Genomic DNA, 56,338 nt, shown 5'->3' on the forward strand with positions numbered 1-56,338 from the left:
ACGTTGGCCTCGACCTTGAATTCGCGGCGCATGCGGTCCACCAGGATGTCCAGGTGCAGCTCGCCCATGCCGCCGATTTCGGTCTGGCCGGTCTCTTCGTTCAGCGAAACGGTGAACGTCGGGTCCTCGGCGGAGAGCTTCTGGATCGCCGTGGAGAGCTTTTCCTGGTCGCCCTTGGTCTTCGGCTCGATGGCCACGAAGATCACCGGCTCCGGGAAGGACATGGACTCGAGCACGATGGGTGCATCGACGGCCGACAGGGTGTCGCCGGTGGTGGTGTCCTTCAGGCCGATCACCGCGTAGATGTGGCCTGCGTGCACCTCTTCCACCGGGTTTTCCTTGTTGGCGTGCATCTGGAACAGCTTTCCGATGCGCTCCTTCTTGCCCTTGGTGGTGTTCAGCAACTGCGTACCGGAAGTGGCCTTGCCCGAGTAGACCCGGATGAAGGTCAGCTGGCCGAAGAACGGGTGCGCCGCAACCTTGAAGGCCAAGGCCGAGAACGGCTCCTCCTCGTTCGGCTTGCGGGTCAGTTCGATTTCCTCGTTCTTGGGGTCGTGACCGACCATCGAGGGAACGTCGACCGGGGACGGCAGGTAGTCGATGACTGCGTCGAGCATCGGCTGCACACCGCGGTTCTTGAAGGCAGAACCACAGAAGACCGGGTAGATCTCCGAGTTGACGACCATCTTGCGGATGCCGGCCTTCAGCTCGTCGATCGAAATCTCTTCGCCTTCGAGGTACTTCTCCATGAGCTCGTCCGAGGACTCGGACACGGTCTCAACGAGCTGCGCGCGGTATTCCTCGGCCTTGGCCTGCAGGTCCGCGGGGATCTCCCGGGTCTCGTAGGCAGCACCCATGGTGACGTCGCCCTTGGCGTCGCCTTCCCATACCAGTGCCTTCATGGTCATCAGGTCGACGACGCCGATGAAGTCGTTCTCGGAGCCGATTGGCAGCTGCATGACCAGCGGCTTTGCGCCCAGGCGCTTGATGATGGTGTCTACCGTGAAGTAGAAGTCGGCGCCGAGCTTGTCCATCTTGTTGACGAAGCAGATACGCGGAACTTCGTACTTGTCGGCCTGGCGCCACACAGTCTCCGACTGCGGCTCCACGCCTTCCTTACCATCGAAGACAGCAACGGCACCGTCGAGGACGCGCAGCGAACGCTCCACCTCCACAGTGAAGTCCACGTGGCCCGGGGTGTCGATGATGTTGATCTGGTTCTGGTTCCAGAAGCAAGTCACCGCGGCGGAGGTGATGGTGATGCCGCGTTCCTTTTCCTGTTCCATCCAGTCAGTGGTCGACGCACCGTCGTGAGTTTCGCCGAGCTTGTGGTTCACACCCGTGTAGAACAGGATGCGTTCGGTAGTGGTGGTCTTGCCGGCATCGATGTGGGCCATGATGCCGATATTGCGGACCTTCGTGAGGTCGGTTAGCACGTCCAGTGCCACAATGTCTCCCTTTGTAGGTGAGGGATACGACGACGGCGGTTGGCGCCGTCGTCGTATCGACTCTTTACCAGCGGTAGTGGGCGAAGGCCTTGTTGGACTCGGCCATCTTGTGGGTGTCTTCGCGACGCTTCACAGCGGCACCGAGACCGTTTGACGCATCCAGAATCTCGTTCATGAGACGCTCGGTCATCGTCTTCTCGCGGCGGGCCTTCGAGTAGCCGACCAGCCAGCGCAGGGCCAGGGCCGTAGCACGGCCCGGCTTGACCTCGACCGGAACCTGGTAGGTGGCGCCGCCGACGCGGCGGGACCGGACCTCCAGGGTCGGGCGGACGTTGTCCATGGCCTTCTTGAGGGCGGCAACGGGATCGCCGCCGGACTTGGCCTTCACACCGTCGAGGGCACCGTACACGATGCGCTCCGCGGTGGACTTCTTGCCATCAACGAGAACCTTGTTGATCAGCTGGGTAACCAGCGGCGAGCCGTGTACCGGATCAACTACGAGCGGCCGCTTGGGGGCCGGACCCTTACGGGGCATTACTTCTTCTCCTTCTTCGCGCCGTAGCGGCTGCGGGCCTGCTGGCGGTTCTTGACACCCTGGGTGTCGAGGGCGCCGCGGACGATCTTGTAGCGGACACCGGGCAGGTCCTTCACACGGCCGCCGCGCACCAGCACGATGGAGTGTTCCTGCAGGTTGTGGCCCACACCGGGGATGTAGGCAGTCACTTCGATGCCGCCGGCGAGCTTGACGCGGGCTACCTTACGGAGCGCGGAGTTCGGCTTCTTCGGGGTGGTGGTGTAAACGCGGGTGCAAACGCCGCGCTTCATCGGGCTGCCCTTCAGGGCAGGCGCCTTGGTCTTATTGACCTTGGGTGAGCGGCCCTTGCGGACCAGCTGGTTAATCGTAGGCACTTTCGTGTTCTCCGTTTTTCTTGGGCTTTGCCCCGTCTGTCATGCAGGGCCAGGCACTGTCGGTCGTCTTCGCACCCGCTGCGGAATCGAAGCGACCGTAGGCGTGCAAAAGTGTGGCATTCTCCGCGCAAGAACCCCGCGAACCGGAAACAGGCCCCGTTCCGTTATCATCCGAAACGGCCTTCATCCACTGCCACACAAAAACAATCGAACATAAGTCTAGCAGAGTATGCGGGTCGCGCACGACGCGGTGGCCCGGCGGCTGCCCAACGGTTGCTGCACGGCGGGCCGGCCGCGGCGTCACGGCCGTTCCATCGCCAGCAGCAAGGCCGTTTCCAGCGGCCGGGCCAGCGTTTTCATGTAGGTGCCGGAGACGTGGTTGAGGTCCCGGTACACCAGGACGTTGCCGATCACCGCCGGGCAGGTCTCCCGGTCGCAGAAGTGCGCCGACAGGTCGATGACCCGCGCCCGCGGGGCCAGCATGGCCGCATCCTCGGTGAGGTCCTTCCCGTCGAGGCCGTCGCTGCGCGACTGGCCGCATTCGGCCGGGTCCTCGTAGTTCACCGCCACGCAGTCCCGGGCGACCGCGCCCTCACGCGGGCGGGGCGTGTCCTTGAGCGCGTACACGTCGATGCCGGCGTCGGCGAGTTCGTTCCAGTACTCGGCGAAGCCCGCCGCGCCGGGCCGCTGGCCGGTGCCCGAGTCCACGAAGGAGGACTCCGCGTAGTACGAGGTCAGGACCGCGTCCACGCCGCCGCGGGTCAGCCGTTCCATGGTCTGTTCGTTGGGCCCGCGGCAGACGGACTCCCCCTTGGCTTCCAGCTTGCGCTGCTCCGCGTTGAACGGGCAGGAATGATGGATGTACGTCAGCAGGCGCCACCCCCGCTCACTGGCGACAGGCTCCAAGGCCTTGAACCACTGGCCCGCGTGCGAGTCTCCCACCAGCGCCAGGGTGAAGTCCCCCTCCGGGTCCCCGTAGGTGCATTCCTTGGTTTCGGCCGCCATCGAGGTGACGGCGCAATCGCCGAGGCCGGACTGGTCGGCTCCGGCCCGGGCGGGATCCGGGACCACCAACGGGGTCTCGGTGGCGAAGGCGCGGTGACCGTCCTCCGTGATCGAGGCGACGCCGAAGCCGGGCGGCGGGGCGGCCAGCAGCGCGGACGTCGCCTCGGCCCGCTGGGCCAGGATGCGTTCCTGCTGGTTGGCCGGCACGAAGGCCAGCGTGCCGACCAGCGCGGTGGCCGCGGCGCCTGCGGCGAGCGGCCGCCAGGAGTTGGCGCTGAACCAGCCAAAGCGTCGCACCGGTGTCTCCACGAAGTAGTAGCTCAGGGCGGCCAGGCCAAAGGAACAGGCCAACAGCAGCGGGCTGGTGAGCGGCCCGGGTTCCCGATCCGCCAGGATGGTGAAAAACACGATCAGGGGCCAGTGCCAGAGGTAGAGCGAGTAGGAGACATTCCCCGTCCATTGGACAGGCCGCCAGTCCACCAGGCGGTGCAGGGACAGCGGCCCGCCGGTCCGTCCGGCAGCGATGACGGCCATGGTGCCCAGCACCGGGAGCAGGGCCGCCGCCCCGGGAAAAGGCGTGCTCGCGTTATAGAGGAACGCCGAGGCCGTGATGGCGGCCAGGCCCGCTGCCGCCAGCAGGCTGCGCAGGTACGGCCAGCGGCGCGTGTCCCGGTGCAGGGCGGCCAGCAGCCCGCCCAGCCCGAGTTCCCAGATCCTGGTGGGCGTGATGAAGTAGGCGGCCGGGCTGCCGCCGGCGGTGGCCCAGATGCCATAGGCCAGCGACGCCGCGACGACGGCGGCGAAGATCGCGGCTGCGATCCCCCGGCGACGCCGCCGCGTTCGGCGCGCCGCGAAGACGGCCAGCAGGACCAGCAGCGGCCACAGCAGGTAGAACTGTTCCTCGACGGCCAGGGACCAGAAGTGCTGGAGCGGCGTCGGCGTCTCGGTCGCGGCCAGGTAATCGACGGAGTCGGCGGCCAGGACCCAGTTTTGGACATAGAGGGTGGAGGCCAGGGCCTGGCCCCCGATGCGCTCCCACTGGCTCATGGGCAGCAGCGCCAGCGTGGCCGCCAGGACGACGGCAATGGTCAGCAGCGCCGCGGGCAGGATGCGCCGGATGCGGGCGGCCCAGAATGACCTCAGGGACAGCGTGCCGGTGGCCGCCGCCTCGCGGAGCATGTGGCCGGTGATCAGGAAGCCGGAGATGACGAAGAAGACGTCCACTCCGACGTAGCCGCCGGGCAGCCAGCGCGGCTCCAGGTGGTAGGCCACCACCAACAGCACCGCAAGGGCGCGCAGGGCTTGGATTTCGGGCAGGAATTTCCGCCGCGGCGTTGTCTCAGGATCCATCGCAGGACATTCAGCCATGCCAAGGTCAACGACAGTTGGCGGCGGGGTGAACGCCCGGGTGCAGGACCGGGCCGGCTACCTCAGGCTGTGCGGCGCCGCCACCAGAGGAGGGCCGAGCCGAGCATCAACAGGCCCGCTCCGCCCGAGGCGAGCCAGGCGGTGCCGGCGGCCCCGGTGTCTGCCAGCGCGCCGGCCGGGACGGCCGCCGGCAGCACGTTCGACGGCGCTGCCGGCTGGGGCTGCGAGGCCGGGATGATAACTGCCGCAGGTTCCTTGGCGGGTTGCTCCGGTCCGGGCTCATCGACAACCGGCCACTCGCCGAAGCCGCCCGGCCATTCACCAATTCCGTCCAACATCTCGTACATCCACAGGATGAGCTCCTCCCCCGCTGCAGGATCGGAGGCGCTCATTTCGCGGATCAGCGCGGCCAGGCCGTCCAGGTCGCCCGCCATGAGGTACTCCATGATGAGGTTCATCAGGTACGTCATGCCCTCGGACTCGAGCACGAGGTCCATGTTCTCTTCCATCCAGCGCATGACGGTTTCCTCGTCGCCGGCGGCGATGTCATCCGGGATGTTGAAGTCCCTGTGGGTCAGGGTACGTCCGCCCACCACAATCGGCTCGATCACGGGAGCGGGTTTTGCCGCCGGAGGAGCTGCGGGTGCGGGCGCAGCCTCCGTGGGGGGCTCCACGGCAGGGGCGGACGGATCGGCGGCGGGAGAAGTGGGTATGGTTTCCGGTGCCGGAGTTGAGTCCTCGGCCGGGACATCTTCAGCGGAGGCCGCCGCTGCGCCGCCGGCGGGGGATTCGCCCGCAGCCCCGTCGGTGCCGACGGCGCCGTCCGACGGCACGCCGTCGGTATCCGCGGGAGCCTCGACCAGCAGGGTGACCACGGCGTCAGCCATAACCTCTTCCGGCGCCGCCTGAACCGGCTCGGCAGCGGCAGCTTCTTCAACCGGCGCGCCCGCGGCGGCTTCCGACCCAACCGTCCCTACGGCAACCGCGTGCGGGCCGGGCTCGGGAGCGGTGTCACCGGGGATCGGGCCCGGCTGCCCGGCCGGATCCTGGCTGCCGGCGTGGGCGGGAACGCTGCCCAGGGCGAGAGCGGCGGCAACAGTGCCGGTGAGCAGCGCAGCGCGCAGTCGTGATGTCACGTGAAATGTCCTGTCCCCAACTCGGCTGTCCTGGCAGGGCGGAGATCGCGCCGATCCGATTGCTTCGGTGCCCTGCGTCGGCCGGCAATTACCGGCCCTTGCAGAAATATAAATGATGCAGGTCACATCCGCTAATCCGGCGCGCCTGCCGGGTCCGCGGCAACACGGGTCGTCCTACCCTGACCGCTCCCCGGCCCCGCCGTCTGCCCGGCCCTGGCTGAGTGTTGCCTCGCCTTCCAGCAGCCCGAGGGAACTGATCCACGGGAAAACGAACTCCAGGAGCACCAGGACGACCGCCGCCAGCAGCATCAGCGACAGCAGGATCCGCACGGCGAACGGGCCGGGCAGGTTGCGGAAGATCCAGGCGTACACCTCAGGTTCCTGCCTGCGCGGCGACCAGGCCGGCGATGTCGGCAGGCGGTCCCGCCTCGGCGGGGCGCCATGATTCCAGCGCGGCGTACGCGATGTACCGCTCCCGGTCGCCGAACCGTGGATGACAGGTGGTCAGGGTCATCATCGCCCTGACAGGTTCGGCCCCTGGTTTTTCCGGCACCGGCAGCAGTACATCCGTCCGGTCCGGCGTCACAATGGTGTGCTCCTCGAAGACGTAGGTGAAGTACCCGTTGGCAGTGCGCACATGGATGCGGTCCCCGGGCCGGAGCGCGTCGATGTTGTCGAGGACCTTGCCGTAGGTCTGGCGATGGCCGGCCACCGCGAAGTTTCCGACCTCCCCCGGCATCGCCGTGCCGTCGTACATGCCCAGCCCCAGCGAATCGAGGATCTCGGGACCCACCCCCGCCGAGACCGGCACGGTGAAGTCATCGCCGAAGCGCGGGACGTAGACGATCCCGAAGGTCTCGCCGTCCCGGGGCTGCCCGCCCGTCTGCGGTGGCCCGAAGTCCTCGGCGGCGGCCGTCACGGCGGGGCCTTCGAATTGCCGGGACAGGGCGCTGACCGCGTCCTGCTGCGCCGCCCGGGCGTCCAGGTTGGTCCACCACAGCTGCCAGATCACGTAGAGGAGGACGATGGCGCCCAGGGTCACGAGCAGTTCGCCCGCCAGGCCGGAGGCGGCCCGGAGCGAAACCATGGTTTGACGTTTTCCCATGTACGCAATCCTCCCTGGGGAACTCGATTCCTGCCGGCGGCGGGGCCGGCGCGCCCGCCTTCGGGACCTACTGCTGGGCGCGCAGCGCGTCAGTGACCTTGGCGGCGACGGCCTGCAGCTTCGGCAGGGCTTCCGCGACGACGGCGTCCACGTCCCGGGTGCCGTCTGCCAGCGATGCCTGCATGGACATGTTCAGGGCGGCGGCCACGGACCCGTCCGGATGCAGGACCGGAACGGCCACCGAGCGCAGGCCGATCTCCAGTTCCTGGTCCACCAGGGCCCATCCCTGGCTCCGCACCTTGTCCAGCTCCGCCCGAAGCTTGTCCGGGTCGGAGATGGTCCGTGACGTCAACGGCTTCAGCTCGGCCGAGGCCAGATAGTCCTCCAGCCGGCCGGCGGGCAGGCCGGCGAGCAGCACGCGGCCCATGGACGTGGCGTAGGCGGGGAAACGCGTGCCCACCATGATGCCCACGGTCATGATCCGCCGGGTGTGGATGCGGGCGATGTAGACGATCTCATCGCCGTCGAGAATCGACGCGGAGGTGGATTCATGCAGCTCCGCGGAAAGCTCTTCCAGCAGTGGCTGCACCAGCTGGGGCAGACTCTGCCCGGCGAGGTAGGAATACCCCAGCTGGAGCACCAGAGCGGTGAGTTCGAAGACGCGGCCGTCGGTGCGCACATAGCCCAGGTCGACCAGGGTGTGCAGGAACCTCCGCGCGGTGGCACGGGTCAGGCCGGTCCTCTTGGAGACCTCGCTGAGCGTCATGGTGACGTTGTCGGCGTCGAAGGCCCTGATCACGGTCAATCCGCGGGCCAGCGACTGGACGAACTGGTCGCCCGGCGTCTTGGTCTCGGTCATGGTTCCTTTTACTCGGTGGGCGGAAGCAGCTTGATGTCCATCTTGGACTGCAATTCCTCAAGCGTGGTTCCGAACGTCTCGCGCACACGCACGCCTTCCTCGGTAATCAGGAAGACCGCGTCATTAGTGTATACGCGGGTGACGCAGCCCACTCCCGTGAGCGGGTAGGTGCATTCGGGCACCAGCTTCGGCTTGCCGTCCTTGGTGAACAGGGACATCATCACGTAGACGTCCTTGGCCCCCGTGGCCAGGTCCATCGCGCCGCCGACGGCGGGAATGGCGTCGGGTGCGCCGGTGTGCCAGTTGGCCAGGTCGCCGGTGGCGGAGACCTGGAACGCGCCGAGCACGCAGACGTCCAGGTGGCCACCGCGCATCATGGCGAAGGAGTCGGCGTGGTGGAAGTAGGACGCGCCCGGCACCTCGGTGACCGGGACCTTGCCCGCGTTGATCAGGTCCTGGTCGATCTGGTCGCCCTGCGCCTCCGGGCCCATGCCCAGCATGCCGTTTTCGGTGTGCAGGGTGATGTCCTGCTCGGCGGTCAGGTAGTTGGAGACCGACGTCGGCTGGCCGATGCCGAGGTTAACGAAGGAACCGGGCTGGATGTCCCGGGCCACCAGCCTGGCCAGATCTTCGCGGCTGAGTTTCTCACTCACTGGTTTGCCTCTCCCTCTGCGGCCTGCGGCGCAATTTCGACGACGGTGTCCACGTAGATGCCCGGAGTCACGATGACCTCGGGATCCAGTTGGCCGGTCTCCACGATGCCGGAGACCTGCACGATGCTCTTCTTGGCGGCGGCGGCCATGATCGGTCCGAAGTTGCGGGCGGTCTTGCGGTAGACCAGGTTGCCCTTCCGGTCGGAGGTCAGCGCCTTGATCAGCGCGACGTCGCCGTGGATCGGCGTCTCGAGCACGTAGCCGCGGCCGTCGATCATCCGGGTCTCCTTGCCCTCGGCCAGCATGGTGCCGTAGCCGGTGGGCGTGAAGAAGGCGCCGATCCCGGCGCCGGCGGCGCGGATGCGTTCGGCCAGGTTGCCCTGCGGCACCAGTTCCAGTTCGATTTCGCCGGCGCGGTAGGCGGTGTCGAAGTGCCAGGAGTCGGACTGGCGCGGGAAGGAGCAGATGATCTTCTTGACCCTGCGCTCCTTGATCAGCAGCGCCAGGCCGGCGTCCGCCTGCCCGGCGTTGTTGTTCACCACGGTCAGGTCGGTGGCGCCGCAGTCCATCAGCGCGTCGATCAGCTCCATCGGCTGGCCGGCGTTGCCGAAGCCGCCGATCAGCACCGTGGCGCCGTCCTGGATGCCGGCCACGGCGTCCCGGGCAGTAGCAGCGAATGTAGGCACCCGCTTACCTCCTTAGTTCTTGGTTGAGTTGACGTTTTCCAGCACGACGGCGAGGCCCTGGCCCACGCCGATGCAGATGGCGGCCACGCCCCAGCGGTCGCCCGATTCCTGCAGCCGGCGGGCCAGCGTGCCGAGGATGCGGATGCCCGAGGCGCCCAGCGGGTGGCCGATGGCCACGGCCCCGCCCCAGGCGTTCACGATCGCCGGGTCGATGTCCCAGTTGTCGATGCACGCCAGCGACTGCGCCGCGAAGGCCTCGTTGAGCTCGACGGCGGCGACGTCGGACCAGCCGATACCGGCCCGCCGGACGGCCTGGTTGGCGGCCTCCACCGGCGCGAACCCGAAGTACTGCGGCTCCAGGGCGGAGGCGCCGCGGCCGGCGATCCGGGCGAGCGGCCCGGTTCCCAGCAGCCCGGCGGCGGCCTCGCTGCCCAGCCACGCCGCGGAGGCGCCGTCGTTCAGCGGCGAGGCGTTGCCGGCCGTGACCGTGCCGCCCTCGGGGCCCTCGCCCGCCGGCCGGAAGACGGTCTTCAGCCCGGCCAGGACGTCAACGGTGCTGGTGGGGCGGATGGACTCGTCGCGGATCAGGTCGGTGCCCGGAACCTTCACCACCATCGAGTCGTATTTGCCAGCGTTCCAGGCCTCGTCGGCGAGGCGGTGCGAGGCGGCGGCGAACTCGTCCTGCCGTTCGCGGCTGATGCCGTGGCGCTCGCGCAGTTGCTCGGTGGCCTCGCCCAGGGAGACGGTCCATTCCCGCGGCATCTTCTTGTTCACCAGGCGCCAGCCCAGGGTGGTGGACGCCAGGGTCATGTCGCCGGCCGGGTAGGGCTTCTCGGTCTTTGGCAGCACCCACGGCGCCCGGCTCATCGACTCGACGCCGCCGATCAGCACCAGGTCGCCTTCGCCGGCGTTGATCTGCCGGGAGGCGATGATGGCGGCGTCCAGGCTGGACCCGCACAGCCGGTTCACGGTGGTTCCCGGGATCGAGGTGGGCAGGCCGGCCAGCAGCGTGGCCATGCGCGCCACGTTCCGGTTCTCTTCCCCGGCGCCGTTGGCGTTGCCGAAGATCACCTCGTCGATGCGTTCCGGGTCCAGGCCCGGGGCGCGGGAAACTTCCGCCTTGACGACTTCGGCCGCCAGGTCGTCCGGGCGGACGCCGGCCAGCGCACCGCCGAACTTGCCGAAGGGGGTGCGGACGGCGTCATACAGATATGCCTGGTTCATTCGAGGCTCCTTCGCGGCGCACTTCCGGGGTGCGCCTTTGGGTTACAGCAAACGGCCCGGCCCGGCGCTCAGGCCGGACCGGACCGCTCCGTCGACACGGGGGTCCGCGCGGAACATACCGTTTCGGCGGGAACCGTCGCGGGCGCTTCCGTTCCTGCCGAAGTGTTCGCTACACGAACGCATGTACGTTATATGAACTATATCGAGCCCTTGTGATCCTCGTCAAGGCTGGCAAAGACGCCCTTGGCCACCTTGAACGCGACGTTGGCGTCCGGGACGCCGCAGTAGATGGCCGACTGCAGCACGACTTCCTTGATCTCGTCGCGGGTCATGCCGTTGGTCAGCGCCGCCTGGACATGCATGGCGAATTCCTCCCAGTGGCCCTTGGCGATCATGGCGGTGAGCGTGATGGCGCTGCGCGTGGTGCGCGGCAGCCCCTCCCGGGTCCAGATGGTCCCCCAGGCGTAGCGCGTGATCAGTTCCTGGAAGTCCTGGGTGAACTCATCGATCGAGCTGTTCGCGCGGTCCACGTGGGCATCGCCGAGCACCTGCCGGCGCACGGCCATGCCCTCGTCGTACACTTCCTGCTGGGTCTGGGCAGGATCGAAGGTGCGGTTATCGCTCACGGCGTGTACTCCTTGGTTGTTCAGTCATCGGTCCGGCTGCGGTTTCAGGCGGCCAGGAAGAAATCGCGCAGCAGCGCGGCGGTTTCCGCGGGTGCCTCGGCGGGCGCCTGGTGGGCCACGCCGTCGACGACGGCGGAGCTGCCCTTTTGCACGCCGGCGGCCACTGCTTCGGCGAACCCGGGCGGGCACACCTGGTCGAGCGCCCCGGCGACGGCAATCACCGGAGTGGTGATGTCGCCGAGCCGCTCGCGGACGTCGAAGCCGGCCAGGGCCTCGCATGCGTGGGCGTAGGCGAAGCGGTCCGCGTTCTGCAGGGTGTGCAGCAGCCGGGTGGCGCGCTCGGGGTGCTTCTCGATGAAGCCCGGGGCGAACCAGCGCTGCGCCGAGCCGGTGACCATCGTGGGCGTTCCCGCCTGGCGCACGGTGTCCGCGCGTTCCAGCCACGCGGCCGCTTCGCCGATCTTGGCGGCGGAGCAGACCACGCCCAGGCCGGCGAAGCGGTCCGGGTGGTCCAGGCCCAGCTGCAGGGCCAGTTCACCGGCCATCGAGACGCCGACAAAGTACACCTTGGTGCCGGGGTCGATGTCGCCGGCTTCGCGCAGCTTGTCCAGCATCGCCACGACCGCCTGGCCGAGTTCGGCCATGGTGTACGGTCCGGTCGAGGCCGGGCTGGCCCCGTGGCCGGGCAGGTCCACGCCCACCACCTGGAAGTCCTGCAGGTGCTCCACGGCGTCGGCCCAGAGCGCCTTGGCGCCGGTCCCCAGTCCGGCGCCGGCCAGCAGCACCGGCCTGCCTTTGCCCTCGGACAGGAGGGTGGGGGTGATGTCGGGAACGGTCACGAATGGCTCCATTCTGCGTAGTGGGACGTGATCCGGTCGATCAGGCCGCTGCTTTGGCCGGTATACCCGGCCGGGTCCAGCAGTTCGGCCAGCGCCGTGTCGGAGAGGACGTCGCCGGGCACGGCTTCGCGCAGCAGCTGCGACAGGCTGCCCTGGCCGGCGAGCGACTGGTTGACCAGGCTCTGGACCTTCGCCTTGCCGGCGCCGGGGGTTCCGCCGTCCAGCATCGGCGCCACCGTGGCCATGACGCGTTCGCTGACCACCAGCTCGCCGGTGATCTGCAGGTTCCGGCGCATCTTCTCCGGGCGGACCACCAGGCCCTCGGAGAGTTCGGCCAGCTTGGCGGCTGCGCCGCCGGCGAGCCGGAGCAACTGGCGCAGCGCCTGCCACTCCACGTGCCAGGAGCCGTCCGGCCGCTCGTCGACCGCCCCGGCCGCGGCGGCCTGGACCTGGGCCAGGTGCCCGGGGGCGGCGAGGGCGGCGCTGCGGATCAGCACGGACAGCACCGGATTCTGCTTCTGCGGCATCGCCGAGGAGCCGCCGCGGCCGTCGGCGGCGGGTTCGGAGACCTCGCCCACTTCGGGCCGGCTCAGCAGCAGCACGTCGTTGGCGACCTTGCCGGCGGCCGCCAGCACGTCGGCCAGCGCGGCGGCCAGCGCGGTGACCGGCAGCCGGTTGGTCTGCCACGGTGCCAGCGGATCGGCGAGCCCCAGCCGCCCGGCGAGGCGGGCCGCCAAGGCCAGCGCACCGCCGTCGTCGTCCTGCCCGGTGCCCTCCGCCGCCGGGCGGGCGGGCAGGTCGGCCAGGTCGGTGAGCGCCGCCATGGTGCCGGCCGCGCCGCCCCACTGCAGCGGCAGTCCGCCGGCCACCCGCTCCAGCCGGACGCCGGCCTGGGCGACGCCGGAGAGCCAGTTGGCCGCCTTGAGCCCGAACGTCGACGGCAGCGAATGCTGGGTCAGGGTGCGGGCCACCGTGACGGTGGAGCGGTGTTCGTCCGCCAACCGGCCCAGGGCCGCGGCGGCGGACTTGAGGTCGGTGACGATCCCGGCCAGCGCGCGGCGGGCCATCAGCATCAGGGCGCTGTCCAGGATGTCCTGGCTGGTGGCGCCCCGGTGGATCGCCGGGACGGCGGCCGGGTCGTGCTTCCTGATCTCCGCCCGCAGGTCGGCCAGCAGCGGGATGACCGGGTTGCCGCCGCCCTGGGCCCGCTCGGCCAGCCCCGCGGCGTCGTAGAGGTCGGCGCGCGAGGCCCGCTCGACGGCCGGGAGGGCCTCGGCGGCCACCCGGCCGGCGTCGGCCAGCACGCGGGTCCATTCGAGCTCCACGTCGAGCATGGCTTGGATGAATTGGTAGTCGCTGGTTAAACGGGACGCTGCTGTCCCGGCCGAGGCCGGAGACAGCAGCCCGAAATCAGCGTGGTCCGCCGGATTCATACAGGCCTAAATCCCCGGGTAGGTCAGGAAGACGGTCTCGCCGTCACCCTGCAGCCGGATGTCGAAGCGGAGGTCGCCGTTCGGTTCGCGCTCTGCGATCAGCGTGTTCCGCCGCTCTTCCGGCAGCGAGGACAGCAGCGGGTCGTTCGCCAGCGCCTCGGTGTCCTCCGGCAGGTAGATCCGGGTGAACAGCCGGTTCAGCAGGCCGCGGGCAAAGACCACCAGGGAGATGAACGGGGCCTTGCCCGGCTCGGTGGCACCCGGGTTGACCGTGGTGAAGGTGTAGTGGCCCACGTTGTCCACGGCCACGCGGCCGAAGCCGGTGAAGGTGTGGTTGTCGCGGACCAGGGAACCGGTTTCGCGGGAGATCTTGCCGTGCTCGTCGGCCTGCCAGATCTCCAGCATGGAGTCGGGGATCACGGTGCCGTTGCCGTCGTAGACCACGCCGTGCAGCCGGATGGCGCCGGGGTGCGCGCGGTGGACCAGCTGGCTGTCCTTCTCGTAGGGCAGCGCGAAGCCGTAGAACGGGCCGATGGTCTGGCCCGGGGTGGGCACCAGTTTGGTGGTGGACTCGCTCATCAGTGCTCCTCGCCTTCTTCCATCCAGGTGCGGTTGCTGCCGGAAAGGACGATGTCCCAGCGGTAGCCGGTGTTCCACTCGTGGCTGGTGACCGAGTGGTCGTAGGTGGCGACCAGGCGGTCGCGGGCCGCCGGGTCGGTGATCGACTGGTAGATCGGATCCAGCGGGAACAGCGGGTCGCCCGGGAAGTACATCTGGGTGATCATGCGCTGGGTGAAGTCGGTGCCGAACAGCGAGAAGTGGATGTGTGCCGGGCGCCAGGCGTTGTGGTGGTTCTTCCACGGGTAGGGGGCCGGCTTGATGGTGGTGAACTTGTACTCGCCGTTGGGCCCGGTGATGCAGCGGCCCACGCCGGTGAAGTTCGGGTCGATCGGGGCCGGGTGCTGGTCGCGCTTGTGCACGTAGCGGCCGGCGGCGTTGGCCTGCCAGACCTCCACCAGCTGGTTGCGCACCGGGCGTCCGTCGCCGTCCAGGACACGGCCCTGCACGATGATCCGCTCGCCGATCGGCTCGCCGTTGTGCTGGATGGTCAGGTCCGACTCCAGGACGTGCACGTCACGCTCGCCGAAGGCCGGGCTCCACAGCTCGATGGTCTCCGGGTCCGCGTGGTGCAGGTCCTTGGTGGGGTGGCGCAGCAGCGAGGAGCGGTACGGCGCAAAGTCGATGCGCGGCTGCGTCTCTCCGGCGCCGCCGGCCTCCACGCTCTTGCGGTACGCCTCGTGGCTGTCGGCAATTTCCTGGCTGATCTTCTCCTGCGAATCCGCGGTGGCGGCAGGGTCCAGCAGGTGGCTGTCGTCAAACGTCTCGTCCTCGAAAGCCTCGTCCGGAGCTTGTGCGTCGCTCATCGGGACTCCTTTCCGTTGTGGCTGTGGATGGTTTAAGGGTTTGCGCGCCCGGCGTGGTGCGGGCGCAGCGGTCACTTGTGCGGCCAGCCCGTGTAGGACTCGGCCAGGTACTGCTGCCCGAAGCGGGAACCGGTCACGGTGGCCAGTTCGCCGAGGGCACGCTTGGTCTCGAAGGGAGAGGCATCGGTGCGGGTGTGCAGCATGCTGGTCATCCAGTAGGAGAAGTTCTGCGCCTTCCAAACCCGCTGCAGCGCCAGGTCGGAGTAGCCCTCCAGCAGTGCGTCGCTGCCGGTGGAGTAGAACGAGTCGATGGCCTCGAAGAGCACCTTGACGTCCGCGAAGGCCAGGTTCAGGCCCTTGGCGCCGGTGGGCGGCACCGTGTGTCCGGCGTCGCCGGCCAGGAACATGCGCCCGTGGGACAGCGGTTCCCGCACGAAGGAGCGGAAGGCCAGCACGGTCTTGTCGAAGATCGGTCCCTGCTTCAACTGGAAGCCGTCGGGCCCGTCGACCCGCTTCTGCAGTTCCGCCCAGATCCGGTCGTCGCTCCAGTCGTCCACGTTCTCGGCCGGATCGCACTGGAAGTACATGCGCTGGACGGTCTCGCTGCGCTGGGAGATCAGCGCGAAGCCGTGCGGCGAGTTCGCGTAGATCAGTTCCGGGGCGCTCTTCGGGGCCTCGGTCAGGATGCCGAACCAGGCGAACGGATACTCGATCTTGTAGTCCTGCTCCCCCTTCACCGCGCGGCGGCAGAAGCTGCGGGAGCCGTCGGCACCCACCAGGATGTCGCAGTGCACCTCGAAGGCGGCGCCGTCCTTGTCCGTGAACCTGAACTTGGGCGTGGTGGTCTCCAGGTCCAGCACCTCGGTGACCTCGGCCTCGAAGCGCACGTCGCCGCCGTCGCGCCTGCGGGCGGCGGCCAGGTCCAGGAACACCTCGTTCTGGGCGTACAGGGTCACGGTGGCGTCCACGAGGTCCTTGAAGTCCAGCGGATGCGACTCTCCGTTGAAGCGCAGATCGATGCCGGCGTGCTCGTCGCCCTCGGTCAGCACCCGGCCGTCGACGCCGGTGTCGGTGAGCATCTCGACCGAGCCCGCCTCCAGGATGCCGGCCCGGTGGGTGTTGTGGATGGTGTCGTGGTCACGGGATTCCACCACGAGGTTGTCGATGTCGTGCCGGGCCAGCAGGTGGCTGAGCATCAGGCCGGCCGGTCCCCCGCCGACGATTCCTACCTTGGTTTTGATGATCTGCGGTTGCGCCATGGGTAAGTCTCCTGGGTCGAAGAGGAAGCCGTCTCTTCACCAGTGTGAGCCCGGCGACACGGATTCCGCCCCGGCGTTCTTATTGAATGAGAATTACGACGGCGGTGGCCGCCGCGGTCACAGCGCGACGCCCATGGCCCGGGAGATGCCGCGCGCCGCCGTCATCAGCGCCGGGACCACGGCGTGGAAGTTCTCGAAGCCCAGCGGCACCACCACGCCGAGGGCGGCCAGCGGCCGGCCGGCCGGGCCGAGCACGGGGACGGCGATGCCGGTGGTGTCCACGTCGATCCGCCCGTCGAACGCGGCGTAGCCCCGCTTGCGGATGTCGGCCAGGTGCCGGCGCAGGTCGAAGGACACCGGGTCGGCCGACGTGACGGCCTCCGGATGCCGGGTCAGGTAGGACTCCTGGACATGGTTGGGCGAATAGGCCAGCAGCACCATGCCCATCGAGGTCCGGTGCACCGGCATGGTGCCGGCGATCTGGGCCTGATTCACCACGGAGCCGCGGCTGGAGAGCCGCTCGATCACCAGGACTTCGTCCTCGCGCAGCACCGCCAGCTGGGTGTGCTGGCGCACCACGGACTGGATGTCCTCCATGAACGGCATGGCGGCCTGCCGCAGGTCCACGGCCGGCGAGCTCCGGTTGGCCAGCTCCCACAGCCGCAGCCCGAGCCGGATCTCGCCGGGGCCCTCCTTCGTCAGCAGCCCGTGGCGGGACAGCGCCTCCACCAGCCGGTAGGTCGTTGCCAGCGGCACCTCCGCCCGGCGGGAGAGCGTGGCGACGTTCATCGCCGGCTTGTCCGGCTCGAACGCAGACAGGATGCGCACCAGCCGGTCCAGCATCGAGTCACCGGACGGGGAATTGGCCATGTACCCAGAATCTCATGGCCGCCACGGCCGCCGGGGTCATTAAACGCGGAAACCGCCCCCCGCTGCCCCGGTATCGGGGAGCAGGAGGCGGTTCCATACTGGCGGCTAGCGGTAGTCGCTGCCCAGGTCGTAGTCATCCAACGGGATGGCGTGGAACTCGGGCGTCAGCGAACCGTCGGCGCCGGCGTAGTCGAAGTCGCCGAAGGCGCTCGGGCCGGTAAACAGGTTGGCCTTCGCTTCCTCCGTCGGCTCCACCGACACCTGGGTGTACCGGTCCAGGCCGGTGCCGGCCGGGATCAGCTTACCGATGATGACGTTCTCCTTCAGGCCCAGCAGCGGGTCGGACTTGCCCTCCATCGCCGCCTGCGTCAGGACGCGGGTGGTCTCCTGGAAGGACGCGGCCGACAGCCACGACTCGGTGGCGAGCGAGGCCTTGGTGATGCCCATCAGCTCGTCACGGCCGTTGGCCGGCTGCTTGCCCTCGGAGACGGCCTTGCGGTTCTCCGCCTGGAAGCGGCTCCGCTCGGCCAGCTCGCCCGGCAGCAGGTCGGTCTCGCCGGACTCGATCACGGTGATGCGGCGCAGCATCTGGCGGACGATGACTTCCACGTGCTTGTCGTGGATGCCGACGCCCTGGCTGCGGTACACGCTCTGAACCTCGTCCACCAGGAACTTCTGCGCCTGGCGCGGGCCGAGGATACGCAGCACCTGCTTCGGGTCCTTGGCACCGGTGACCAGCTGCTGGCCGACGTCCACGTGCTGGCCGTCTTCGACCAGCAGGCGTGCACGGCGCAGCACCGGGTAGGCGATCTCTTCCGAGCCGTCATCGGGGGTGACGATGACGCGCATCTGGCGCTCGCCGTCCTCGATGGACACGCGTCCGGCCACTTCGGCCATCGGCGCGACACCCTTGGGGGTACGGGCTTCGAAGAGCTCCTGGATACGGGGCAGACCCTGGGTGATGTCTTCCGCGGAGGCTACGCCACCGGTGTGGAAGGTACGCATGGTCAGCTGGGTACCGGGCTCGCCGATCGACTGGGCGGCGATGATGCCGACCGCCTCGCCGATGTCCACGGTCTTGCCGGTGGCCAGCGAGCGGCCGTAGCAGAGCGCGCAGGTACCGACGGCGGACTCACAGGTGAGCACGGAGCGCACCTTGATCTCGGTGATGCCGGCGTCGATCAGTTCCTGGATCAGCACATCGCCGACGTCGGCGCCTGCCGTGGCCACCACGGTGCCCTCGGAGTTCACCACATCGGTGGCCAGCGTGCGTGCGTAAGCGGAGTTCTCCACTTCTTCGTGCCGGCGCAGTTCACCGTTGTGGTCGGCTTCGGCGATGACCGTGTTCAGGCCGCGCTCGGTGCCGCAGTCCATTTCGCGCACGATCACGTCCTGCGAGACGTCCACCAGGCGGCGGGTCAGGTAACCCGAGTTGGCGGTACGCAGCGCGGTGTCGGCCAGGCCCTTGCGGGCACCGTGCGTGGCGATGAAGTATTCCAGCACCGACAGGCCCTCGCGGTAGGAGGACTTGATCGGGCGCGGGATGATCTCGCCCTTCGGGTTGGCCACCAGACCACGGATACCGGCGATCTGGCGGACCTGCAGCCAGTTGCCACGGGCACCGGAGGACACCATGCGGTTGATGGTGTTCTCCTTGGTCAGGTTCTTCCGCATCGCGTCGGCAACCTCGTTGGTCGCCTTGTTCCAGATGTCGATCAGTTCCTGGCGCCGCTCGTCGTCGGCGATCAGGCCCTTGTTGTACTGGGACTCGACGCGGGCGGCCTGGGTCTCGTAGCCCTCCATGATGGCGGCCTTTTCGGCCGGGGCCGCGATGTCGGAGATCGCCACGGTCACGCCGGAACGGGTCGCCCAGTAGAACCCGGCGTCCTTGAGGTTGTCCAGCGTCGCCGCGGTGACGACCTTCGGGTAGCGCTCGGCCAGATCGTTCACGATCGCCGAGAGCTGGCCCTTGTCCGCCACGTTCGCCACCCAGGGGTAGTCATCGGGCAGCGTGTCGTTGAAGATGACCTGGCCGAGCGAGGTTTCGATCAGCGCTTCCTGGCCCTCTTCCCAGCCCTCCGGTGCCGGCTGGTCCGCGCTGGGCACGAAGCCGGGCACGCGGATCTTGACGACGGAGTTCAGGTGCAGCTCGCCGGCGTCGTGGGCCATGATGGCCTCCGCCGGGCTGGCGAAGACACGGCCTTCGCCGGTTCCGCCTTCGCGCTTGGTGGTCAGGTGGTGCAGGCCGATGATCATGTCCTGGGAGGGCAGGGTCACCGGACGGCCGTCCGACGGCTTCAGGATGTTGTTCGAGGAGAGCATCAGGATGCGCGCCTCGGCCTGGGCCTCGGGGCTCAGCGGCAGGTGCACGGCCATCTGGTCGCCGTCGAAGTCGGCGTTGAACGCGGCGCACACCAGCGGGTGCAGCTGCAGCGCCTTGCCTTCGACCAGCTGCGGCTCGAACGCCTGGATGCCCAGCCGGTGCAGGGTAGGTGCACGGTTGAGCAGCACCGGGTGTTCGGTGATGATCTCTTCGAGCACGTCCCACACCTGCGGGCGGAAGCGCTCCACCATCCGCTTGGCGCTCTTGATGTTCTGCGCGTGGTTCAGGTCCACCAGCCGCTTCATGACGAACGGCTTGAACAGCTCCAGCGCCATCTGCTTGGGCAGGCCGCACTGGTGCAGCTTCAGCTGCGGGCCGACCACGATCACGGAACGGCCGGAGTAGTCGACGCGCTTGCCCAGCAGGTTCTGCCGGAAGCGGCCCTGCTTGCCCTTGAGCATGTCGGACAGCGACTTCAGCGGACGGTTGCCCGGCCCGGTGACCGGACGGCCGCGGCGGCCGTTGTCGAACAGCGAGTCCACGGCTTCCTGCAGCATCCGCTTTTCGTTGTTGACGATGATTTCCGGCGCGCCCAGGTCCAGCAGGCGCTTCAGGCGGTTGTTGCGGTTGATCACGCGGCGGTACAGGTCGTTCAGGTCGGAGGTCGCAAAGCGGCCGCCGTCCAGCTGCACCATTGGGCGAAGCTCCGGCGGGATCACCGGAACGGCGTCCAGCACCATGCCCAGCGGCGAGTTGGTGGTGGTCAGGAAAGCGTTGACCACCTTCAACCGCTTCAGGGCGCGGGTCTTGCGCTGGCCCTTGCCGTTCTTGATGATGTCGCGCAGGGACTCGGCCTCGGCAGCCATGTCGAAGTTCTCGAGGCGGTTCTTGATGGCTTCGGCACCCATGGCGCCTTCGAAGTAGAGGCCGTAGCGGTCGCGCAGCTCGCGGTAGAGCCCCTCGTCGCCCTCGAGGTCGGCGACCTTGAGGTTCTTGAAGCGGTCCCAGACCATGTCGAGGCGCTCGATCTCGGCGTCGGCACGCTTGCGCACGTTGGCCATCTGGCGGTCGGCGGAGTCGCGGGCCTTCTTCTTCTCGGCGGCCTTGGCGCCCTCGCCCTCCAGCCGGGTCAGCTCGTCCTCGAGGTCCTTGGCGATCGCCGCGATGTCGGAGTCGCGGGTATCGGCCAGCTGCTTCTTCTCCAGGTCGTGCTCGGCCTGCAGGTTGGGCAGTTCCTCGTGGCGGCGTTCCTCGTCCACGCTGGTGATCATGTAGGCGGCGAAGTAGATGACCTTCTCCAGGTCCTTCGGCGCCAGGTCGAGCAGGTAGCCCAGGCGGGAGGGGACACCCTTGAAGTACCAGATGTGGGTGACCGGGGCGGCCAGCTCGATGTGGCCCATCCGCTCGCGGCGGACCTTGGCACGGGTGACCTCGACGCCGCAGCGCTCACAGATGATGCCCTTGAAGCGCACGCGCTTGTACTTGCCGCAGTAGCACTCCCAGTCGCGGGAAGGTCCGAAGATCTTCTCGCAGAAGAGGCCGTCCTTCTCGGGCTTCAGGGTGCGGTAGTTGATGGTTTCCGGCTTCTTGACCTCGCCGTAGCTCCAGTCGCGGATGTCGTCCGCGGTGGCAAGGCCGATGCGCATGAGGCCGAAGGAGGATTCGCTGGACATATGGTCCCTGTTCTCTCTTGTTCTCTAAATCTGAAAGTCTGTCGGGTTACGGACAGAGGGCGCCGTGCGGCGGGCCGGCCGCGGTGCTCCAAGGCACCGGCGGCCGGCCGGCGCGGCTAGACCTCTTCGACGGAACTCGGCTCGGCCCGGGAAAGGTCGATGCCCAGTTCTTCCGCGGCCCGGAAGACTTCTTCATCCGAGTCACGCATTTCGATCGCGGTGCCGTCGGTGGAGAGTACTTCCACGTTCAGGCAGAGCGACTGCATTTCCTTGATCAACACCTTGAAGGATTCGGGAACACCCGGCTCCGGGATGTTCTCGCCCTTGACGATCGCCTCGTAGACCTTGACGCGGCCGTGGATGTCGTCGGACTTGATGGTGAGCAGTTCCTGCAGGGTGTACGCGGCGCCGTAGGCCTCCAGGGCCCACACTTCCATTTCGCCGAAGCGCTGGCCGCCGAACTGCGCCTTGCCGCCCAGCGGCTGCTGGGTGATCATCGAGTACGGGCCGGTGGAACGCGCGTGGATCTTGTCGTCCACCAGGTGGTGCAGCTTCAGGATGTACATGTAGCCCACGGACACCGGATCCGGGAACGGCTGGCCGGAGCGGCCGTCGAACAGACGGGCCTTGCCGGAGGCGCCGATCAGGCGCTCGCCGTCGCGGGTCGGGTTGGTGGCATCCAGCAGCCCGGTGATCTCGAACTCGCTGGCACCGTCGAACACCGGCGTGGCCACCGTCGTCGGACCCGACTGGCGGGGCAGGTTCGGCAGGTCCTTGGCCCAGTCCGGGTTGCCCTCGATGTTCCAGCCCTGCTTCGCGGCCCAGCCGAGGTGGATTTCCAGCACCTGGCCCACGTTCATGCGGCCGGGGACACCCAGCGGGTTCAGCACGACGTCGACCGGGGTGCCGTCTTCCAGGAACGGCATGTCCTCGACCGGCAGGATCTTGGAGATGACGCCCTTGTTGCCGTGGCGCCCGGCGAGCTTGTCGCCGTCCGTGATCTTGCGCTTCTGCGCCACGTACACGCGCACCAGCTGGTTCACGCCCGGGGGCAGCTCGTCGTCGTTGTCGCGGTCGAAGATCCGCACGCCGATCACCGTGCCGGACTCGCCGTGCGGGACCTTCAGGGAGGTGTCGCGCACTTCGCGGGACTTCTCGCCGAAGATCGCACGCAGCAGGCGCTCCTCCGGGGTCAGCTCGGTCTCGCCCTTGGGGGTCACGCGGCCGACGAGGATGTCGCCGGCGTCGACCTCGGCGCCGATGTGGATGATGCCGCGCTCGTCCAGCTGGGAGAGCACTTCCTCCGACACGTTCGGGATGTCGCGGGTGATTTCCTCGGCACCGAGCTTGGTGTCGCGGGCATCAACCTCATGCTCCTCGATGTGGATGGAGGTCAGCACGTCGTCGGAGACCACGCGCTGCGACAGGATGATCGCGTCCTCGAAGTTGTGGCCCTCCCAGGACATGAAGGCCACGAGCAGGTTCTTGCCCAGCGCCAGTTCGCCCTGGTCGGTGGACGGGCCGTCGGCGATGATGCTGCCGGTTTCCAGCCGCTGGCCCTCGGAGACGAGGACGCGCTGGTTGTACGCGTTGCCCTGGTTGGAGCGGGCGAACTTCATGATCGGGTACCGGGTCTCGGTGCCGTCGTCGTTCAGGGCGGTGACCAGGTCCGCGGAGACCTCGGTGACCACGCCCGGCTTGGCGGCAACCACGGAGTCGCCGGCGTCGACAGCCGCGTAGCGCTCCATGCCGGTGCCGACCAGCGGGGCTTCCGAACGCAGCAGCGGCACGGCCTGGCGCTGCATGTTCGCGCCCATCAGCGCGCGGTTGGCGTCGTCGTGCTCCAGGAACGGAATCAGGGCGGTCGCCACCGACACCATCTGGCGCGGGGAGACGTCCATGTAGTCGACCTCGGTGGCCGGCACGAGCACCGGCTCGCCGCCGCCGCCGCGCTCCCGGCTGAGGACCAGGTCCTCTTCGAAGTGCAGGTCCTCGGTGAGCGGAGCGTTCGCCTGGGCGATCACGCACTCGATCTCGTCGTCGGCCGTGAGGTAGTCGACCTGGTCGGTGACCTGGCCGTCGACGACCTTGCGGTAGGGGGTCTCGATGAAACCGAACGCGTTGATCCGCCCGTAGGAGGCCAGCGAGCCGATCAGGCCGATGTTCGGGCCTTCAGGGGTCTCGATCGGGCACATGCGGCCGTAGTGCGAGGGGTGCACGTCACGGACTTCCATGCCGGCGCGGTCGCGGGACAGGCCGCCCGGGCCCAGCGCGGACAGGCGGCGCTTGTGCGTCAGGCCGGCCAGCGGGTTGTTCTGGTCCATGAACTGGGACAGCTGCGACGTGCCGAAGAATTCCTTGATCGCTGCCACCACGGGGCGGATGTTGATCAGGGTCTGCGGCGTGATCGCTTCGACATCCTGCGTGGTCATGCGTTCGCGGACCACGCGCTCCATGCGGGAGAGGCCCGTGCGGACCTGGTTCTCGATCAGCTCGCCGACCGCGCGGATGCGGCGGTTGCCGAAGTGGTCGATGTCGTCGATCTCGACGCGGACGTCGTGGTCGGCGCCGTCGCGCTTGCCCGGGATGGTGGTCTCGCCGGCGTGCAGGGCGACCAGGAACTTGATCATGGCGACGATGTCGTCATTGTTCAGGACCGAGGCGTCCGGATCCGTCAGCGGCTTGTCGATGCCCAGCTTGCGGTTGATCTTGTAGCGGCCGACCTTGGCCAGGTCGTAGCGCTTGGGGTTGAAGTACAGGTTGTCCAGCAGGGACTGGGCAGCCTCGACTGTCGGCGGCTCGCCCGGACGCAGCTTGCGGTAGATGTCCAGGAGAGCTTCTTCCTGGGTCTGTGTGGCGTCCTTCTCCAGCGTGGCGCGGATGGAGTCGTACTCGCCGAAGGTCTCCAGGATCTGGCCCTCGGTCCAGCCCAAGGCCTTGAGCAGCACGGTCACGGACTGCTTGCGCTTGCGGTCGAGGCGGACGCCGACCTGGTCGCGCTTGTCGATTTCCAGCTCGAACCAGGCGCCGCGGGACGGAATGATCTTCGCGGTGAAGATGTCCTTGTCACTGGTCTTGTCGGCGGTCTTCTCAAAGTAGGCGCCCGGCGAGCGGACCAGCTGCGAGACGACGACGCGCTCGGTGCCGTTAATGACGAAAGTGCCCTTGTCGGTCATCAGCGGGAAGTCGCCCATGAACACGGTCTGCTGCTTGATCTCGCCCGTGTTGTTGTTCATGAACTCGGCCTTGACGTACAGCGGCGCGGAGTACGTGGCGTCGCGGTCCTTGCACTCGGCCATGGTGTACTTCGGATCGGCGAACTCCGGCTCCGAGAAGCTCAGGGACATGGTGCCCTGGAAGTCCTCGATCGGGGAGATCTCTTCGAAGATGTCGGCGAGGCCGGAGGTGCCGGCCACACCCTGGCGGCCTTCTTCCTGGGCCTTGGCTACGCGCGCCTTCCAGCGTTCGTTGCCGACCAGCCAGTCGAAGCTGTCGGTCTGAAGGGCGAGCAGATTGGGAACGTCAAGAGGTTCGTGAATCTTGGCGAATGAGAGCCGCCGGGTTGCTCCGTCGTTCGACGAGGCGTCCAGCAGGCTGTTAGCGGTATCGGTATTAGAGGTGCTCGAGGCGACCAAGAGGGATCCTTCCACAGACCTTCAGGCTTGTCCTGCGCTTCCGCACCGCCGGCTCCCCGAATGGGGTCCGGACATCACCTGGATCCGCTATATGATCCTTGCCCGCCGCACGATCTGCAGTTAAACACAGATAGGGCGTGGCGAAGCCCACCGCTATATGAAGGCCAAAGGTTTTGAGGGAAGACGCAAATACTTAGTGTACGGCACCGCGTCGCGGCTTGTCCAACATGCCGGGCAGGCACCAGTCACCGCTCCCCCGCCATCGGGATGCGAGCGGCCTGCGGTGCGAAACGCGGTGCGAAAGGGGCGTCTTCGCGGTTGTCTTCCCCGGGACAACGCCACCAGCATATACCGGCCCGCCGGCAATTTCCGGCCCGCGCTCCAGGCGAGTTGCCCAAACACGGGTAATCTGTGAAGCAGATCATACCCACGGCAGCAGCCATGTGGCCCCTGCTTGCGCAGGCCACAGGCGCGGAAAAGAGGCATCGACACCATGGCCGAGAACAACAGCAGCCGCGACGACGTCGTCATCCTGAACGGCGCACGCACGCCCACGGGACGACTGAACGGCCAGCTCGCGTCCTTCACCGCCGTCCAGCTCGGCGGCAAAGCGATCGCCGCGGCGCTGGACCGCTCCGGCGTCGCCCCCGAACAGGTGGACGCGGTCATCATGGGGCACGTCATCCAGGCCGGCGCCGGCCAGAACCCCGCCCGGCAGGCGGCCATCGCCGCCGGGCTGGGCTGGAACGTGCCGACCGTGACAATCAACAAGGTTTGCCTCTCCGGGCTGGCCGCCGTCACCGACGCCGCCCGGCTGATCCGCTGCGGCGAGGCGCAGGTGGTGGTGGCCGGCGGTCAGGAGTCGATGACCAACGGCCCGCACCTGCTGCCCGGATCCCGCCAGGGCTGGACCTACGGCAGCCTGACCGCCCTCGATGCCACCGCCCACGACGGCCTCACCGATGCCTTCGACCACGAGTCGATGGGCGTCTCCACCGAGCGCCGGAACGCCGAGCTGGGCATTCCCCGCGAAGCGCAGGACGAAGTGGCCGCCGCCTCCCACCAGCGCGCCGCCGCCGCCGCCAAGAACGGGGTCTTCGACGACGAGATCGTCCCCGTCGCGGTGCCGCAGCGCAAGGGCGAGGACCTGGTGGTCGACAGCGACGAGGGTGTCCGCCCGCAGACCAGCGTGGAAAGCCTGGCCCCGCTGCGCCCGGCGTTTGCCAAGGACGGCACTATCACCGCCGGCAACTCCTCCCCCCTGTCCGACGGCGCGGCCGCCGTCGTGGTCGCGACCCGCGGCTTTGCCGACGACAACGGCCTGGACTGGCTCGCCGTCGTCGGCCGTCCGGGGCAGGTGGCCGGACCGGACACCTCGTTGCAGTCGCAGCCGTCCAACGCAATCACCCAGGCGCTCAAGCGTGCGGGCTGGACCACGGCTGACCTGGACTTCATCGAGATCAACGAAGCCTTCGGGGCCGTGGCGGTGCAGTCGCTGCAGGACCTGGACTACCCGCTGGAGAAGTGCAACATCCACGGCGGGGCCATCGCATTGGGCCATCCGATCGGCGCCTCCGGCACCCGGCTGGCGCTGACGGCCGCCTTGGAACTGCGCCGGCGCGGCACCGGCAAGGCCGCGGTCTCCCTGTGCGGCGGCGGCGGCCAGGGCGAGGCGCTGCTGCTCTACCGGGACTAGCGGTTCCGGGCGGCCCCCGGCGGCCCGGCCGGGAATACCGGGCGGGCGCCGGGGCTTGAACCGGGCATGAGCAACGACTCCGGTGCCCCTGCCCTGCCGGCCGGCCTGCAGCGTTTCCTGGCCGGCGCCCAAGCCCACTCCCTGAAGGTCGACGTCGCCGAACGCTCCGGCGCCCGCAGCCTCGCCGAGGCCGCGCAGCTGCTGGGCATCGCCGAGGCCGACATCGTCAAGACCCTGGTCATCAAGCACAAGGACGGCTCGTTCCTGTTCGCCCTCATTCCCGGCGACCGGCAGATCTCCTGGCCCAAGCTCCGCTCGCTGCTGGGGGTCAACAAACTTTCGCTGCCGCACGCCGATGTTGCCTACACGGCGACGGGATACCGGCGCGGCACCATCACCCCGCTGGGCAGCAGCACGGCCTGGCCCGTGTACGCCGACGAGTCCATCCGCGGCCGGCGGATATCGCTGGGCGCCGGGGAACACGGTTACTCCGCCTTCGTCGACGCCGATGCGCTGACCTCCGCGCTCGGCGCCACCGTCGCCGACATCTCCGACCCGGCCTGAGCCCGCCGGGCCCGCTGAGCCGCCGGGGCACCGGCTGCTGGTTCCGGCCCGCACAGCACAAAGCCCCGCCGCCCGGTGGGGCGGCGGGGCTTTGCGGAAGCTAAAGAGAGCTTACTTGAGGGTGACGGTCGCGCCGGCAGCCTCGAGAACTTCCTTGGCCTTGTCGGCGGCTTCCTTGGTGGCGCCTTCGAGGACGGCCTTCGGAGCACTGTCGACCAGGTCCTTGGCTTCCTTGAGGCCCAGGGAGGTCAGCGCGCGGACTTCCTTGATCACTGCGATCTTCTTGTCGCCGGCAGCTTCGAGGACGACGTCGAACTCGGTCTGCTCCTCAGCAGCGGCTTCGCCGGCGCCGCCGGCTGCGGGGCCCGCAACGGCAACGGCTGCAGCGGTGACGTCGAAGGTCTCCTCGAACAGCTTGACGAACTCGGAGAGCTCGATGATGGTCAGTTCCTTGAAAGCTTCAATGAGCTCTTCGTTGGTGAGCTTCGCCATGGTTGGCGTCCTTCCTGATAGGTGATGCGGCTGGTGTGTCCGCACCAAGAGTTGGTTGGTGAAGAGTCTTACTGCTCTTCGGCGGCAGCCTCGGCCGGGGCCTCGGTTGCTTCGGCAGCGGGAGCTTCGGCTTCGGCAGCTTCGGCCGGAGCTTCGGCAGCGGCGCCGCCGTTCTCCTCCTGCTTGATGCGCAGCGCATCGAGGGTGCGGGCCAGTGCGGACATCGGCGCCTTGAGGACACCGGCGACGCGGGCCAGCTGGTGCTCGCGGGATTCGAGAGCGGCCAGCGCAGCAACGGCGGTTGCATCCAGGGCCTTGCCCTCGAAGATACCGGTCTTGATGATGAGCTGCGGGTTGGACTTTGCGAAATCCGTCAGGGACTTGGCGGCTGCAACGGCGTCACCCTTGATGAAGGCGATAGCAGTGGGTCCGGAAAGCTGGCCTTCGAACGCGTCGATGCCGGCTTCCTTGGCTGCAATGCCAGTCAGGGTGTTCTTGACGACCGAGAACTTGGTGTCCTGGCCGAGAGAAACACGCAGCTCCTTGAGCTGTGCAACGGTAAGCCCGCGGTATTCGGTTAGGACTGCAGCGCTGGATTCCTTGAAATCGCTGGTGATTTCTTCAACGGCTGCCACCTTGGTTGGCGTTGCCATAACCCTCCTTCCGGGGAATAGTGCCGGTGGTTCGGGTCGCACGCATAAAAAACGCCCCATGCAGGCGCACGGGGCTTGGTTCCCGCACCGGAGTTACGGCGGCGGGGCAATGCTTCGTTCACCTGCGCAGGCCGTCCCAGGCATGGGACTTTCGGTTGAAAACGTGGAGGATTTCAACGACCGACGGTCTTTGGTTCTTCAAGGTTACGGGATCCTGCCGCCGGACGCCAAATCGGCGGCCCGGAGCCGCGCCCACGACTGCACCCCCGGACGGATCAGCCGGCGGCCGACCGCAGCGCGGAGGCTCTCGCCGGGCCGGCGGCATTGGCGTCGAGGTCGTCCTGGACCTGGTCCACGTGATCCTCCATCGCCTCGCGGGCTCCCTGGGCGTCCCCGCTTTCGACGGCGGCGAGCACCCTGCGGTGCATGGCGAGGGTGCGGGTGCGCACGGCCTGCGCCTCAAACGCTTCCCGCCGCGCGTCGGCCAGCACCCGGCCCATCGGCACGAAGACCGCCGGAAAGAGGATATTGCCGGACGCCTTGAGGACCACCGTGTGGAACAGCCGGTCGGCTTCGACGAAGGCATCCGCGTCGCCCGCGGCGTCCGCGGCGGCCATCGACTCCAGCTCCCCGCGCAGCAACTCCAGGTCCGCAGCGGTGCGGCGGAGCGCAGCCAGCGCGGCGGCCCCGGACTCGACCAGGCGCCGCACTTCGAGCAACTGCCGCGAGGCGGCGGAGTCGCTCATGCTGTGCGCCGCGGCGCGGACGACGGCCTCGACCGAGGTCCACGACCCGGGCGGATTGATAAACGTGCCGCGGCCCCGCTGGATGCTGATCACGTTCATCGCCCGCAGCATGGTGAGGGCTTCCCGGACAGTCAGCCGGCTGACCTGCGACCGGGCGGCGATCTCGGCTTCGGTGGGCAGCGCGTCGCCGGGCGCCATCCGGCCGGCGATGATCTGCTCCAGCAGGTCTTCCGCCACCGTGTCAACCAGCGTCCTGCGTTCCATCGGCCCTCCCGCCACACCCGGCAGCATGCCGGCGCGCTGACATCGTAACCGCCGCTGCCGGTTACCGGCGCGTAGCATGACGCTCCGGCGACACGTGTACGAACACGCCCGGTACGCCGTCACGCGGCGCCGGCCGGGCGGGTCTCCCCGGCCTGCGGCCCCGGACGCAGCTTCTTCTGCCAGGCGGCCTCGTACCCGGCCGGAGCGAAGCCGAGGGCGGTGTTGATGTCCAGCATGTGGCTGTTTTCGTCGGCGTTCCAGGTGTAGAGCCGTCGCCCCTGCGGCCACGCCTCCGCCACCCGCTGCAGGTTGCGGGCCTTGATCCACAGGCCCAGGCTGTGGCCGCGGTGGGCCCGCAGCACCAGCGTGTCCTCCTGGAAGACCACCTCGGGCTGCTCCGGGAAGAATTCCAGCACCGTATGGCCCACCAGCCGACCGCTGGGCACATGCCGGGCCGCGACCACCAGGCAGCGGCCGCCCTTGCGCCGCAACTCCTCCTCATGGTGGCGGACCCGGGCGGCGTCCCACGCCTCTTCCTCGTAGTCCAGGTCACCCAGCGGGACGTCGGTGCTCATCCGCTGCCGCAGGGCCGCGTACTGGTCCACCCAGTCCGGCGGGCAACTGTCGGCCCACTCGACCAGGCGGTAGTCCGCGCCGGCCTTCCCGGCAGCCGCCGACGCGTGGGCCGCCAGACTGTCCTGGTCGGCGGGGAGCTGCATCCTGCTGCACCGCTCCACCTGTTCGAGCCGGAAGCCGCCGGCCAGCGCGAAGCGCACGGCCGGCGCGGACGCCGGCAGGGCCCCGGACCCGGTCCCCGGCCGGAGCATGTCCGGGCCTCCTGGATCGAATCCGGCAGGATGTTCGCTCCAGGCCTGAAGGGTGGTCCGGCCCCGGCCGGCGGCGCAGGCCTCGGCTTCGGCCAGCAGCCTGCTTCCCACGCCCCGCCGCCGGTAGTCGGGATGTACGGCCACAAAGACGTACCCGTTGCGCGGGTTGTCCCGCAGCGACAGCTCGAGCAGGGCGCGCCCGACGTGCCGGCCCCCGTCCCTGGCTGCCCAGAGATACGTCACCGAGTAGTCATTCGGCCGCGCCCCCTCGAGCCGCACCGCCGGGCTCACCCAAAAATCGTTGTTGCCCCAGATCAGCCCGTTGACCAGGTTGGCCAGCTCGACGGAGGCGGCAAAGTCCGCGCCGCCCGGGCCCTGAAGGGCGGGCGGGATCGGCAGCGGCGCGATCGTGATCGAGGTCGTGGGCATGCGTGCTCCTCGGCGCGAGGCAGTGATTGAGTAGTGCCAATCACATTACTGCATCCCGCCGCGCCGCACTATCTCCGGCTTCAGCCGCACTAGCTCCCGCTTAAACGGACTATGGCCGCAGCATTCTGCTGCGGCCATAGCCGAAGTGTCCGCCGTTGCCGGCGAACCTGAAGTCCCGGTTAGGCCTCCACGGCCACCTTGGTGACGTTCGGGTCCACGGAGATGCCCGGGCCGAAGGTGGTGGTGATGGTGGCCTTCGCGATGTACCGGCCCTTGGAAGCCGACGGCTTCAAGCGCAGCACCTCTTCCAGGGCGGCGGCGTAGTTCTCCACCAGCTTGTTGGCGTCGAAGGACACCTTGCCGATGATGAAGTGGAGGTTGGCGTGCTTGTCGACGCGGAAGTCGATCTTGCCGCCCTTGATGTCGTTGACGGCCTTGGTAACGTCCGGGGTCACCGTTCCGGTCTTCGGGTTCGGCATCAGGTTGCGGGGGCCGAGGACCTTGCCCAGGCGGCCGACCTTGCCCATCAGTTCCGGGGTCGCCACGGCGGCGTCGAAGTCGGTCCAGCCGCCCTGGATCTTTTCGATCAGGTCGTCGGAGCCAACGAAGTCGGCGCCCGCGGCGATAGCGGCCTCGGCCTTGTCGCCGGTGGCGAAGACCAGCACGCGGGCGGTCTTGCCGGTGCCGTGCGGCAGGTTCACCGTGCCGCGGACCATCTGGTCGGCCTTGCGCGGGTCGACGCTGAGGCGGAAAGCCACCTCGACGGTCGCGTCGAACTTGGACGGGTTGGTCTCCTTGGCGAGAGTGATTGCCTCGACCGGGGCGTAAACCTTGTCCGCCTCGATCTTGGCTACAGCTGCCTCATATGCTTTGCTGCGCTTTGCCATCTGCTTTTTCTCCTTGTGCAGTTGTGGTCTGCGGACCGCGCCCGGCCCTGCCACAACGACGGCGGTGTTCCCACCTGTGGCGAGCTGTGTCGCCGTCGTTTTGTGAATTGTCTTGGTGAAGGCCTTGCTGGACATCTGTCCTTCGGCCTCCGGGTTGAGGGTGTTTAGCCCTCCACCTCGATGCCCATGGAACGGGCGGTGCCGGCGATGATCTTGGCGGCAGCCTTGATGTCGTTGGCGTTGAGGTCAGCCATCTTGGTGCCGGCGATCTCATCGACCTGCGCCTGGGTCAGCTTCGCAACCTTGTTGGTGTGCGGGGTAGCCGAACCCTTCTGCACGCCTGCGGCCTTCTTGATCAGCTCGGCGGCCGGCGGGGTCTTGGTGATAAAGGTGAAGGAACGGTCTTCGTAGACCGTGATTTCAACCGGGATCACGTTTCCGCGCTGGGATTCCGTGGCGGCGTTGTACGCCTTGCAGAATTCCATGATGTTGACACCGTGCTGACCAAGCGCCGGACCGATCGGCGGGGCCGGGTTGGCGGCGCCTGCCTGGATCTGGAGCTTGATGAGGCCGGTGACCTTTTTCTTGGGGGCCATATCGGGTCCTTCTCTCACATTACGTACCGGCGGCACAGGAGCGTGCCGGCGGTGGTTGGCCGCCATGGCTTGGCGGCCGGCCGTGCGGATTCGGACAAAGCGGGTCCGTATCCGCACGAAGTCTTGGTTAGTGGATCTTGGTGACCTGGCTGAACGAGAGCGTCACCGGGGTTTCGCGCTCGAAGATGGTCACCAACACCACCAGCTGCTGGGATTCCGGCTTGATTTCGGAAATCGTTGCCGGCAGCGTCTCGAACGGCCCGTCGTTGACGGTGACGGACTCGCCGACCTCGAAGTTGACGGTGATCGGCGTGCTCGGTGCCGTCGACTTGCCCGCAGCCTTGCCGCCGGCTTCCGTCTTGGTGCCCGTGATGGTGTGCTCCAGCATGGAAGCAACTTCCTTCAGGCTCAGCGGCACCGGGTTGTGGGCGTTGCCGACGAACCCGGTCACGCCGGGGGTGTGGCGGACGGCGCCCCATGAGGCGTCGGTCAGGTCCATCCGGACCAGCACGTAACCCGGGATGCGCACGCGCTTGACCAGCTTGCGCGTGGTGTTCTTGATCTCCACGACCTCTTCCATCGGGACCTGGATCTCGTAGATGAAGTCTTCCATGTTCAGGGTCTGGATGCGGGTCTCCAGGTTGACCTTCACACGGTTTTCGTAGCCGGCGTAGGAGTGGATGACGTACCAGTCGCCGGGCTGGCGGCGCAGCTTGGCACGGAAGGCTTCGAGGGCTTCCTCTTCGGTCTGCTCAACCTCTTCGGCTTCTTCGGCCGGCCCGGTCTCCTCCGGGGCCCCGTCGGCGGCCTCGGCTTCGGTCAGGTCCGCCTCGGCGGCGGCTTCGGCGGCCTCGTCGAGGACGGGGGCGTCGTCGGCGGCCTGGTCAAGCTCGCTCGCCAGATCGGCACCGGCAGCCTCTTCTGCGGCGTCAACGCCAAAAGCCGGCACCTCGTCGGCGCCGGTCCCGGTAACCTGCTCGTCGGCTTCCAGCTCCGCGTTCTCTTCGGAGTTCTGGGCTTCGAGTTCCTGGTCGGACACTTAGCTTCCTGCTTTCTTCTTCAGCTCACTTGACTCGCGGCGGCTTTGCGCCGTCGTCGTATCCATCCGTACGGCTGCCGCAACGCGGACGTTACTGTTCGGGTATGCCGTCTCCGAAGACGAAGAACGCGCCCTGGCCGAAAACCAGATCCAGTGCCGTGACGATCAACATCATGACCGCCACAAAAGCGATCACCACCAGCGTGTAGTTCAGCAATTCCTTGCGGGTCGGCGTGACGACCTTTTTGAGTTCGGCAACGACCTGGCGGACAAACAAAATGATCCGGGCGAAGAGACCGCGCTTCTCGGTCTTTCGTCCGGTGGGGCGTCCCTGGGGACTGCTGGAAGACGTATCGGTCAACCTGGCCTCACTCATTCTGTCCGGTGTCCGGCCCCCGGACGGCCTCGGCCGGCCTGGACCGCTGCTTCGTGCTGGGATGCTGAACTGCTGCAGTTTATGCCTGCGGCGGTTCTGCGCAGGGCAGACAGGACTCGAACCTGCAACCTGCGGTTTTGGAGACCGCTGCGCTACCAATTGCGCCACTACCCTATGGAGCCGAATACCGCCGGATGCCCCGCCGCGCGGGCATGGAACATCATGGCGTTTTCAACACCGAAGATCCAGTTTACGCCAGCGATGCGCCGACGTCGAACCGAACCCCGTTTGCCGCCCACAAGGCGACTGATCCATTATGCAACATTTCCGCCGGCCCGCTGACCAAGGGGCCGGGCGGGCACCGGCAGCGGGCCGTACCCCCGACGGGCTGCACCCGGACTCGGCCTGCACCTAGACTAAGGAATAGTCCTACACGCTACTGAAGACGGGAACACCATGCCTGCCAACGCCCGCGTCTCCCGGCGCATTGCGTCCATCGCCGAATCCGCCACCCTCGCCGTCGATGCCAAGGCAAAAGCGCTGAAGGCTGCCGGGCGGCCGGTGATCGGCTTCGGGGCGGGCGAACCGGACTTCCCGACCCCGGACTACATCGTGGAGGCCGCCATCGAGGCCGCCCGCCAGCCGCGCTTCCACCGCTACTCCCCCGCCGGCGGCCTGCCCGAACTGAAGCAGGCCATCGCGGACAAGACGCTGCGCGATTCCGGCTACCGGGTGGACCCCGCCCAGGTGCTGGTGACCAACGGCGGCAAGCAGGCCGTGTACGAATCCTTCGCCACCTTGTTGGATCCGGGCGACGAGGTTCTGGTCCCCACGCCGTTCTGGACCACCTACCCCGAGGCGATCCGGCTGGCCGGCGGCGTCCCGGTGGAGGTCTTCGCCGGGCCGGAGCAGGGCTATCTGGTCACCGTCGACCAGCTCGAAGGCGCGCTGACCGACAAAACCAAGGTGCTGCTCTTCGTCTCCCCGTCCAACCCGACCGGTGCCGTCTACCAGCCGGAACAGGTTGCCGAGATCGGCCGGTGGGCCGCGTCCAAGGGCCTGTGGGTCATCACCGACGAGATCTACGAGCACCTCACCTACGACGGCGTGCCCTTCACCTCCATCGCGACGGCCGCGCCGGAGCTGGGCGACAAGGTCGTCATCCTCAACGGCGTGGCCAAGACCTACGCCATGACCGGCTGGCGGGTGGGCTGGATGATCGGCCCGAAGGACGTGGTCAAGGCCGCCACCAATATGCAGTCCCACGCCACCTCCAACGTGGCCAACGTGTCCCAGATGGCGGCGCTGGCCGCCGTGTCCGGACCGCTGAGCGCGGTGGACGAGATGAAGGTTGCCTTCGACCGGCGCCGCAAGGCCATGGTCAAGGGCCTGAACGCCATAGCCGGCGTCGAATGCCCGACGCCGGAGGGCGCGTTCTACGCCTACGCCGACGTCCGCGGGCTGCTGGGCAAGGAATTCCCGACGGCGGACGGCACCATCCGTCCGGCGACCTCCGCCGAGCTCGCCGCGCTGATCCTCGACGAGGTCGAGGTCGCCGTCGTTCCCGGCGAGGCCTTCGGGCCGTCCGGCTTCGTGCGGTTGTCCTACGCCCTCGGCGACGAAGACCTGGCCACCGGCGTCGGCCGGCTGCAGGATTTCCTGGCGAAGGCCAAGTAGCCGCCGGATGCGCTCCCGGCCGGACTGCCGAGGGGCAGCCCGGCCGGGTGGCGTTCCGGCTACTTTTCCGGCTGGGACTGGTGGGCCGGATTGCCGTGGAACGGCGGCACGACCCGTGGGCCCGAGGTTTCCGGCTGCGCCGCGGAGCCGCCTTGGCTTCCGCCGACCTCGGGCATGTCCGGCACCGTGGTCCCGCTTGGCTCTGCTCCGGCGCGCAACTCCTCGAGCCGGCGCTCAAGGACCTGGACGACCGGGAGCCGGTTCCCATGCTCCCGCTCGTAGGTCAGGAGCTCCGTCATTCCCTGCTCGTCCAGCCCGGTGATCCGGGTCGGGAGCGTGCCCAGGGGTATGTGGTCGTAGTCCGGCAGCGGAAGTTCGTCGTGCCGTGGGGAGTCGGTCATGAATCCTCCTGCGCTCGTCGGTCCTGACAGTTCCCCCAAGCTACCACCGGCGCCTGGGGGTACGACAGGGCCCGGCGCCCCTGCTATAGGATCCGGCGGTCAACAGCCCAGCGGGTCAGTTCGTGCCGGGAGGACAGCTGGAGCTTGCGCAGCACGGACGAGACGTGCGTTTCGACGGTCTTGATGGAGATGAACAGTTCCTTGGCTACTTCCTTGTACTGGTAGCCGCGGGCGATGAGCCGCATGACCTCCAGTTCGCGCGCGGAGAGCTTGTCCAGTTCGTCGTCAACGTTGGCTACGGCTGCGGTGCCGAAGGCGTCCAGGACGAACCCGGCCAGCCGCGGCGAGAAGGCAGCGTCGCCTCCGGCCACGCGCTCCACGGCGTCGGATATTTCGGCGCCGGAGATTGTCTTGGTGACGTACCCGCGGGCGCCGGCCCGGATGACGGTGACGACGTCTTCGGCGGAGTCGGACACGCTCAGCGCCAGGAATTTGGTCTCCGCCAGCAGGTCGGCGCAGCCCGCGACAACCTCGGCCCCGCCGCCGCCCCTGCCTCCGGGCAGGTGCACGTCCAGAAGGACGACCGCGGGCCGCTGCTCGTGGATGGCCGCGATCGCTTGCTCCACGGTCGCGGCCTCGGCGACCACCTCGATCCGCCCGTCCAGGTCCGCTTTCAAGCCGGAACGGAAGATGGCGTGGTCGTCGACGACGACCACGCGGATGGGTTCGGTCACGATGCGGTTCCTTCCTGGGGGTGCTGCAGGCTGAGATGGACTTCGGTGCCGCTGCCGGTGTTGCGGATTTTTGCCTGGCCGCCGTGCCGCTCCATCCGGCCGATCAGTGATTCGCGCACGCCCATCCGGTCCGGCGGCACGGCGGCGGGCTCGAACCCGGGACCGCGGTCCCGGACGAAGATTTCGCTGCTGCCCCGCGTGCATTCAACGTAGACGGAGATGGGGCCGCCGGCGTGCTTCGCCGCGTTCTGCACCGCCTCCCGGGTGGCGTGCACCAGGACCTCGTGCCGGTCGGTCATGTCGCTGTCGCCCACGGCGACCACGTCCACGGGATGCCCGTAGGCGTCTTCGATTTCCGCGGCCACCGCCTTCACGCGGTCCACCAGGTTGCCCTCTTCCTGCCGTCTGTCCCGGTAGAGCCATTCGCGCAGTTCCCGTTCCTGGGCGCGGGCCAACCGGGTGACGTCGTGTTCCGAACCGGCGCGGTTCTGGATCAGGGCGAGCGTCTGCAGCACCGAATCGTGCAGGTGCGCGGCGATCTCCGCGCGTTCGGTTTCCCGGATCCGGCCGGAGCGTTCCGTCTCCAGGTCCCGCCAGTACTTCAGCACCCACGGCGCCAAAACCAGCAGGACCCCGGCCAGGACGGCCAGCGAGGCAAACAGCGTGGGCCACATGGCCTCCCAGGTAATCGAACCGGACACCATGGTGACGATGCCGGCCACCACCAGGACCAGCCCGGCCAGCAACCGCACGGCGCCTTGCGCCCCGGTCGCCCCGGCGCGGTCCATCAGGCCGCTGCGCCGGGAATCATCCAGCTGCATCCAAGCGATCACCGCGCCGGCCGCGATGGCGAGGACCGGCAGCCAGGTCCCCCACGGCAGGTTGATGCCCGCCAGTTGGGCGACGACGGCGCCGCCCGCGAGGACCAGGGCCGCGCCGATCAGGATTTCCTTGCCGCCGCGCTGCATCAGCCGCGGGGCGCCGGCGGCCTGCGGAAGCGCTCCGGGTTGCCCGCCCGGGCGGTGCGGGGGCGGGCCGGGCTGCGCGACGGGGCGGCCCACCGGCAGGCCGGCCGCCTGCACGACCGGCCGGCCGTTCCCCTCCTGGCCGGGACGGGGCGGGCCGAATCCCCGTGCGAAGTTCTCGGCGATGCCGCGGGGATTAAAGGCGCGCTCGGCTGCCAGGGCTTCGTCGGCCGCGGTCGGCACCAGCAGCCAGAGCCAGACATAGAGCAGCACACCCGCTCCCCCGGCGAGCGCCAGGACCACCATGCCGACCCGGACGATCCCGACCGAGGTGTCCAGGTGCCGGGCCAGGCCGGTACACACGCCCGCGATGATGCGGTCCTCGGTGGAGCGGACGAGCGGTTCTCTCATGGGTCAATCCAAGCACGCGCGGGCGCACCCGACCTACCGGGTGGCGCCGAATCAGGGGAACCCGGCCGGCCGGTCAGGGAAGGGTCAGGGTGGCACCCCATAGAGGAGAGGGCTGCCGGTTGGAATGATCAAACCATGACCTCACACGCACCGAGCCCGTCGGATAACGACGGCACCGACCGAACAGACGAACCGGACCAGCAACCGGCAGTCGCAGAATCCGGGCAGGAATCCGCCCCGGCAGCGCCCCAGGCGCCCGTTCCCGACGAGCCCCGGACCGTCCAGGCGGCAGAGGACGACAACGCACCCGCCAATCCGACCCAGCCCATCCTTCCGGGCACCAACCCCACCCTGCCGCTGGGCGCGGGCCACCACGATCCGGGCTATGCAAACGCGGCCGGGGCCGACGGGACCGGTTACGCCGGCCGTGACGGAGGCGGCGGCCACTTCCCGCCGCCTCCGGGCAGCGCCGGCGCTTACCCCCCGCCGCCCGCCGGCGGCTTCCCCGCGCACAGCAACGCGTTCTTCAACTGGTTCCGCAACCTCGGCGTTTCCCGCGGGCAAGACCGCTGGATCGGCGGGGTAGCCTCCGGCGTCGCACACCGGATCGGGCTGGACCCGATCCTGGTCCGCGGGCTGTTCATCCTGCTCGCCGTCTTCGGCGGCATCGGCGTGCTGCTCTACGGCGTGGCCTGGGCCCTGCTGCCCGAGCCGGACGGCCGGATCCATGCGGAAGAAGCCGGCCGCAGCAACTGGACGGCAGGCATGACCGGCGCGGTGATCTTCACGGCCCTCGGCGTGTTCAGCCGCCCGTTCAGCTGGATCTTCGGGTTCAACAACGACGGCGGCTGGGGCTTCGGCGGCTTCGTCTGGGCCGTGATCTGGCTGGGCGCGGTGGGGTTCTTCATCTACTGGCTCGCCACGCGCAACAAGGCAGGCGCACCGGATTCGGCACCGCCCGGAGCGGACGGCTTCCCGCCTGCGCCGGCCACCGGCAGCGGTACCTCCGCCTACTACGGCGCCCCCGGCACCTCCGGCACCACCGGCACCACCGGCACCGCCTACGGTTCGACGCCGGCTTCCGCGGCCGGGTACGGCAACGCGGGCCACGGCGGCCAGCAGGGCCCGCCGCGGCAGGCCTATCCGCAGCCGCGCCCGTATCCCCAGCCCGCGCCGCGGCCCTACAAGCCCGCGCCCCGCGGCCCCTCGGGTGCGGCCATCGCACTCACCCTGGGCGCCGCCATGCTGGCCGCCGGCGTGGTCCTGGGGCTCAACGCGCTGGAATTCGTTGAGCTGGGCCGGAATGTCGTGCCCGTCGCCATCGCCGCGGCGCTGGTCGTGATCGGCATCGGCGTCGTGGTGCTGGGCGCCGTCGGCCGAACCTCCGGCGTCCTCGGTTTCCTGGCCGCGGTGGGACTGGTCCTGGCGCTGGCCTTCTCCGCGGGAACGCAGTGGACGGCCTCCAACTACGCCATCGCCTCCAGCCGCACCTGGACCTCGACCGCGACCCCGGCCCAGGGTGACGGCTACAGCGTCGTGGCCGGCGACGGCACCGTGGACCTGCGCGCCGTCTCCGGTTCCCGTTTCGGCGGCCCGGTCGTCGTCCCGGTCAACGCCGTGGCCTCCTCCATCACCGTCATCATCCCCGACGACGTCCCGGTGAAGGTGGAAACGCAGATGGCGCTGGGCAACGTCGAATACGTCACCGGCGCGGACAGCGGCCGGCAGTCCGGGTTCTGGCAGCCGGGAAGCTACACCATCAACGACGACGGCGGGGCGCCGGAAATCGTCCTGGCCGTCCGGGGCGTGGCCAGCAACGTCGACATCGTGACCGTCAGCGAACTGGAGGAAATCCGATGAGCAGCCAACTGAACCGCGACCAGGATCGCCGTCCCCGCGTCGGCACCATCATCTGGGGCTTGATCGCCGTGGCCGTCGGCCTGCTGGTGCTCGCCGGGACCTGGTGGGACATCAGCTTCAACTGGGCCTACGTGATGATCGCCCTGCTGATCGGCTCCGGCATCGCCCTGGTGGTCGCCGGCGTCCTGAGCGCCACCCGCAACCGGGACCGCTAGCCCGGGACCGACAGGACCGCACCCCACCCAGACCGACAACCAAGGCGGCCCGCGCCACCCGCGCGGGCCGCCTTCGACGAACCGGCAGTGACAACAGCTCCCGAACACGAAAGCATGGTGCCATGGATACCTTCTACCGAGTGCTCCGCTCCAGCCCCGTCCGCCGCGGCCCCGACCGCTGGGTCGCCGGCATTTGCGGCGGCATCGCCGCCAGGTTCGGCTGGGACGTGATGTGGGTGCGGATCGCCACCCTGCTGGTCTTCCTCTTCCCCGGCGTCGGCATCGGCACCTATCTGGTGTTGTGGCTGCTGCTGCCGAAGTACGACGGCAGCATCGCGCTGGAGAAGCTGCTCGCCCGCAAATCCTGATCCGCTGTCCACCGGCCGGAGGACAAGGGAGTCGGCAGGACGGACGTGCCGGCCACGGCCCCGGGCGGAGCATGCTGGAAGCATGAGAACCCCCGCCACCGCCTCCGATCCTGCCCCGCCGGGCGCCGCCGTCGTCCTCGACCGGTTGGTGAAGGAGTACCCCCGTCCCGGCGGCGGAACTTTCCGCGCCGTGGACGGCATCACGCTCCAGATCCGCACGGGCGAAACGTACGCGCTGCTCGGGCCCAACGGGGCCGGCAAATCCACCACCATCGAGATGATGGAGGGCCACCGGAAGCCGACCTCCGGCCGCGCCGCCGTGCTCGGCGTCGACCCGTACCGGGCGGCGCCGTGGTTCCGTGCCCGCATCGGGGTTGTGCTGCAGGAGGCCACCGATGCCGGCGCGCTGAAGGTGGCCGAATCGCTGCGCGCCCTCGCCGCCTACTACCCCGCCCCGCGCCCGGTCGACGAGGTGATCGCCGCCGTCGGGCTGGAGGAAAAGGCCGGCGCACGGATCGGCGCCCTCTCGGGCGGCCAGCGCCGGCGGCTGGACGTGGCCATGGGCCTGATCGGCAATCCCGACCTGTTGTTCCTGGACGAACCGACGACCGGCTTCGACCCGGAGGCCAGGCGGTCCTTCTGGGAGCTGATCCGCCGCCTGGGTTCCGACGGCACCACGATCGTGCTCACCACGCACTACCTCGACGAAGCCGAGCAGCTGGCGGACCGGCTGGGCGTCATCGCCGCGGGACGGCTGGTGGCCGAAGGCACGCCCGCAACGATCGGCGGGGCGGCGCTGCGCCGGCCCCGGGTCAGCTGGACGGACGAGGCCGGCGACCACCTCGAGACCACCGACGAACCGGCGGCGCTGGTGCACGGGCTCAGCGGCGGCGGGCGGCGCGAGCCGGCCAACCTGCAGGTGCGGGTGCCGCACCTCGAGGACATCTACCTGCAGTTGCTGCAGCAGCACGGCACGGACAGGACCGACGCCGCATGAACGCCCCGTCCCCCTCGACATCCGGCCCCGCCGTGTCCGCCCCCTCGACACCCGGCCGCCCCGGGGCAGGCCGGGCCTGGCGGCCGAACGCCGTGCTGCTGGGCTGGAAACGGACGCTGCTGGAGGTGCGGATGTTCTCGCGCGACCCGGCCGCGGTGGTCTTCACCCTGCTGTTCCCGCTGATCATGATGGCCCTGTTCAGCACCGTCTTCGGCGAGGACGCGTCGATGGGTGATCCGGCGCGGCCGGAGTCGCTGCTGCGCCCGGCCGAGTACTTCCTGCCCGCGATGCTGGCCCTGGGCACGGTCCTGAGCGGCTTCCAAAACCTCAGCGCCTACGTGGCCGCCGAACGGTTCAACGGCAGCATCAAGCGGCTGGCCGGAACACCGCTGCCCAGCCTGTCCTACTTCCTGGGCAAGACCGGCATGACGCTGGTCCTGATCCTGACGCAAACGGCCCTGCTGCTGCTGGGCGCGCGGTTCCTGTTCGACGTGCCCCTGCCGGCGACGCCGGAGGCCTGGCTGACGTTCGCGTGGCTGCTTCTGGGGTCCACGGCGGCCTGGTCGGCGGTGGGGATCGCCTTCGCCTGCCTGGCCAGGTCCGGGCCCTCCGCCTCCACCATGGCGGCCGTGCCGCCGCTGCTGCTGTCCTTCATCTCCGGCGTCTATTTCCCGTTCCCGCAGATCCCGGACTGGCTGCGCGGCCTCGCGGACCTGACGCCGCTGCGCTGGACGGCCAGCGGCATGCGCTCGGTGTTCCTGCCGGAGGGCTGGGAGGCCGTGGAGCCCGGCGGGAGCTGGAACCTGGGGATGTCCGCCGTCGTGATCCTCAGCTGGCTGGCGGCCGGTCTGGTGCTGACCCGGCTGATGTTCCGTTGGCCGCCGCAGAAGTAGTCCCCCGCGGCAGGGCGCCGCGCCGGCCGGGCGGCGGGGCCGTCGTAAGGTGATGCCATGAGTGAATCCGCGGTTGCGCCGGCGCCTGCCCCGCCGTCCGTCGGGGACTCGATCTGGTTCCGGGGTCTGAAGTGGTGGCACCTCGGGTTCTACGTGGCGCTGGCGACCGTCGCCGTCATCGTCTGGGTCAGCGCTGAGGCGGGGAATCCCGCCAAGGCATCGGCGGTCGCGTCCCTCGTTCTGCTCGGGGCCGCCTACCCGTTCCTGACCCGGGCGAAGGACCTGCACACCTGGAAGCCGAAGCTGTACGTGGTGCTTCTGATCGCCGTGGTGACCTACCTGGCGTTCCTCTCCGGCGCCGGCTCGATTATCCTCTTCATCGCGTTCCCGCAGGTGTGGATGTTCGCGGGGTCGGAGCGCAACGGCGTTGCCGCCTCCGCGCTGATCTGCGTGCTCGTGGCCGCCGGCCAGCTGCACCTGTACGGCACCGGCGCCGCCGGATTGCTGGCCGCCGGGCTGCAGGCGGTGATCTCCTTCCTGGCCAGCACGCTGCTGGGCCTGTGGATCTACAAGATCATCGAACAGAGCGAGCAGCGGGCGGACCTGATCGCGGAGCTCAACGCCGCCCGGGCGGAACTGGGGGCCGCGCACGAGCGCCAGGGCGCCATGGCCGAGCGGGAGCGGATGGCCCGCGAGATCCACGACACGCTGGCGCAGGGCTTCACCTCGATCGTGATGCTCTCGGAGGCGGCCCAGGCGCAGCTGCGCAAGGCCGGCACCCCGGTCCCGGCGGTGCTTGCGTCCTCCCTGACCGGGATCCGGGACACCGCACGGGACAACCTGCAGGAAGCGCGGGCCCTGATCGCGGCCTCCGGCCCCACGCAGCTGGCCGGCGGCGACCTGCTTGGCGCGCTGCGGCGGCTCGAGGCCACCGCTTTGGACGGCGCCCGGCTGAGCGTGGAGCTGCCGGCTGCGCTGCCGGAACTGACGCCGGCGCAGCAGGTGGTGGTGCTGCGGGCCGCGCAGGAGGCCCTGAACAACGTCCGCCGGCACGCCGGGGCGGGCTCCGCGCGGCTGCGGCTGCACCTCGACGGAGTGTCCCTGGTGCTCTCCGTGGACGACGACGGCGCCGGCTTCGTCCCCGGGGCGGGGGCCTCCGGCGACAGCTACGGGCTGCGCGCCATGGCCGAGCGGCTGTCCGAAATCGGCGGCAGCCTCGACGTGCGCTCGGCACCGGGCGACGGCACCCGGCTGACCATGACCATCCCGCTGCAGCTGCAAGGAGCTGGCAATGTCCGCTGAACCCCGACCGGACAGCCCGGGCAACGACACCGGGGCCGCCACCGAAGCCCCCCGCATCCGTGTCGTCATCGCCGACGACCACCCCGTGGTCCGCGCCGGGCTGGCCGGCCTGCTGGGCACCGAGGACCGGCTGGAGGTGGTGGCCCAGGCTCCCGACGGCGACGCGGCGGTGAGTTCCGCGCTGGAGGTGGGCGCCGACGTCGTCCTGATGGACCTGCGGATGCCGCGGCTGGACGGCGCCGACGCCACCGCGCGGATCGTTGCCGCCCGGCCGGACACCAAGGTGCTGATCCTGACCACCTACGACGGCGACGCCGACATAGTCCGCGCGGTGGAGGCCGGCGCGGTGGGCTACCTGCTCAAGGACACCCCCGGCGACGCGCTGATCGCCGCGGTCTACGCCGCTGCCCGAGGCGAAACGGTCCTGGCCCCGCCGATCGCGGCCAAGCTGGTCTCCCGGCTGCGCTCGCCCGCGCCGCCGGCGCTGTCGGCCCGGGAGACCGAGGTGCTGGGGGCCGTGGCCGACGGCCTGAGCAACCCGGAAATCGCCGCCCGGCTGTTCATCGCCGAGACCACGGTGAAGACGCACCTGCTGCGGATCTTCGCCAAGCTCGACGTCGACGACCGCACGCGCGCCGTCGTCGTCGCCATGCAGCACGGCCTGCTGCCCGCCTGAGGCGCCGTCCCGCCCGGCAGGGTTCCCCGCCGCCGGAGCCGCTCGCGGCCGGAATGACTCGGGCCCCGGTTCCTGCATAGGATTGAGGCGGGCTCAATGGGGTGCTCGCGCTGACCGGCCAGCAACCGAGAAGGAGTACCCATGAGGATTGGCATCATGACCAGCGGCGGGGATTGCCCCGGCCTGAATGCGGTGATCCGCGGCATCGTGCTCAAGGGCATCACCGCGCACGGGCACGAGTTTGTCGGCTTCCGCGACGGCTGGCGCGGCGTGCTGGAGGGCGACATCATGGAACTGCCGCGGCACCAGGTGCGCGGCATCTCCAAGCAGGGCGGCACGATCCTGGGCACCTCGCGCACCAACCCGTTCGAGGGCCCCAACGGCGGGCCGGAGAAGATCCAGCAGACGCTGGACCGGCTGGGCGTGGACGCGGTGATCGTGATCGGCGGCGAGGGCACCCTGGCCGGCGCCTACCGGCTCACCCAAAGCGGGCTGAAGATCGTCGGCGTGCCCAAGACCATCGACAACGACCTGGAAGCCACCGACTACACCTTCGGTTTCGACACCGCGGTGCAGATCGCCACCGAGGCGATCGACCGGCTGCGCACCACCGGCGAATCGCACCACCGCTGCATGATCGCCGAGGTGATGGGCCGCAACGTGGGCTGGATCGCGCTGCACGCGGGCATGGCCACCGGCGCGCACGCCATCCTGATCCCCGAGCAGAGCGTAAGCATGGACCAGGTATCCGACTGGGTGCTGCACGCGCAGAAGCGCGGCCGCGCGCCGCTGGTGGTGGTGGCCGAGGGCTGGGTCCCCGACGGCGAACTGGGCCCGCACGCCGAGCGCGGCGTGGACAGTTTCGGACGGCCGAGGCTCGGCGGCATCGGTGAACGGCTGGCCCCCGAACTGGAGGCCCGCACCGGGATCGAAACGCGCGCCACGACGCTGGGGCACATCCAGCGCGGCGGGGTCCCCTCCGGCTACGACCGCGTGCTGGCCACCCGCCTGGGCATGGCGGCCGTGGACTCGGTGGTGGAGAAGCGCTGGGGCTCCATGGTGGCACTGAAGGGCACGGACGTCGTGCACGTGGGCTTCGAGTCGGCGCTGAACAATCTAAAAACCGTCCCCCAGCATCGTTACGACGAGGCAAGGGTTCTCTTCGGCTAAGCGTTCAGTAGTGTGGCAGGTATGCGATTGGACGCAGGGACGGCTGACATTGTGCTGCTGGCGTGGGCGCGGTTGCTCGGATTCTCCGACAACGCCTTCACCGCGGCCGGCGACCGGCTGACCAGGATCAACGAGGACGCCGGGACTCTCACCTTCGTGCGCTTGTTCGGCCGCTCAGCGCTGGTGGGGCCGGAATGGGCCGTTGCCGCGGCCGCCCGGTACTCGGACGACGACCTGGCCGAACACCAGACGCTGATGCTGCTGAGCCGGGAGCACGGCGGGCACGGGCTGGGCAAGGCCGTGCTGTCTTACGCCGAAGACCTGCCGGTGGTCCAGCCCGAACGGGAGGCCCTGGTGTCCACCGCGGGCAGCGACGTCGCCCGACTGGAAGACAGGTGCCCGCCCGATGACACGCACGAAGCGGGGCTGGCCGGCATGGACAAGTCGTTCGTGCTGCTGGACGGCAGCACCCCGATGGCCGGCGCCGGCTACCAGGAGTGGCAGCAGATCCTCGGCCACGTTGGCGTGCTGACCGCCCCCGCCTACCGGCGCCGCGGAGCCGGCGCGTTGATCGCGGCGATCGCCGGCCACGAGGCGCTCTCCTCCGGACTCATTCCGCAGTGGCGCTCGCACGAAGAGAACAGGGCCTCCCGCGCGCTGGCCGCGAGCCTGGGATTCTGGGACGCGGGCACCCAGACCTCGGTGATCCTGCAGAAGCGGAGCTGACGACTGCGGCTTAGCGCGGCGGGCGCAGGAACCCGGTCTGGCGGCCGACCACCTGGCCGGCATCGGGGGTGACAATCACTTCCTGGGCGGCGTCGTAGCTCTCGCCGTCGTCCAGCACGGTCAGCTGCGCCTGCGGATCGACCGAGCGCTTGACCACTGCCAGCGCAATCGGTCCCATCTCGTAGTGTTGAGCCGCGGACGTGACCGCGCCGACGCGCTTGTCGCCGAGCATCACGTCGCTGCCCGGGACCGGCAGCGTGTGCTGCGAACCGTCCAGTTGCAGGAACACCAGCCGGCGCGGCGGGCGGCCCAGGTTGTGCACGCGGGCGATGGTTTCCTGGCCCTTGTAGCAGCCCTTCTCCAGGTGCACGGCGGTACGGATGAGGTCCAGTTCGTGCGGAATGGTCTTCTCGTCGGTCTCGGCCCCGACCCTTGGCCGCCACGCCGCAATCCGCAGCGCCTCGGCGGCCCAGACCCCGGCCAACTGCAGCCCGGAGACGGCCGATTCCAGGTCGGCTGCCGGCAGCAGGTATTCGTACCAAGACCGTTCCAAGCCGGGGTGCTTGGGTTCCTCGATGCCGGTGTAGGCATAGCCGCCGGCACCGATCTGCGGCCACGGATCCTGCCACACGAGGCGGCCCTCGAAGGCCGGGACCGGCCTGACCGACCCCACCACGGCCCAGTCGGCGGAGACATCGGCAACCTCTACCCGCAGCATGAACTTCATTCTGTCCAGCCATGCGGCCAGCGGCGCCGCCTCGAAGGATTCGACGATCAGCCAGGTGCGTTCGCCGTCGTCGATAATGCGGGCGTCGTATTCGATCCGGCCCTGCACGGTGAGCAGCAGCGCTTCGCTGGACTGGCCCGGCTTCAGGTTCAGCAGCAACTGCGAGGAGAGCGTGTTCAGCCAGCTCAGCCGGTCTTCGCCGGCCACCGCCACCACCCCGCGGTGGGAAAGGTCCGTGACGGCCTCGCCCCGGGCCAGGGCGCGCTGTTCGCGCAGCGGGTCGGAGTAGTGGGCGGCGACGCCGGCGTCGGCCCCGGAGGCTTCGACGGCGCCGTGTTGCAGGAGCAAAGGGCTGCGGTAGGTCATACCGGCGTCAACTCCCGGCGGCCGTGCCAAATTCCCTCCCCGGTCAGGCGCGCTTGGCCAGGATCGCCGAGGCGTGCGGGGCCAGGTCCTTGCCCTTGGCCTCGGCAACGTCCCAGCGCCAGTAAAGATCGTTGTTGACCAGGCCGAAGATGCGCGTGGCCGCGCTGTAGTCCTTGGACTGCGAACCGCGCATCACCATGTCGGTGCTCAGCTGCACGCGGGGGCCCTTGATCTGCCCGTAGTAGAGCTCGGAGATACCGCCCGGGTGCACGATGGTCGCGGTGATATCGAAGCCGCCGTCGGCGTTGCGCAGCTCTTCGACCTCGTCCGCGGACTTCAGGGCCGGCACGATTTCGGCGGGGACCAGGCCCGGGCCGACGTCGGCGTCGTTGAGCTTGCGGTCAAGCGCCCAGAAGCCGGTTTCCACGGACAGCGGGCGCAGCCGGTTGCCATCCTCGTCGGTCAGCCAGCTCTCGGCGGTGTATTGCAGGTAGGGCAGGCCGTTCTGCGTGAACGTGGCCTTCTGGACGAAATGTTCGTCCCCCTCCTCGCCCGCACCCAACCGGCCGGCACCTTCCCAGGTACCCAGCAGCCAGGACAGCGGCACCAGTTCCGGGGTCAGCTCCGTCGGGAGTTCAATCGGCATTGTTAAGCTTTGGTCGCTTACTTCTGGCCCTTGAACAGGCGGTAAACCACCAGCGAGGCAAAGCCCGCGATGCCAAGGCCGGCGAGGACCAGCAGGGACAGGTAGAAAATTTCAAGACCGAGATACGACATGGCTCCATAGTAACGGCCCCGGCCGCAGGATGCCTGCCCGTGACGCCGGCCCGCACTGTGACCTCGCTCATTCGGCCCCGCTCATTTCAGCGCAGCAGCATCCGCTCCAGGAAGTAGACCAGCGATCCGGCGGCCATGACCGGGGCGGCGCCGACGGCGAGCATCGCCGGCAGCCGGGTCGGACCGCCGTCGGCCAGCACGAGCCGGCGGAAACTGACCAGGATGATGCCGGCGACGGCGCCCACCGCCGCGGCGGGCAGCATGTGGACGGTGGAGAACAAGGGGGCGGCCAGGGCCCCTGCCAGCGGGGCCAGGACCACGCCCAGCGGCGCGACGATCCGGTCGGGCCAGGGCAGCAGGCAGACGCCGATGGCCACCAGCATGCTGATCCCGGTCACCAGCATCATTCCGCCGTTGTTTGCATTGGCCGAGAGCCGGTCGGCGGCCACCCAGCCGGCGCCCAGCGAGGTGAGCACCAGGCCGGCGCTGGCGCCGAAGGTCGATTCGAGCCGCCGGGGCTGGCCGGTGCCGCGGAGCAGCTGGATCAGGAAGACGGCCATCACGCCGAGCGCAATCACCACGGCCATCCACAGCAGCGGCATGCCCGCGGGCGCGATCCCGGCGAGCACCGCCGTCGCAATCCCGGCCAGGGAGATGACGGCGGCAAGGGTCTTCTTGGCGGGCACGCCCAGCAACACCGGCCAGCCGATCCCGATCACCACCGCGGCGACGCATACCGCCGCCGTCAGCACCGGGAGGGAGAGGTAGGAGGCGCCGATGACGGCGCACAGTACGGCGGCAGCGGCTGCGGCGACGATCCACGTTTTCACGCTAGTCATACTGCCCTATGACGCAGGGGCGGGGCGAGAAACCGCGGCCCGGCGGGGCGCGGCGCTATACTTATGCCACCGTCCGGCAGGCTGCGCCTGCGTGTGTGAGGACCTGCCGGGCCCGGCCCGATGATGTGCGCCGCGAAACCCCTGGAGGAACCATGCCGCACATTCTGCTGTTGACCAACAGTTCCGGCTCGTCGATCAACGTCCTGCCCGCCCTCGAGCTGCTGAACCACAAGGTCCACATCCTGCCGGCCGAACCGACCGCCCTGCTGGAAACCGACCCGGCCGACGTGGTCATGGTTGACGCCCGCAAGGACCTGGCCGGGGCGCGCTCGCTCACTCAGTTGCTGAAGGCCACCGGCCTGGGGGCACCGCTGATGCTTGTGCTCACCGAAGGCGGCATGGCCGCCGTCAGCGCCAACTGGCTTGCCGACGACGTGGTGCTGGCAACCGCCGGACCGGCCGAAGTCGAGGCGCGGCTGCGGTTGGTCATCGCCCGCGCCCGTGCCGGCGACCAGGACACCCGCACGGAGATCCACGCCTCCGGCGTGGTGATCGACGAGGCCAGCTACAGCGCGCGCGTCGGCGGACAGCCGCTGAACCTGACCTACAAGGAATTCGAACTGCTCAAGTACCTGGCCCAGCACCCCGGCCGGGTGTTCACCCGCGACCAGCTGCTGCACGAGGTCTGGGGCTACGACTACTACGGCGGCACGCGCACGGTCGACGTGCATGTGCGGCGGCTGCGGGCGAAGCTGGGCCCGGACCACGAGCAGCTGATCGGCACGGTCCGCAACGTCGGCTACCGGTTCACGCTGGTACGCGAGGCGGAAGAAGAACCCAGCGGCGTCGGCTGAGGCGGCCCGGCCTGCGCCGGACCGCGGCGCCCTCCCGCCGCCGGAGGCCGCTCGGATAGTCTGTGCTCATGACTGCATCGGATTCGGACCTCTGGCCCGTGCTGACCATCAAGGGCGCCCCCGACGCCGAGACCCTCGCGGACATCAAGGCGCTGGCCGCCGCCGCCGAGGAGGCCGACGGCAATCCCCCGCTCTCCGAGCAGACGTGGGTGAACCTGCGGGCCGCGGAGTCGGCCGACGTGCTGGTGCTGGCGACCTACGCGGGCGAAGAGCGCTCCGATCCCGCCACCGCGACGGCGCTGGCCGGCGTCGCCGTCGTCAGCCTTACCACCGCTGCCGGCACCGACAACGTCCTGGAACTGGTGGTGCACCCTTCCTACCGCGCCGAAGGGGTGGGGACCAGGCTGGTCGAAGCCGTCCGGCAGCACACCGAACTGACGGGCCTCAAGGCCTGGTCGCACGGCGGCCATGAGGCCGCGGGGCGGCTGGCCGCGCGCTTCGGTTTCGCCCCGGTCCGGGAACTGTGGCGGATGCGCCTGACCCACCCGACCGGATTGCCCGCCGCCGAATTGCCGCCCGGCGTGGCCATCCGTTCCTTCGTGCCCGGCAGGGATGAGGAGGCGTGGCTGGCCGCCAACGCCGCTGCCTTCGCCGACCACCCCGAACAGGGCGCGATGACGCTCTCCGACCTGAAGGCGCGGATGGCCGAGGACTGGTTCGACCCGGCCGGCTTCCTGCTGGCCGAGCGCGAGGACGGCGGCGGCCTGCTCGGGTTCCACTGGACCAAGGTCCACCCGCGCTCCGGCAGCCACCCGTCCATCGGCGAGGTATACGTCGTGGGCGTCACGCCGCAGGCGCAGGGCACCGGGCTGGGCAAGGCCCTGACCATCGCCGGCATCAAGCACCTGCAGGACGCCGGCGAGCACGCCATCATGCTCTACGTCGACGCGGACAACGAGCCCGCCGTCGGGCTGTACCGCAAGCTGGGTTTCACCCGCTGGGACGCGGATGTGATGTACGCACCGCAGGAGCAGGCCGGCGGGCAAGAGTCGGTAACCTTATAGCTACCGGACGCCTCTACGATGAGGTGAGTCCGGCCCGCCCCAACGCCCCAGGAGAGAGCATGGTCATCGAACCCGAAGCCGCAGCCATTCCCCGGCTGGGTTCCTCGGAAATGGTCCCTGCCCGCGCCACCCAGGACCGCATCGACATTCCGGAATTCGCGCCCTCGCTGGCGCCCGACGGGGACTTCACGCTGGAACGCTTCCTCGACCGGGAAATCAGCTGGCTGGACTTCAACGCACGGGTCTTGGAACTGGCCGAGGACGAGGACCTCTACCTGCTGGAGCGGCTGAACTTCCTCTCCATCTTCGCCTCCAACCTGGACGAGTTCTTCATGGTCCGGGTGGCGGGCCTGAAGCGCCGGATCGCCACCGGGCTGGCCGTGCCGTCCGCCGCAGGGCTCTCCCCGATCGAGCAGCTCGAACAAATCAAGGTCGCCGCGCACAAGCTGCAGCAGCGCCACGCCCGGATCTTCGCCGAGCAGATCCGCCCGGCGCTGGCCTACGAACACATCCACATCGTGCGCTGGGACGAACTGGACGAGGCGGCGCGGACCGAACTGTCCGTGATGTTCCGGGAGCGGGTGTTCCCGATCCTGACGCCGCTGGCCGTGGACCCGGCCCACCCCTTCCCCTACATCTCCGGGCTCTCGCTGAACCTGGCCGTGATCGTGCGCAACCCGGTGAGCGAAAAGGAACTCTTTGCCCGACTCAAGGTCCCGGACCAGCTCTCGCGGCTGATCCCCGTGGACGGCCCCCGCGCCGGCTCAATCCCCGGCCGCACGGCCCGGTTCATTACCCTGGAAGACGTCATCGCCCAGCACCTGGACCTGCTCTTTCAGGGCATGGAAGTGCTGGAGCACCACACGTTCCGGGTGACCCGCAACGAGGACCTGGAAGTCGAAGAGGACGACGCCGAGAACCTGCTCCAGGCGCTGGAGAAGGAACTGCTGCGCCGCCGGTTCGGGCCGCCCGTGCGGCTGGAAGTGGCCACGGACATCAACCCCAGCGTGCGCGAACTGCTGGTGCGCGAACTCGGCGTCGAAGAATCCGAGGTGTACGCGCTGCCCGCGCCGCTGGACCTTCGCGGGCTGGAGGCGATCTACCAGATCGACCGGCCGGACATGAAGTATCCGAAGCAGCTGGCGCACACCAGCCGCCACCTGAACGAAAGCGAAACGTCCAAGGCGGCCAACGTCTTCGCGGCCATGCGCCGGCGCGACATCCTGCTGCATCACCCGTACGACTCGTTCTCCACCTCCGTGCAGGCCTTCCTGGAGCAGGCCGCCGCCGACCCGAAGGTGCAGGCGATCAAGCAGACGCTGTACCGGACCTCGGGTGACTCGCCGATCGTGGACGCGCTGATCGACGCCGCCGAAGCCGGCAAGCAGGTGCTGGCGCTGGTGGAGATCAAGGCCCGGTTCGACGAGCAGGCCAACATCGACTGGGCGCGGAAGCTGGAACAGGCCGGCGTCCACGTGGTCTACGGCATTGTGGGCCTGAAGACGCACTGCAAGCTCTCGCTGGTGGTCCGCCAGGAAGGCGACGGGCTGCGCCGCTACTGCCACATCGGCACCGGCAACTACCACCCGCGCACCGCCCGCTATTACGAGGACCTGGGCCTGCTGACGGCGAACTACCAGGTGGGCGAGGACCTGTCCAAGCTGTTCAACCAGCTCTCCGGCTACGCCCCGAAGTCCACGTTCAAGCGGCTGCTGGTGGCCCCCCGGTCGGTGCGCTCCGGCCTGATCGACCGGATCGAGAAGGAGATCGCCAACAGCAAGGCCGGCCGCGCCGCCCGTGTGGTGATCAAGGTGAACTCGATGGTGGACGAGGCGGTCATCGACTCGCTCTACCGCGCCTCGCAAGCCGGCGTGCGGGTCGACGTGATCGTCCGCGGGATCTGCGCGGTGCGGCCCGGCGTCCCGGGGCTGAGCGAAAACATCCGGGTCCGCTCCGTCCTCGGCCGGTTCCTGGAGCATTCGCGCGTGTTCGGGTTTGCCAACGGCGGCGAACCGGTGGTCTACATCGGTTCCGCCGACATGATGCACCGCAACCTCGACCGCCGCGTGGAGGCGCTGGTGCAACTGAACTCCCGCGAGGACATCAACGACCTGCTGTCCCTGATGGACCGCTACATGGACCCCGGAACCGCCAGCTGGCACCTGGACAGCGACGGCGCGTGGACCAGGCACCACAAGGACGACGACGGCAACCCGCTCTCGGATATCCAGTCCTGGCTGCTCGCCTCCCGCTCCCGCCAGCGCACCGCCACCCGCCGCTGATGACGCAGAGCAAGACCAGCGACGCCGGCGCTCCCCCGGGCGCCAGGATCACCGCCGCCGGGGCTTTGTGCTGGCGCGTCCGCCAGGGCCGGCTGGAAGTGCTGCTGATCCACCGGCCGCGCTACGACGACTGGTCCTGGCCCAAGGGCAAGCTGGACAGGGGCGAAACCACGCCCGAGTGCGCGGTCCGCGAGGTCCACGAGGAAATCGGCGTCCAGGTGCGCCTGGGCATCCCGCTACCCACCATCCGCTACCGGGTCAGCGCCGGACTCAAGCAGGTGGTGTACTGGGCCGCCAAGCTGGAGAAACAGGACCCCGTGCCCGACGGCGACGAGGTGGACCGCGTGCTGTGGTGTCCGCCCGCCCGGGCCCGTGAACTCTTGACCAACCGTTCCGACGTGGAACCGCTGGACGCGTTGGAGGCCGCGCACCGGCGGGACGAACTCGATACCTATCCGTTCGTCGTCGTCCGCCATGCCAAGGCCAAACCGCGGTCCGCCTGGTCGCAGGCCGAGGGCGAGCGCCCGCTGGTCGCCACCGGGCGGCGGCAGGCGCTGGCGGTGTGCCGGATGCTGTCCGTGTGGAAGCCCAAACGGATCGTCTCGAGCCCCTGGCTGCGCTGCGTCCAGACCGTCACCCCGTACGTGCTGCACACCCAGACCAAGCTGCGGACCGTCGAGGCCATCACCGAACACAACAACGAGCGCAACCCGAAGAAGGCCCGGGCCGCCCTCATCCAGATGCTCGACAAGGGCAAGCCCACCGCCGTCTGCAGCCACCGGCCGGTGCTGCCGAACCTGTTCCAGGTGCTGGCGGACCGGATGGATCCCGAACTCGCCGCGCAGCTGCCCACGGACGATCCCTACCTGCGGCCGGGAGCCGTGCTGGTCTGCCACATCGCCAAGCACCGGGGCGGGCGGATCGTCGCGCTCGAAATACTCGACGCCTACGACGACTAGCGGCACGGCACGAGTGCTCGTGCCGCCGCCCGGCAACCCTCACCCTTGACCCCTTGTCGCTTTGTATCAAATACTTGATTCATTGATACAGCACGAGGGGGATCGTGGACTTACTGACCAGCACCATCATCGGCCTGCTGTTCGGCGCCGTCATCATCTACGGCGTGCTGCGGATCATCGCTGGCAGGGCCGGCGCCAGTGCAGCCGCCCTCGCGGAGGCGGGCTCCGGCGTGGACACCGATCCATCGGACGGGGCCGGACTGGATGCCGCCCGGATGCATGCGTTCTGGACGGCCCTCATCGCGTTCTTCGCCAGCGGGCTGTCTGCGGCCTCGAAGGTCGGCGATATTCCGGCCGCCTACTACGCCGGACATACACCGGCGCCTTCCTGGCTGGCGGACCTGCTGACCGTCCTGGTGCCGCTGGTCAGCCTGGCCGGGATCTACATCATCGGCCAATACACCTGGCCCAAGCCCCGCGGCAGGGTCCGCCGCGCCGACATCACTATCCGGCGCATCCGCGACTACATCCCCTCGGCGCTGCTCTCAGTCATGATTTCGGCGGCCGTGCTGGCCGTGATCGCGGCGATCGTCGTCCGGGAGTTGCCGGGCATCGACGGATTCAGCGGTTCCCAATCCTTCGCCGGTGTTGAGGTCTCCGGCGGGCACAACGGCCGCCAGCCCGGCAGCTACTTTGCGCCGATCCTGCTGATCGGCATCCTGACGCTCGCGGCCGGCGTCGCCACAGCGACGGCGGTCATCGTGCGCAGACGCTCCGTGGACTCGCTCAACCGCGAGGACAACGACATCTTGCGGCGCATCCTCATCAATCGATTGTTCCGCACGGCCACCTTGCTCTTCGCCACGCTCGGCACCATGGCAGTCAGCTTCGCCAATCACCAGGCACCGGCCCTCATCCTCGACGGACCGGCACCGGCCACCGGCTGGGAACCCGCCCAGCAACTGGCAGGCTGGCTCACGGTCACGCTGATGATCGCCATGGCCCTGTGGCGCCCTCCCCTGCTGGCCCCCGACGGCACTCCGGGCCGTCCGGTCATCTACCGCGGCAGCTATGCCGCGGGGCAGGAGATCACGGCGTCCATGCATACCGTCGCGATGGTCTTCACCGCAGTTGCGCTGGTTGCTGTCGGCGTGTGGGCCGGTTTCGCGGTCCAGCCGGCCACCGTCTCCGACGACGGGAACCCCATCTTCCCTGCTTCGCCCTTACTATTGCTGCCTCTGGCGTTTGCGGTGCCGGTGGCCGTGTTTTTGGCCGTTGTCGCAGCCGGGGAAGTTCGGCTCTGGCGCGGCCACACCAGATCGTCCGGCCAAGCCACTTCCGGCCCGCGCTCTTACGACCGGATGATGCCTGCGACCCGGCTGGTTCCGCGCCCGCTCCTTGCCGCCGTTGCCGCCGCCGCGGTGCTGCTGGCCGTCGCCATCGGCTTCAACGCCGCCGCCCCGGGCCGACAGCCCGACCTGCTGGCAGCCTTCGCCGTGGCCGGTCTTGCCCTGCTCATGCTCGGGGCAGCGGCCGTCCTGTTGGTGCACCGCCGTCCCCCGCTGTTCGAGGCAACACCGGAGGCGGACAACTTGCTCCGCTGCGTTTCCGGCTTCCGCGTTGCGCGGATGACCGCCGCCGGGCTGTTCGCCCTGACCGCCCAACTGCTCAACGCCCATCCGGCGGCCTGGGGCTGGTTCCTGGACGGCGGCATCTCGTCCTACCTCCACCAGCTTTCCCCCGGCCTGCATACAGCGCTCCGCATCACCACGGCCGTGCTCTACCTGGCCGCCATCGTGCTGGCGCTTCTACCGGGAGCATCGCGGCCGCGCCGTTCGATGGCCAGCTATGTCGGCCACGCCGTCACGCAACACTCCGGCAACGCCGTCGGCGGGCCGCGCGACCCCGGCCGGGACCGCGACGAGCCCGCTGTTCGCCAGGACCGAACACCGTGAGCACCCAGATCCGGGTGGATCTGGCGGCACCGACTCCCCCGTACGAACAGATCCGCAGCCAGGTCGCCTCGCTCATCGCCGTCGGCACGTTGGCTGCCGGACAACGCCTGCCCCCGGTGCGCAGCCTGGCCGCAGATCTGGGTGTGGCCGCCGGCACCGTGGCCCGTGCGTACAAGGAGCTTGAGGCCGCGGGCCTGCTCGTCAGCCGCCGGCGCCATGGCACTACCGTGGCTGACACGGCAGCCGCCACGCACCAAACCGCAGCGGGTTCCGCCGAGGTGGGCCTCGCCGTCGTACATTTGGTGCGCGCCGCCCGGGACGCGGGACTGGACGATGAGACGGTCCTGAACCTGGTGCGCGGCCAGTTGCGGCGCCCGCGCGGGTTCGCACCGGACGCACCGTGAGCCTGCCGTCCCTCGGCAGCCGCCGCAGCACCCCTCAACTACACTGGACGCTGTGAACGCGATTCCCACCCCGTACGAGGACCTGCTGCGCGACGTCATGGCCAACGGCACGGCCAAATCCGACCGCACCGGCACCGGCACCCGCAGCGTCTTCGGCCGCCAGCTCCGTTACGACCTGGCCCAGGGGTTCCCGCTGATCACCACCAAGCGCGTGCACTTTAAGTCCGTGGCGCTGGAGCTGCTGTGGTTCCTGCGCGGCGACTCGAACGTGAAATGGCTGCAGGAGCGCGGGGTCAAGATCTGGAACGAATGGGCGGACGCCGACGGCGAGCTCGGCCCGGTCTACGGAGTGCAGTGGCGGTCCTGGCCGACGCCCGACGGCGGACACATCGACCAGATCGCCCAGCTGGTCGAGGACCTGAAGAACAATCCGGATTCGCGCCGGCACATCGTGTCCGCGTGGAACGTGGCCGAGATCAAGAACATGGCCTTGCCGCCGTGCCACGCGTTCTTCCAGTTCTACGTGGCGGACGGCCGGCTGTCCTGCCAGCTGTATCAGCGCAGCGCCGACATGTTCCTGGGCGTGCCCTTCAACATCGCCTCCTATGCTCTGCTCACCCTGATGCTGGCCCAGCAGGTGGGCCTGGAGCCGGGCGACTTCGTGTGGACCGG

53 protein-coding genes and 1 tRNA gene (2 of these 54 only partly in view) are annotated in these 56,338 nt (G+C 68.9%); 19 read left to right on the plus strand and 35 right to left on the minus strand.

Annotated elements, in window-relative coordinates:
- From fusA to rpoB, 20 genes are all read right to left on the minus strand, one after another.
- A protein-coding gene (gene fusA, locus AC5RWG_RS06575; protein WP_494000482.1) for an elongation factor G crosses the window boundary here: on the minus strand, positions 1 to 1,448 show its 5' portion. The gene continues 667 nt to the left of window position 1, outside the view; the window shows 1,448 of its 2,115 coding nt (coding positions 1-1,448); the start codon lies at positions 1,446 to 1,448; the stop codon falls past the left edge of the window.
- Between the two features lie 64 nt (positions 1,449 to 1,512).
- The gene (rpsG, locus tag AC5RWG_RS06580) at positions 1,513 to 1,983 is read right to left on the minus strand and encodes a 30S ribosomal protein S7 (RefSeq protein ID WP_127511056.1); all 471 of its coding nucleotides are present in this window, start codon (positions 1,981 to 1,983) and stop codon (positions 1,513 to 1,515) included.
- Positions 1,983 to 2,357 (minus strand): 30S ribosomal protein S12, encoded by a 375-nt coding sequence (gene rpsL / locus AC5RWG_RS06585; RefSeq protein ID WP_493979224.1) that lies wholly within the window; start codon positions 2,355 to 2,357, stop codon positions 1,983 to 1,985. Before rpsL ends, rpsG begins: the two co-directional genes overlap by 1 nt.
- Positions 2,358 to 2,657: 300 nt before the next feature.
- Positions 2,658 to 4,712, minus strand: a complete 2,055-nt coding sequence (locus AC5RWG_RS06590) for an acyltransferase family protein (RefSeq protein ID WP_494075119.1) — start codon at positions 4,710 to 4,712, stop codon at positions 2,658 to 2,660.
- An 80-nt stretch (positions 4,713 to 4,792) separates the two neighbouring features.
- Positions 4,793 to 5,866, minus strand: coding sequence for an LPXTG cell wall anchor domain-containing protein (locus tag AC5RWG_RS06595; protein ID WP_494075118.1), 1,074 nt, complete (start codon positions 5,864 to 5,866; stop codon positions 4,793 to 4,795).
- Positions 5,867 to 6,040: 174 nt separating this feature from the next.
- The gene (locus tag AC5RWG_RS06600; protein ID WP_494012724.1) at positions 6,041 to 6,238 is read right to left on the minus strand and encodes a hypothetical protein; all 198 of its coding nucleotides are present in this window, start codon (positions 6,236 to 6,238) and stop codon (positions 6,041 to 6,043) included.
- A gap of 1 nt (position 6,239) precedes the next feature.
- Positions 6,240 to 6,971: a class E sortase gene (locus tag AC5RWG_RS06605; protein WP_494166625.1), complete on the minus strand. Its 732-nt coding sequence runs from the start codon at positions 6,969 to 6,971 to the stop codon at positions 6,240 to 6,242.
- Between the two features lie 67 nt (positions 6,972 to 7,038).
- Positions 7,039 to 7,830 (minus strand): IclR family transcriptional regulator domain-containing protein, encoded by a 792-nt coding sequence (locus AC5RWG_RS06610; protein WP_494000487.1) that lies wholly within the window; start codon positions 7,828 to 7,830, stop codon positions 7,039 to 7,041.
- A gap of 8 nt (positions 7,831 to 7,838) precedes the next feature.
- On the minus strand, positions 7,839 to 8,483 hold the full coding sequence (locus AC5RWG_RS06615; RefSeq protein WP_494000488.1) for a 3-oxoacid CoA-transferase subunit B: 645 nt from the start codon (positions 8,481 to 8,483) through the stop codon (positions 7,839 to 7,841).
- The gene (locus tag AC5RWG_RS06620) at positions 8,480 to 9,169 is read right to left on the minus strand and encodes a 3-oxoacid CoA-transferase subunit A (protein WP_494022486.1); all 690 of its coding nucleotides are present in this window, start codon (positions 9,167 to 9,169) and stop codon (positions 8,480 to 8,482) included. Before AC5RWG_RS06620 ends, AC5RWG_RS06615 begins: the two co-directional genes overlap by 4 nt.
- A 12-nt stretch (positions 9,170 to 9,181) precedes the next feature.
- On the minus strand, positions 9,182 to 10,393 hold the full coding sequence (locus AC5RWG_RS06625; RefSeq protein ID WP_494022485.1) for a thiolase family protein: 1,212 nt from the start codon (positions 10,391 to 10,393) through the stop codon (positions 9,182 to 9,184).
- A gap of 197 nt (positions 10,394 to 10,590) precedes the next feature.
- Entirely contained in the window at positions 10,591 to 11,019 is a 429-nt protein-coding gene (gene pcaC / locus AC5RWG_RS06630; protein ID WP_494075115.1) for a 4-carboxymuconolactone decarboxylase, read from the minus strand.
- A 44-nt stretch (positions 11,020 to 11,063) separates the two neighbouring features.
- Positions 11,064 to 11,858: an alpha/beta fold hydrolase gene (locus AC5RWG_RS06635; RefSeq protein WP_494166626.1), complete on the minus strand. Its 795-nt coding sequence runs from the start codon at positions 11,856 to 11,858 to the stop codon at positions 11,064 to 11,066.
- Positions 11,855 to 13,291 carry a lyase family protein gene (locus AC5RWG_RS06640; RefSeq protein ID WP_494075114.1) on the minus strand — a complete coding sequence of 479 codons (1,437 nt, stop codon included), beginning with the start codon at positions 13,289 to 13,291 and terminating at the stop codon, positions 11,855 to 11,857. The genes AC5RWG_RS06635 and AC5RWG_RS06640 overlap by 4 nt, the downstream gene beginning before the upstream one ends.
- Before the next feature lie 6 nt (positions 13,292 to 13,297).
- The gene (gene pcaG / locus AC5RWG_RS06645) at positions 13,298 to 13,870 is read right to left on the minus strand and encodes a protocatechuate 3,4-dioxygenase subunit alpha (RefSeq protein ID WP_494012730.1); all 573 of its coding nucleotides are present in this window, start codon (positions 13,868 to 13,870) and stop codon (positions 13,298 to 13,300) included.
- Positions 13,870 to 14,715, minus strand: a complete 846-nt coding sequence (pcaH, locus tag AC5RWG_RS06650) for a protocatechuate 3,4-dioxygenase subunit beta (RefSeq protein WP_494166627.1) — start codon at positions 14,713 to 14,715, stop codon at positions 13,870 to 13,872. Before pcaH ends, pcaG begins: the two co-directional genes overlap by 1 nt.
- A gap of 71 nt (positions 14,716 to 14,786) precedes the next feature.
- A complete protein-coding gene (locus AC5RWG_RS06655; RefSeq protein ID WP_494166628.1) occupies positions 14,787 to 15,974 on the minus strand; it encodes a 4-hydroxybenzoate 3-monooxygenase in 1,188 nt (395 codons plus the stop codon).
- Positions 15,975 to 16,091: 117 nt separating this feature from the next.
- The gene (locus tag AC5RWG_RS06660; RefSeq protein ID WP_494075110.1) at positions 16,092 to 16,844 is read right to left on the minus strand and encodes an IclR family transcriptional regulator; all 753 of its coding nucleotides are present in this window, start codon (positions 16,842 to 16,844) and stop codon (positions 16,092 to 16,094) included.
- Positions 16,845 to 16,949: 105 nt separating this feature from the next.
- Positions 16,950 to 20,840, minus strand: a complete 3,891-nt coding sequence (locus AC5RWG_RS06665; protein WP_494000498.1) for a DNA-directed RNA polymerase subunit beta' — start codon at positions 20,838 to 20,840, stop codon at positions 16,950 to 16,952.
- A gap of 116 nt (positions 20,841 to 20,956) precedes the next feature.
- A complete protein-coding gene (rpoB, locus tag AC5RWG_RS06670) occupies positions 20,957 to 24,475 on the minus strand; it encodes a DNA-directed RNA polymerase subunit beta (protein WP_494000499.1) in 3,519 nt (1,172 codons plus the stop codon).
- A 493-nt stretch (positions 24,476 to 24,968) separates the two neighbouring features.
- Here rpoB and AC5RWG_RS06675 point away from each other — a divergent pair, with 493 nt between their 5' ends.
- Together AC5RWG_RS06675 and AC5RWG_RS06680 are read left to right on the plus strand one after the other, a co-directional pair.
- A complete protein-coding gene (locus tag AC5RWG_RS06675) occupies positions 24,969 to 26,171 on the plus strand; it encodes an acetyl-CoA C-acetyltransferase (RefSeq protein WP_494166629.1) in 1,203 nt (400 codons plus the stop codon).
- 66 nt (positions 26,172 to 26,237) lie between these two features.
- Positions 26,238 to 26,735, plus strand: a complete 498-nt coding sequence (locus tag AC5RWG_RS06680) for an aminoacyl-tRNA deacylase (protein ID WP_494012735.1) — start codon at positions 26,238 to 26,240, stop codon at positions 26,733 to 26,735.
- Between the two features lie 111 nt (positions 26,736 to 26,846).
- Here AC5RWG_RS06680 and rplL read toward each other — a convergent pair whose 3' ends face one another.
- The 9 genes from rplL to AC5RWG_RS06725 all read right to left on the minus strand — a co-directional run bounded on the left by rplL (position 26,847) and on the right by AC5RWG_RS06725 (position 33,218).
- Positions 26,847 to 27,227: a 50S ribosomal protein L7/L12 gene (rplL, locus tag AC5RWG_RS06685; RefSeq protein WP_494000502.1), complete on the minus strand. Its 381-nt coding sequence runs from the start codon at positions 27,225 to 27,227 to the stop codon at positions 26,847 to 26,849.
- Between the two features lie 68 nt (positions 27,228 to 27,295).
- Complete coding sequence (gene rplJ, locus AC5RWG_RS06690; protein WP_494012736.1) at positions 27,296 to 27,880, minus strand: 50S ribosomal protein L10; 585 nt, start codon at positions 27,878 to 27,880, stop codon at positions 27,296 to 27,298.
- A 275-nt stretch (positions 27,881 to 28,155) separates the two neighbouring features.
- Positions 28,156 to 28,890: a FadR/GntR family transcriptional regulator gene (locus AC5RWG_RS06695; protein ID WP_494166630.1), complete on the minus strand. Its 735-nt coding sequence runs from the start codon at positions 28,888 to 28,890 to the stop codon at positions 28,156 to 28,158.
- Between the two features lie 119 nt (positions 28,891 to 29,009).
- A complete protein-coding gene (locus AC5RWG_RS06700; protein WP_494166631.1) occupies positions 29,010 to 30,146 on the minus strand; it encodes a GNAT family N-acetyltransferase in 1,137 nt (378 codons plus the stop codon).
- A gap of 179 nt (positions 30,147 to 30,325) precedes the next feature.
- Positions 30,326 to 31,033: a 50S ribosomal protein L1 gene (gene rplA / locus AC5RWG_RS06705; RefSeq protein WP_494000506.1), complete on the minus strand. Its 708-nt coding sequence runs from the start codon at positions 31,031 to 31,033 to the stop codon at positions 30,326 to 30,328.
- Between the two features lie 164 nt (positions 31,034 to 31,197).
- Positions 31,198 to 31,629: a 50S ribosomal protein L11 gene (gene rplK, locus AC5RWG_RS06710; RefSeq protein WP_493979247.1), complete on the minus strand. Its 432-nt coding sequence runs from the start codon at positions 31,627 to 31,629 to the stop codon at positions 31,198 to 31,200.
- A 127-nt stretch (positions 31,630 to 31,756) separates the two neighbouring features.
- Positions 31,757 to 32,668: a transcription termination/antitermination protein NusG gene (gene nusG, locus AC5RWG_RS06715; protein ID WP_494000507.1), complete on the minus strand. Its 912-nt coding sequence runs from the start codon at positions 32,666 to 32,668 to the stop codon at positions 31,757 to 31,759.
- A 91-nt stretch (positions 32,669 to 32,759) separates the two neighbouring features.
- Complete coding sequence (gene secE / locus AC5RWG_RS06720) at positions 32,760 to 33,029, minus strand: preprotein translocase subunit SecE (RefSeq protein ID WP_494000508.1); 270 nt, start codon at positions 33,027 to 33,029, stop codon at positions 32,760 to 32,762.
- Between the two features lie 116 nt (positions 33,030 to 33,145).
- A tRNA-Trp gene (locus AC5RWG_RS06725) sits at positions 33,146 to 33,218 on the minus strand.
- 282 nt (positions 33,219 to 33,500) lie between these two features.
- Between AC5RWG_RS06725 and AC5RWG_RS06730 the strand changes: the two genes are divergently transcribed.
- Entirely contained in the window at positions 33,501 to 34,721 is a 1,221-nt protein-coding gene (locus AC5RWG_RS06730) for a pyridoxal phosphate-dependent aminotransferase (protein WP_494166632.1), read from the plus strand.
- Between the two features lie 59 nt (positions 34,722 to 34,780).
- On the opposite strand, the gene AC5RWG_RS06735 is transcribed toward AC5RWG_RS06730, so the two are convergent.
- From AC5RWG_RS06735 to AC5RWG_RS06745, 3 genes are all read right to left on the minus strand, one after another.
- Positions 34,781 to 35,122: a DUF8129 domain-containing protein gene (locus AC5RWG_RS06735; protein WP_494012740.1), complete on the minus strand. Its 342-nt coding sequence runs from the start codon at positions 35,120 to 35,122 to the stop codon at positions 34,781 to 34,783.
- A gap of 83 nt (positions 35,123 to 35,205) precedes the next feature.
- Complete coding sequence (locus AC5RWG_RS06740) at positions 35,206 to 35,856, minus strand: LuxR C-terminal-related transcriptional regulator (protein WP_494000511.1); 651 nt, start codon at positions 35,854 to 35,856, stop codon at positions 35,206 to 35,208.
- Positions 35,853 to 37,232, minus strand: coding sequence for an ATP-binding protein (locus AC5RWG_RS06745; RefSeq protein WP_494166633.1), 1,380 nt, complete (start codon positions 37,230 to 37,232; stop codon positions 35,853 to 35,855). Before AC5RWG_RS06745 ends, AC5RWG_RS06740 begins: the two co-directional genes overlap by 4 nt.
- 135 nt (positions 37,233 to 37,367) lie before the next feature.
- On the opposite strand from AC5RWG_RS06745, the gene AC5RWG_RS06750 reads away from it, so the two are divergent.
- The 9 genes from AC5RWG_RS06750 to AC5RWG_RS06790 all read left to right on the plus strand — a co-directional run bounded on the left by AC5RWG_RS06750 (position 37,368) and on the right by AC5RWG_RS06790 (position 45,439).
- Positions 37,368 to 39,092: a PspC domain-containing protein gene (locus AC5RWG_RS06750; protein ID WP_494166634.1), complete on the plus strand. Its 1,725-nt coding sequence runs from the start codon at positions 37,368 to 37,370 to the stop codon at positions 39,090 to 39,092.
- Positions 39,089 to 39,307 carry a hypothetical protein gene (locus AC5RWG_RS06755; RefSeq protein ID WP_493980168.1) on the plus strand — a complete coding sequence of 73 codons (219 nt, stop codon included), beginning with the start codon at positions 39,089 to 39,091 and terminating at the stop codon, positions 39,305 to 39,307. The genes AC5RWG_RS06750 and AC5RWG_RS06755 overlap by 4 nt, the downstream gene beginning before the upstream one ends.
- 122 nt (positions 39,308 to 39,429) lie before the next feature.
- Positions 39,430 to 39,675 (plus strand): PspC domain-containing protein, encoded by a 246-nt coding sequence (locus AC5RWG_RS06760; RefSeq protein ID WP_494012743.1) that lies wholly within the window; start codon positions 39,430 to 39,432, stop codon positions 39,673 to 39,675.
- Positions 39,676 to 39,757: 82 nt separating this feature from the next.
- A complete protein-coding gene (locus AC5RWG_RS06765; RefSeq protein ID WP_494166635.1) occupies positions 39,758 to 40,672 on the plus strand; it encodes an ABC transporter ATP-binding protein in 915 nt (304 codons plus the stop codon).
- On the plus strand, positions 40,669 to 41,565 hold the full coding sequence (locus AC5RWG_RS06770; RefSeq protein ID WP_494166636.1) for an ABC transporter permease: 897 nt from the start codon (positions 40,669 to 40,671) through the stop codon (positions 41,563 to 41,565). Before AC5RWG_RS06765 ends, AC5RWG_RS06770 begins: the two co-directional genes overlap by 4 nt.
- A gap of 57 nt (positions 41,566 to 41,622) precedes the next feature.
- Positions 41,623 to 42,867, plus strand: a complete 1,245-nt coding sequence (locus AC5RWG_RS06775) for a sensor histidine kinase (RefSeq protein WP_494166637.1) — start codon at positions 41,623 to 41,625, stop codon at positions 42,865 to 42,867.
- Positions 42,857 to 43,543, plus strand: a complete 687-nt coding sequence (locus AC5RWG_RS06780) for a response regulator (RefSeq protein WP_494166638.1) — start codon at positions 42,857 to 42,859, stop codon at positions 43,541 to 43,543. The genes AC5RWG_RS06775 and AC5RWG_RS06780 overlap by 11 nt, the downstream gene beginning before the upstream one ends.
- A 141-nt stretch (positions 43,544 to 43,684) precedes the next feature.
- Positions 43,685 to 44,713, plus strand: coding sequence for a 6-phosphofructokinase (locus AC5RWG_RS06785; RefSeq protein ID WP_494000520.1), 1,029 nt, complete (start codon positions 43,685 to 43,687; stop codon positions 44,711 to 44,713).
- Between the two features lie 21 nt (positions 44,714 to 44,734).
- On the plus strand, positions 44,735 to 45,439 hold the full coding sequence (locus AC5RWG_RS06790) for a GNAT family N-acetyltransferase (protein ID WP_494074890.1): 705 nt from the start codon (positions 44,735 to 44,737) through the stop codon (positions 45,437 to 45,439).
- Positions 45,440 to 45,449: 10 nt separating this feature from the next.
- Here AC5RWG_RS06790 and ygfZ read toward each other — a convergent pair whose 3' ends face one another.
- From ygfZ to AC5RWG_RS06805, 3 genes are all read right to left on the minus strand, one after another.
- The gene (ygfZ, locus tag AC5RWG_RS06795) at positions 45,450 to 46,532 is read right to left on the minus strand and encodes a CAF17-like 4Fe-4S cluster assembly/insertion protein YgfZ (RefSeq protein WP_494166639.1); all 1,083 of its coding nucleotides are present in this window, start codon (positions 46,530 to 46,532) and stop codon (positions 45,450 to 45,452) included.
- 43 nt (positions 46,533 to 46,575) lie between these two features.
- Positions 46,576 to 47,178 carry a nitrobindin family protein gene (locus AC5RWG_RS06800; protein ID WP_494101682.1) on the minus strand — a complete coding sequence of 201 codons (603 nt, stop codon included), beginning with the start codon at positions 47,176 to 47,178 and terminating at the stop codon, positions 46,576 to 46,578.
- Positions 47,179 to 47,395: 217 nt separating this feature from the next.
- On the minus strand, positions 47,396 to 48,148 hold the full coding sequence (locus AC5RWG_RS06805; RefSeq protein ID WP_494000523.1) for a hypothetical protein: 753 nt from the start codon (positions 48,146 to 48,148) through the stop codon (positions 47,396 to 47,398).
- A 152-nt stretch (positions 48,149 to 48,300) separates the two neighbouring features.
- Here AC5RWG_RS06805 and AC5RWG_RS06810 point away from each other — a divergent pair, with 152 nt between their 5' ends.
- The 7 genes from AC5RWG_RS06810 to AC5RWG_RS06840 form a co-directional block, all read left to right on the plus strand.
- A complete protein-coding gene (locus AC5RWG_RS06810; RefSeq protein ID WP_494166640.1) occupies positions 48,301 to 49,002 on the plus strand; it encodes a winged helix-turn-helix transcriptional regulator in 702 nt (233 codons plus the stop codon).
- A 68-nt stretch (positions 49,003 to 49,070) separates the two neighbouring features.
- Complete coding sequence (mshD, locus tag AC5RWG_RS06815) at positions 49,071 to 50,066, plus strand: mycothiol synthase (protein ID WP_494166641.1); 996 nt, start codon at positions 49,071 to 49,073, stop codon at positions 50,064 to 50,066.
- A gap of 59 nt (positions 50,067 to 50,125) precedes the next feature.
- Positions 50,126 to 52,348 carry an RNA degradosome polyphosphate kinase gene (locus tag AC5RWG_RS06820; protein WP_494000526.1) on the plus strand — a complete coding sequence of 741 codons (2,223 nt, stop codon included), beginning with the start codon at positions 50,126 to 50,128 and terminating at the stop codon, positions 52,346 to 52,348.
- Positions 52,348 to 53,307, plus strand: coding sequence for an NUDIX hydrolase (locus AC5RWG_RS06825; RefSeq protein WP_494000527.1), 960 nt, complete (start codon positions 52,348 to 52,350; stop codon positions 53,305 to 53,307). The genes AC5RWG_RS06820 and AC5RWG_RS06825 overlap by 1 nt, the downstream gene beginning before the upstream one ends.
- 104 nt (positions 53,308 to 53,411) lie before the next feature.
- Positions 53,412 to 55,262 (plus strand): hypothetical protein, encoded by a 1,851-nt coding sequence (locus AC5RWG_RS06830; protein WP_494166642.1) that lies wholly within the window; start codon positions 53,412 to 53,414, stop codon positions 55,260 to 55,262.
- Positions 55,259 to 55,666, plus strand: coding sequence for a GntR family transcriptional regulator (locus AC5RWG_RS06835; protein ID WP_494000529.1), 408 nt, complete (start codon positions 55,259 to 55,261; stop codon positions 55,664 to 55,666). Before AC5RWG_RS06830 ends, AC5RWG_RS06835 begins: the two co-directional genes overlap by 4 nt.
- Before the next feature lie 97 nt (positions 55,667 to 55,763).
- On the plus strand, positions 55,764 to 56,338 hold the 5' portion of the coding sequence (locus AC5RWG_RS06840; protein ID WP_494128941.1) for a thymidylate synthase. 187 nt of this gene lie beyond the right edge of the window; only the first 575 of its 762 coding nucleotides appear in the window; it begins with the start codon at positions 55,764 to 55,766; its stop codon lies beyond the right edge, outside the window.

Source organism: Arthrobacter sp. Y3221160, from assembly GCF_059092585.1.

Excerpts from the sequence above, each read along its gene's own strand:
- rpsG (WP_127511056.1), bottom strand. The coding sequence starts at position 1,983 with ATGCCCCGTAAGGGTCCGGCCCCCAAGCGGCCGCTCGTAGTTGATCCG.
- AC5RWG_RS06590 (WP_494075119.1), bottom strand. The coding sequence starts at position 4,712 with ATGGATCCTGAGACAACGCCGCGGCGGAAATTCCTGCCCGAAATCCAA.
- AC5RWG_RS06605 (WP_494166625.1), bottom strand. The coding sequence starts at position 6,971 with ATGGGAAAACGTCAAACCATGGTTTCGCTCCGGGCCGCCTCCGGCCTG.
- AC5RWG_RS06610 (WP_494000487.1), bottom strand. The coding sequence starts at position 7,830 with ATGACCGAGACCAAGACGCCGGGCGACCAGTTCGTCCAGTCGCTGGCC.
- AC5RWG_RS06625 (WP_494022485.1), bottom strand. The coding sequence starts at position 10,393 with ATGAACCAGGCATATCTGTATGACGCCGTCCGCACCCCCTTCGGCAAG.
- AC5RWG_RS06640 (WP_494075114.1), bottom strand. The coding sequence starts at position 13,291 with ATGAATCCGGCGGACCACGCTGATTTCGGGCTGCTGTCTCCGGCCTCG.
- pcaG (WP_494012730.1), bottom strand. The coding sequence starts at position 13,870 with ATGAGCGAGTCCACCACCAAACTGGTGCCCACCCCGGGCCAGACCATC.
- pcaH (WP_494166627.1), bottom strand. The coding sequence starts at position 14,715 with ATGAGCGACGCACAAGCTCCGGACGAGGCTTTCGAGGACGAGACGTTT.
- AC5RWG_RS06655 (WP_494166628.1), bottom strand. The coding sequence starts at position 15,974 with ATGGCGCAACCGCAGATCATCAAAACCAAGGTAGGAATCGTCGGCGGG.
- AC5RWG_RS06660 (WP_494075110.1), bottom strand. The coding sequence starts at position 16,844 with ATGGCCAATTCCCCGTCCGGTGACTCGATGCTGGACCGGCTGGTGCGC.
- AC5RWG_RS06665 (WP_494000498.1), bottom strand. The coding sequence starts at position 20,840 with ATGTCCAGCGAATCCTCCTTCGGCCTCATGCGCATCGGCCTTGCCACC.
- AC5RWG_RS06675 (WP_494166629.1), top strand. The coding sequence starts at position 24,969 with ATGGCCGAGAACAACAGCAGCCGCGACGACGTCGTCATCCTGAACGGC.
- AC5RWG_RS06680 (WP_494012735.1), top strand. The coding sequence starts at position 26,238 with ATGAGCAACGACTCCGGTGCCCCTGCCCTGCCGGCCGGCCTGCAGCGT.
- rplL (WP_494000502.1), bottom strand. The coding sequence starts at position 27,227 with ATGGCGAAGCTCACCAACGAAGAGCTCATTGAAGCTTTCAAGGAACTG.
- rplJ (WP_494012736.1), bottom strand. The coding sequence starts at position 27,880 with ATGGCAACGCCAACCAAGGTGGCAGCCGTTGAAGAAATCACCAGCGAT.
- AC5RWG_RS06695 (WP_494166630.1), bottom strand. The coding sequence starts at position 28,890 with ATGGAACGCAGGACGCTGGTTGACACGGTGGCGGAAGACCTGCTGGAG.
- AC5RWG_RS06700 (WP_494166631.1), bottom strand. The coding sequence starts at position 30,146 with ATGCCCACGACCTCGATCACGATCGCGCCGCTGCCGATCCCGCCCGCC.
- rplA (WP_494000506.1), bottom strand. The coding sequence starts at position 31,033 with ATGGCAAAGCGCAGCAAAGCATATGAGGCAGCTGTAGCCAAGATCGAG.
- rplK (WP_493979247.1), bottom strand. The coding sequence starts at position 31,629 with ATGGCCCCCAAGAAAAAGGTCACCGGCCTCATCAAGCTCCAGATCCAG.
- AC5RWG_RS06730 (WP_494166632.1), top strand. The coding sequence starts at position 33,501 with ATGCCTGCCAACGCCCGCGTCTCCCGGCGCATTGCGTCCATCGCCGAA.
- AC5RWG_RS06735 (WP_494012740.1), bottom strand. The coding sequence starts at position 35,122 with ATGACCGACTCCCCACGGCACGACGAACTTCCGCTGCCGGACTACGAC.
- AC5RWG_RS06745 (WP_494166633.1), bottom strand. The coding sequence starts at position 37,232 with ATGAGAGAACCGCTCGTCCGCTCCACCGAGGACCGCATCATCGCGGGC.
- AC5RWG_RS06750 (WP_494166634.1), top strand. The coding sequence starts at position 37,368 with ATGACCTCACACGCACCGAGCCCGTCGGATAACGACGGCACCGACCGA.
- AC5RWG_RS06755 (WP_493980168.1), top strand. The coding sequence starts at position 39,089 with ATGAGCAGCCAACTGAACCGCGACCAGGATCGCCGTCCCCGCGTCGGC.
- AC5RWG_RS06760 (WP_494012743.1), top strand. The coding sequence starts at position 39,430 with ATGGATACCTTCTACCGAGTGCTCCGCTCCAGCCCCGTCCGCCGCGGC.
- AC5RWG_RS06765 (WP_494166635.1), top strand. The coding sequence starts at position 39,758 with ATGAGAACCCCCGCCACCGCCTCCGATCCTGCCCCGCCGGGCGCCGCC.
- AC5RWG_RS06770 (WP_494166636.1), top strand. The coding sequence starts at position 40,669 with ATGAACGCCCCGTCCCCCTCGACATCCGGCCCCGCCGTGTCCGCCCCC.
- AC5RWG_RS06775 (WP_494166637.1), top strand. The coding sequence starts at position 41,623 with ATGAGTGAATCCGCGGTTGCGCCGGCGCCTGCCCCGCCGTCCGTCGGG.
- AC5RWG_RS06780 (WP_494166638.1), top strand. The coding sequence starts at position 42,857 with ATGTCCGCTGAACCCCGACCGGACAGCCCGGGCAACGACACCGGGGCC.
- AC5RWG_RS06785 (WP_494000520.1), top strand. The coding sequence starts at position 43,685 with ATGAGGATTGGCATCATGACCAGCGGCGGGGATTGCCCCGGCCTGAAT.
- AC5RWG_RS06790 (WP_494074890.1), top strand. The coding sequence starts at position 44,735 with ATGCGATTGGACGCAGGGACGGCTGACATTGTGCTGCTGGCGTGGGCG.
- ygfZ (WP_494166639.1), bottom strand. The coding sequence starts at position 46,532 with ATGACCTACCGCAGCCCTTTGCTCCTGCAACACGGCGCCGTCGAAGCC.
- AC5RWG_RS06800 (WP_494101682.1), bottom strand. The coding sequence starts at position 47,178 with ATGCCGATTGAACTCCCGACGGAGCTGACCCCGGAACTGGTGCCGCTG.
- AC5RWG_RS06805 (WP_494000523.1), bottom strand. The coding sequence starts at position 48,148 with ATGACTAGCGTGAAAACGTGGATCGTCGCCGCAGCCGCTGCCGCCGTA.
- AC5RWG_RS06810 (WP_494166640.1), top strand. The coding sequence starts at position 48,301 with ATGCCGCACATTCTGCTGTTGACCAACAGTTCCGGCTCGTCGATCAAC.
- mshD (WP_494166641.1), top strand. The coding sequence starts at position 49,071 with ATGACTGCATCGGATTCGGACCTCTGGCCCGTGCTGACCATCAAGGGC.
- AC5RWG_RS06820 (WP_494000526.1), top strand. The coding sequence starts at position 50,126 with ATGGTCATCGAACCCGAAGCCGCAGCCATTCCCCGGCTGGGTTCCTCG.
- AC5RWG_RS06825 (WP_494000527.1), top strand. The coding sequence starts at position 52,348 with ATGACGCAGAGCAAGACCAGCGACGCCGGCGCTCCCCCGGGCGCCAGG.